This is a genomic window from Streptomyces diastatochromogenes (assembly GCF_002242805.1).
GTDB classification, from domain to species: Bacteria; Actinomycetota; Actinomycetes; order Streptomycetales; family Streptomycetaceae; genus Streptomyces; species Streptomyces diastatochromogenes.
Genome location: NZ_MCGQ01000037.1, coordinates 1 through 57671, shown reverse-complemented (window position 1 = coordinate 57671; position 57671 = coordinate 1). Strand labels below are relative to the sequence as shown.

Genomic DNA, 57671 nt, shown 5'->3' with positions numbered 1-57671 from the left:
CGCCCAGGTCCACTTCGACGGCGTCCGGGTCCCCGACGGCCGGCGTATCGGGGAGGAGGGCCAGGGCTTCTCGATCGCCCTGTCCGCGCTCGACTCCGGGCGGCTCGGCATCGCGGCCTGCGCCATCGGCCTGGCCCAGGCGGCACTGGACGAGGCGGTGGGCTACGCCACCCAGCGCCGGCAGTTCGGCCACCCCATCGCCGACTTCCAGGGCCTGCGCTTCATGATCGCCGACATGGCGACCCAGATCGAGGCCGGCCGCGCGCTGTACCTCGCGGCCGCCCGGCTGCGCGACGCGGGCAAGCCGTTCGCCAAGCAGGCCGCCATGGCCAAGCTGCACTGCACCGACACGGCGATGAAGGTCACCACGGACGCCGTGCAGATACTCGGCGGCTACGGCTACACCGCCGACTTCCCGGCCGAGCGTTATATGCGCGAGGCCAAGGTCCTGCAGATCGTCGAGGGCACCAACCAGATCCAGCGGATGGTCATCGCCCGTCACGTGGCAGGACCGGAGGGTCGCTGAACTGCCCCCTGAGGACCGTCGGGGCCGCCAGCCTGACCCACTCCGGGTCGTGGCGGCCCGGCAGGGTGCGGCCCCGGTCCGCCCAGGTGCGCATCAGGGCGAGGTAGATGGGCGGGTCCAGCGGCACGGGAGGCGGAACCGATTCTGCGGGGCGCGGCACGAAGATGAGGCGCTGACGCCCGGTCGCCGAGTACGTGGGGGTCATGCCCGGGGAACGCGCCGGGCGCCGGTCAGGTCACGGCCGGGCGGAATCGAGCGCGAGTTCAGGGACGTCCCGTTCCGGCTCTGGTCTCCTCCGATTGTCTGACGTACCGTCAGCGGACTGTCTCCCAGGGGGGTGTCCGTGACCGACGACCGTCCCGTACCGCTCGACGAGTACCCCGTCCACCAGGTGCCGCTGTCCATGAAGCACGTGGCGACCGGGGACCGGAACGCCTACGACCGCTGTATCTTCCACGTCTTCGACCACACCGGCCGTGCCCTGCTCATCCTCGGCCTCGGGGTCTACCCCAACCTGGGTGTGATCGACGCCTACGCGACCCTGCGCACCGGGGACACCGTGCACGCCGTCCGCGCCTCGGACGCGCTCGGTGAGGACCGGATGCGGCTCGCCGTGGGCCCGCTGCGCATCGAGGTCCAGGAACCGCTCCGGCGGCTGCGCCTGGTCTGCGACGACGAACTGTCGTACGACCTCACCTGGACCGCGGCCTTCCCGGCCCTGTGGGAGCCGCACCACCTCCAGCGCCGGGGCGACCGCCTCACCCTGGAGGGGCGCAGGTTCGTCCAGGCGGGCACGGTGGCGGGCGTGATCCGGGCCGGCGGCACGGAGTTCGAGGTCTCCGCCGAGGGCTGGACCGGCACCCGGGACCGCAGCTGGGGCGTGCGGCCGGTGCCGGGGGAGGAGGGCGGACGGCTCGCCGAGGACCACCCGACCGAGGGCTTCCACTGGATCTGGTGCCCGGTGCGCTTCGAGGACCGCTTCCTGATGGTCATCACCCAGGAGGACGCCGACGGTTACCGCACCCTGAACGACGCCACCCTGCTCCGCCCCGGTCACCGCGACCGCCAACTGGGCTGGCCCCAGGCCGAGATCACCTACCGCTCCGGCACCCGCCACCCCGAGCGCGCGGTCCTCCACCTCGGCGACCCGCGCAAACCGCTGGAGGTGGAGGCGGAGATCCTGGCCTCCTCGCCGCTCGCGGTCGGCGCGGGCTACCCGCCGTCCGACGACTGGCAGCACGGAACCTGGCAGGGCCGGGGATGGGTCGACCGTCGTACGTACGACATGGCGGCGCCGCACCCCCTCGCCGCCTACGGCGTCACCGACCACTCCGCCCGCTTCCGGATGGACGGACAGACGGGCTACGGCATCTTCGAGCACGGATCGTTCGGCCGGCACGACCCGAGCGGCTTCACGGGCTTCGACTCGGTCGCACCCTGAGGGAGGACGAGATGGCCACGGCACCGCGTCCGCGCACCAGCACCCGAGACCCCGAGGAACTCGCCCGGCGCCTCACGACCTGGCTCGGCACCCGGCTGCCCGGGGCCAAGGCCGCCGGCGTCACCGTCCCGGCCTCCAACGGGATGTCCAGCGAGACCCTGCTGTTCGACATCGAGCACCCCCGACCACCGCTGCGTTCCTGCGCGTTGCGGCTCGCGGCGGACCCGGCGGCGTACACCGTCTTCCCGGAGTACGACATGACCCGCCAGTACCGCACCCTGAAGCTCGTGGCCGACCGCACCGACCTTCCGGTACCCCGGGTGCTGTGGCTGGAGGAGGACCCGGACCCGCTCGGGGCGCCGTTCTTCGTCATGGAACGGGTGGCCGGACGGGTGCCGCCGGACGTCATGCCGTACACGTACGAGGGCAGTTGGCTGCACGCGGCGAGCGACGCGGAGCGCGAGCACCTGGAGGCCGCCACCGTCGGTCTGCTCGCCCGGCTGCACGACCAAGTGCCTTTGGATGACGCCGAGTTCCTCACCCTGCCGGGTGAAGGTGACGCCCTGCGCCGGCATGTGACGGCTCAACGGGCCTACTACTCCTGGGTGATCGACGGGCTCGCCCGCTCACCCCTGATCGAGGCCGCCTTCGACCGGCTGGAGCAGCTGTGGCCGCAGGAGCCCGGCGCGCCCGTCCTGAACTGGGGCGATGCGCGGATCGGGAACGTCGTCTACGACGGCTTCGACCCCGTCGCCGTCCTCGACTGGGAGATGGCGGCTCTCGCCCCGCGCGAGGTGGACCTCGGCTGGACCGTCTACCTGCACCGCTTCTTCCACGACCTCACGGCCGCCTCCGGACAGCGCGGACTGCCCGACTTCCTGCGCCGCGACCGCGTCGAGGCCCGCTATGCCGCCCTGACCGGTCACACCCCGCGGGACATGGAGTTCTACACCCTCTACGCGGCCCTGCGTCACGCGATCGTCATGCTGCGCGTCGCGTACCGCCAGGTGCACTTCGCGGAGGTCGCCGTCCCGGCGGACCCGGACACACTGATCCTGCACCACGGCAGTCTGCGCGCCATGGTGCAGGGCAGCTACTGGGATTGAGCCGGGCCGGTCCGCAGGGACTCAGGCGGCCTCGCGGCGCATCGCCGGTACGCGCATCGGGCGCGAGCCCGGGCCGCCGACGTGCGAGAAGGGCTGCGTCCGCCAGTTCAGACCCTGGGGGAGCGTGAGCAGCAGGGCCGTGTCCTGCTCCTGCGGCTCGACGGACTCGTCCGCGGGGCGGGCGTCGGCCGCCGCGCGGCCCGTGCCCGCACAGACCGTGAGCCCGAACGGGTTCCACGGCGAGGCGCACAGCGCGTGCTCCGGCAGGATCTCCTCGTCCGCCAGCAGTGCGATCGGCTGCGCGCAGTCCGGGCAGATCACCCGGTACATCTCGAAGGTGTCGTAGGCGTCGAGCTCCTCGGCCTCGAGGGCGTCGGGTTCGACGCCCTCCGGCTCGGGCTCGACCACCGGCTGGAGCCGCTTGGACGCGGAACGACCAGGGCGCTTGAGACTCTGCATGGGTTTCTCCCCCTAAGGCTGGGCCGAGAAGGCGCTGCGGCCTCGACCACACCAAGCACTTCCCGTCCGCTCTCGGCGGTAATCACGAGAGCATCACGGAGCCTTGTCGAGCGCTGTGGCGTTCGTCACATGCCGTGTGCAGGTGCCCGGTGCGGTGCTTTTTGTGCCGAACCGGGTGTGACCTGCGTTGCTGAGCTATCCCAGGAGATCAAGAGCACTGTAGGTTTTGGCGCCATGGAGGAGCTGGACCGTCAGATCGTGCAGCTGCTCGTCAAGGACGGGCGGATGAGCTACACCGACCTGGGCAAGGCCACGGGCCTGTCCACGTCGGCCGTGCACCAGCGGGTGCGCCGGCTCGAACAGCGTGGTGTCATCCGCGGCTATGCCGCGGTCGTCGACCCCGAGGCCGTAGGGCTGCCCATGACGGCCTTCATCTCGGTGAAACCCTTCGACCCCAGCGCCCCCGACGACATCTCGGACCGCCTCGCCGGCGTCCCCGAGATCGAGGCCTGCCACAGCGTCGCCGGCGACGAGAACTACATCCTCAAGGTGCGTGTGGCCACCCCGCACGAACTGGAGGAGCTGCTCGCCCGGGTGCGCACCCTGGCCGGCGTCTCCACCCGCACCACCGTCGTGCTGTCGACCCCCTACGAGGCGCGTCCCCCGAAGATCTGAACCGGCCGCCCCGGTGCCCGAAGTCTCCCGCGCACGCGAGAGACTGTCGGGCATGAGTGAGCAGTCCGCCGACCCCGAGACCGTCCTCCTGCGCCGCGGAGAGGTCCACAGCCCCGCCGACCCCTTCGCCACCGCGATGGTGGTGGAGCGCGGCCAGGTCGCCTGGGTCGGCTCCGAGGGCGCCGCCGACGCCTTCGCCGACGGCGTGGACGAGGTGGTCGACCTCGACGGCGCCCTGGTCACCCCGGCCTTCACCGACGCCCATGTGCACACCACCGCCACGGGCCTCGCCCTGACCGGCCTGGACCTGTCCGACGCCCCGTCCCTGGAGGCGGCCCTCGCGCTCGTCCGTGACTTCGCCACGGCCCGCCCGGACGACCGGGTCCTGCTCGGGCACGGCTGGGACGCCGCCCGCTGGCCCGGCGGCCGCCCGCCGACGCGCGCGGAACTCGACGCGGCCACCGGCGGCCGCCCCCTGTACCTGTCCCGCATCGACGTCCACTCGGCGGTCGTCACCTCGGCACTGCTCGACCTCGTGCCCGGTCTCGGCCCGGTGGACGGCCCGCTGACCGCCGACGACCACCACGCCGTGCGCGAAGCCGCCCTCGCCGCCATCACCCCCACCCAGCGCGCCGAGGCCCAGCGCACCGCCCTCGCCCACGCCGCCTCCCTCGGCATCGGCTCCGTGCACGAGTGCGGCGGGCCGAAGATCTCCTCCGAGGACGACTTCACCGACCTGCTGAAGCTGGCCGCCGAGGTGCCGGGGCCGCGGGTGATCGGCTACTGGGCAGAGCGGGCCGACGAGGGTGTGGCCAAGGCCCGCGCTCTGGGGGCCCACGGCGCCGCCGGTGACCTCTTCGTGGACGGCGCCCTCGGCTCGCATACCGCCTGCCTGCACCAGCCCTACTCCGACGCGGGCCACACCGGCACCGCCTACCTGGACGCCGACGCCGTCGCCGACCATGTCGCCGCCTGCACCGAGGCGGGGCTCCAGGCGGGCTTCCACGCCATCGGTGACGCCGCCGTGAACGCGGTCGTGGAGGGCGTGCGCGCCGCCGCCGAGAAGGTCGGTCTCGCCCGGGTCCGGGCCGCCCGGCACCGCGTCGAGCACGCCGAGATGCTCACCCCCGAGACCGTGGCCGCCTTCGCCGAGCTGGGCCTGATCGCCTCGGTCCAGCCCGCCTTCGACGTGCTCTGGGGCGGCGAGGACGGCATGTATGCCCAGCGTCTCGGCGCCGAGCGGGCTCGCACCCTCAACCCGTTCGCCGCCCTGCTGCGCGCCGGCGTGCCCCTCGCGTTCGGCTCCGACAGCCCGGTCACACCGCTCGACCCCTGGGGCACGGTCCGCGCCGCCGCGTTCCACCGGACCCCGGAGCACCGGGTCTCCGTACGCGCCGCGTTCACCGCGCACACGCGCGGCGGCTGGCGGGCCATCGGCCGCGACGACGCGGGCGTCCTGGTGCCCGGCGCGCCCGCCGACTACGCCGTCTGGCGAACCGACGAACTCATCGTCCAGGCACCCGACGACCGCGTGGCCCGCTGGTCGACCGACCCGCGCTCCGGCACCCCCGGCCTGCCCGACCTGACACCGGGCCGTGACCTGCCGGTCTGCCTGCGCACCGTCGTGGGCGGACGGACGGTGTTCGTACGGCCGGGCGAGTGATCTCCCGGGGTGGCGCGGCGGTGATCGTCCGCCGCCGCAGCGTCGCCCGACCTGCGCATCCTCCGCCTCCACCTGCGTCGGGAGGGTATCGGTGCAGGTCAGACGGTTGTTGACAGTCGACGGCCGGGGGCCGGTAGGTTCGGCCGAGTCCACCACCGGACGCCCGACCGAGGAGTGTTCGCGCACTCGTCGCAGCGCCGCTGGGTCAGGGACGGTGTGCCGTACCGGGGCACCGTCACTGGGAGCCAGGCTCAGCGCCCGCGCCGACGAGGGAACGTTCCGGCCGGTCGGCAAGGTGTGACCCGGGTGGGGCCCGGATGCTCAGTAGACAACGGCTTTCGGTCGTCCCGCAGCCAGCGGGTCCCAGGTCGGCCCGAAGGGCGCCGGGCCCCCATCCGCCGCCGGCTGAGGTGCCGAAAAGTACGTTCTTACCCCACTCTTGTGGAATCGACACCAGCGTACGAACGAGCAGGCGCGTCATCCCAGGCCGGGGCCACTATGGTGGACGCCTGCGTACGACATGAAGGGGCAGCAGTGAACGACGGCGACGGGACCCTCGCGGCCAAGGCCCAGGGGAGGCAGTTCGGTCCGCTCGGCACGGCCTTGGTGATCATCCCGACCTACAACGAGGCGGAGAACATCAAGACCATCGTCGGCCGGGTGCGCAAGGCCGTCCCCGAGGCTCACGTCCTGGTGGCGGACGACAACAGCCCCGACGGCACGGGCAAGCTCGCCGACGAGCTGGCCGCCGAGGACGACCACGTCCAGGTACTGCACCGCAAGGGCAAGGAGGGCCTCGGCGCCGCCTACCTCGCGGGCTTCCGCTGGGGCCTGGAGCACGGCTACGGCGTGCTGGTCGAGATGGACGCCGACGGCTCCCACCAGCCCGAGGAACTGCCGCGGCTGCTCACCGCCCTCAAGGGCGCCGACCTGGTGCTCGGCTCGCGCTGGGTGCCCGGCGGCCGGGTGGTGAACTGGCCGAAGTCCCGCGAGTTCATCTCCCGCGGCGGCAGCCTCTACTCCCGCCTGGCCCTCGACCTGCCGCTGCGCGACATCACCGGCGGCTACCGCGCCTTCCGCCGCGAGACCCTGGAGGGCCTGGGTCTGGAGGAGGTCGCCTCGCAGGGCTACTGCTTCCAGGTCGACCTGGCCCGCCGCTCGGTCAAGGCCGGCTACCACGTGGTCGAGGTCCCCATCACCTTCGTGGAGCGCGAACTCGGCGACTCCAAGATGAGCAAGGACATCCTCGTCGAGGCACTGTGGCGGGTCACCGCCTGGGGCGTCGGCGACCGCGTCGGCAAGCTCACGGGCAAGGGCAAGCGGGCCTAGGGTCTCTCCGCGGCTCCACAGCTGTGGCCGATCCTCCCCTTATCCCGCGCTGAGCCGCGTCCAGGCACACTGGGGGCATGACGACTGGCGCTCCCACCTCTCCGCCCACCGCCCGGCCCCGGCGTTCCCGGCTGCGCAGGTATCTGCCGCTGGGGATCGCCGCGTGGCTGGTGCTGGAGATCTGGCTGCTGACCCAGGTCGCCGGTGCGGCGGGCGGCCTCACCGTGTTCCTGCTCCTGGTGGCGGGCTTCGTCGCCGGATCCGTGGTGATCAAGCGGGCGGGCAGGCGCGCCTTCCAGAACCTGAACGAGGCGCTGCAGCGCGGCGGCTCGCCGGCGCGCGGCGGCGGCAACGGCCTGATGATGCTCGGCGGCCTGCTGCTGATGATCCCGGGCCTGATCTCCGACGCGGCCGGTCTGCTCCTGCTGCTCCCGCCGGTCCAGAAGGCCGTGAGCCGCTTCACGGAGCGCGCCCTCGACAGGAGCCTGCGCAAGGCGGCCCCGGGCACCCTGGGCGACGCCTTCCAGCAGGCCCGCATCCACCGCCCCGACGGCAAGGTGGTGCAGGGCGAGGTGATCAGGGAGGACGCCGGCCGGGAGCCGGGGGAGCAGTGGCCGCCGCTGACTCGCTGAGCCGAACTCGGCTGTGCGGCTCCCTCCGGGGCCGGGCAGCACGAAACCGCGGGCGCCGTACGTCTTCACGTACGGCGCCCGCGGTTACTCGTGTGTCTCGCGTTACGCGCTCTTGCGGCTGTCCCGGGGGTGAACCGCGATGTTCATCGCCCCCGAGCGCAGAACCGCCAGACGCTCCTCGAGGACCTCTTCGAGCTCCTCACGGGTGCGCCGCTCCATCAGCATGTCCCAGTGGGTACGCGCGGGCTTGCCCTTCTTCTCTTCAGGGACATCGCCGTCCACCAGGAGTGCCTGGGCCCCGCAGACCTTGCACTCCCACTCCGGCGGGATCTCCGCCTCGACCGAGAAGGGCATCTCGAAGCGGTGCCCCTTCTCACATGCGTACTCCACGGCCTGGCGCGGAGCCAGGTCGATACCGCGGTCCGTCTCGTAGCTGGTCACTACGAGGCGCGTACCGCGAAGAGCTCGCTCACTCATGAATCGTGCCTCCCGGGCTTGTCGCCCACAGGACAGGTGTCGCTGTCGTCGTCATCCGGTCAACGTCCGGTCGGCGGTAAAGATTCCCGTTCCGAGTCCCGTTCCGGGTCATGCGTCGCCGTCGTAGCCGCCCCTTGTTCTACCCACAGGCGCCCGGTTTGTCACATCTGCTAGCAGATGTCACCCAGCGTTTCGGCATCTTTGACGCGCAGTAACGGTACGCCTGGCAGGCCAAACGCGTACACTACCGCCCTTTCGCGCCGAGCGCTAAATCATTCCTAGATCCTTTCCGGAACCGGGTTGCCCGCCTCGCCGATCGCCCGCCGTACCGGAACCCTGGCGAGCAGGACGAAACCGATGACGAAGAAGGCCACCAGCGAGATGATCGCGGAGCGGTAGCTCCCGGTCAGCTGGTACGTCACCCCGAACAGCAGCGGGCCGAGCCAGCTCATCCCGCGGTCGCTCATCTCGTACGCGGAGAAGTACTCGGCCTCCTTGCCCGGCGGCACCAGATGCGAGAACAGCGACCGGGACAGCGCCTGGCTGCCGCCGAGGACCAGCCCGATCCCGGACGCCAGCACGAAGAACCACACCGGTGCCCCGGCCGGCAGGAAGTAGCCGGCCCCCAGCGTGACCGTCCAGGCCACCAGCGAACCGAGGATCGTCCGCTTGGCCCCGTAGGTCCGGGCCAGCCGCCCCATCGCCAGCGCCCCCGCCACGGCCAGCACCTGCACCAGCAGCACCGCGGTGATGAGGGTCGACTGCCCGAGTCCCAGCTCCTCGGAGCCGTAGATCGAGGCCTGGGAGATCACCGTCTGGATGCCGTCGTTGTAGACGAGGTACGCCAGCAGGAAGGCGAGCGTCAGCGGATGCCGGCGCATGTCCCGGACGGTCGCCACGAGCTGTCGCAGCCCGGGGGCCGTGGCACGCTCCACGCGCGCGTGCCGGTCGCGCAGCCGGCGCAGCGGTACGAGCGTGAAGGCGCCCCACCACAGTCCGGCCGAGGCCAGACAGACCCGGACCGCGGCCGTCTCGGTCAGGCCGAAGGAGTCGTGCGCCGAGTACAGGACGAGATTGGCCACGAGGACCAGCGAGCCTGCCGCGTAGCCGAAGGCCCAGCCCCGGGAGGAGATCGCGTCGCGCTGCTCGGGTGGGGCGATCTGCGGCAGGTAGGAGTTGTAGAGCATCATCCCCACGGACTGCGCCGCGTTGGCCACGACGAGGAGCACCCCGCCGAGCAGATAGCGGTCGCCGTCCAGGAAGAACATGCCCGTCGTCGCGGCCGCCCCCGTGTACGCGGCCGCCGCGAGCAGCGGTTTCTTCCGGCCGGTGCGGTCCGCCGCCGCGCCCACCAGGGGCATCAGCACGACGGCCACGATCACCGACAGGGACACCGAGTAGGCGAAGAAGGAGCCGGCCCGGACCGGCACCCCCAGCGGATGCACATAGCCGTCGGCATCGGCCGCCCTGTCGGCGACCGAGGTGAGGTACGGGCCGAGGAAGACGGTCAGGACGCTCGTCGAATAGACCGAGCACGCCCAGTCGTAGAAGTACCAGCCGCGCTGCTCGCGCCGCAGCCCCGCGGCCTCGTCGGCCGTCTGTGTCCGCACGGTCTCGGTGCCCACCCGTGCCCTCGCTTCCCCGCTGAAGTGCCGTGCGAAGGCGCGGCCCGGTCGTGCCGGGCGGTCAGACCCAGACGCCGCGGTCCTCCATGACCTTGCGCAACGTGTCGATGTGATCGGTCATGATGCCATCGACACCCAGGTCCAGGAGCCGGTGCATCCGCTCCGGCTCGTTGATCGTCCACACGTGCACCTGCAGCCCGCGCGCGTGGGCGGCGCGGACGAAGCGGTGGTCGACCACCGGGACGCCCGACTGGGCCTCGGGTACCTGCGCGGCGACCGCGGACCGGCGCACCGCGGCCGGCAGCCCCCAGGACCGCAGCCGCAGGTTGAGCACCCCGCGCGTGCCGAACGAGGTGGCCAGGCGCGGACCGGCCAGCCGCTGTGCGCGCAGCACCCGCGCCTCGGAGAAGGAGCCCACGCAGACCCGGTCCCAGGCGTCCAGGCGCTCGATCAGCGCCAGGAAGGGCCGCAGGGCCGGCTCCGCCTTCAGGTCCACGTTCCAGCGGACCTCGGGGAAGGTCTCCAGCAACTCCTCGAACAGCGGTACGGGCTCCTGCCCGCCCACGCGCGCGTCCCGTACGTCCTGCCAGGGCAGTTCCGCGATGCGGCCCGCGCCGTCGGTGACCCGGTCGAGCGTGGAGTCGTGGAAGGCGACGAGCTTCCCGTCCGCCGTCGTGTGGACGTCGGTCTCGATGTACCGGTAGCCCAGGTCGACCGCGCGCTGGAACTGCGCCACGGTGTTCTCCAGCCCGTCGGCCGCCCCGCCGCGGTGGGCGAAGGCGATCGGGCCGGGGTGGTCGAGATAGGGGTGGCGTATCGCGGTGGTCACGGACGCAGTATCGCTCCTTCCGGTTGCCCGGTGGCAACGATTGTGCTTCGCCCCGGTGCCGAAGGGGCGGCGAAGACGCGCAGGAAGAACTGGGCGAGCGGGCCGATGGACAGCGCGTACAGCAGGGTGCCGACACCGATGGTGCCGCCCAGCGCGAAGCCGGTGGCCACCACCGTGACCTCGATCGCCGTCCGCATCAGCCGGATCGAGCGGCCGGTACGCCGGTGCAGCCCCGTCATCAGACCGTCGCGCGGGCCCGGCCCGAAGCTCGCCGCGATGTACAGGCCGGTCGCCACGCCGTTCAGCACGATGCCGGCCACCAGCATCGGGATCCGTACGGCGAGGCTGTGCGCGTCCGGGACCAGGGCGAGGGTGCCGTCCATGGCCAGACCGACGACGAACACGTTGGAGACCGTGCCGAGGCCGGGCCGCTGGCGCAACGGGATCCACAGGAGCAGCACCGCCGCCCCGACGACGATCGACACCACACCGATGGTCATCCCGGTGAGTTCCGCGAGTCCCTGGTGCAGCACGCCCCAGGGCTCCAGGCCCAGACCCGCCGCCACGAGAAGCGCGGAACTCGCGCCGTAGAGCGCGAGACCCACGTAGAGCTGGAACAAGCGTCGTCCGAGACGACCGGGAGTGGACACGAAATACCCCCCTGGGTGGTGATGGTGGCCTGATGCATGACACTCTGTGGCTTGGGATGAAAACCGATCCATGGCCAATTCGGGGAAGGTGGACTGATCGTCATGGCGCAGTGGACCTCAGCGGTGGGGGCCGCACAGCTCGCCCGGCTGCTCACCTCCCAGCAGGACCGCCCGGCCGGCCCCGGCACGCGCCGACCGCCCGCCTACCGTTCCCTGGCCGACGGCATCAGGCTCCTGGTGCTCGAAGGTCGCGTCCCCGTGGCCGCCCGCCTGCCCGCCGAGCGTGAACTGGCCCTCTCCCTCTCCGTCAGCCGCACCACGGTCGCCGCCGCCTACGAGGCGCTGCGCGCCGAGGGCTTCCTGGAGTCCCGGCGTGGCGCCGGCAGCTGGACCGCCGTACCGGCCGGCAACCCGCTTCCCGCGCGCGGCCTCGAACCCCTGCCCCCGGAGACCCTCGGCTCGGTGATCGACCTGGGCTGCGCCTCACTGCCGGCCCCGGAGCCGTGGCTCACCCGTGCCGTGCAGGGAGCGCTGGAGGAACTGCCGCCGTACGCCCACACACACGGCGACTACCCGGCCGGGCTGCCGGCCCTGCGCGCGATGATCGCCGAGCGCTACACCGCGCGCGGGATCCCCACCATGCCCGAGCAGATCATGGTGACGACCGGCGCGATGGGTGCCATGGACGCGATCTGCCATCTCTTCGCGGGCCGCGGTGAACGCATCGCCGTCGAGTCGCCGTCCTACGCCAACATCCTCCAGCTGATGCGGGAGGCGGGTGCGCGCCTCGTGCCCGTCGCCATGGCCGAGGGGCTGACCGGCTGGGACATGGACCGCTGGCGCCAGGTCCTGCGCGAGGCCGCGCCCCGGCTCGCGTACGTCGTCGCCGACTTCCACAACCCGACCGGCGCGCTCGCCGACGAGGACCAGCGGCGTCGGCTGGTGGACGCGGCCCGCTCGGCCGGGACCGTCCTCGTGGCCGACGAGACGATGACCGAGCTGTGGCTCGACGAGTCGTTCGGCGAGGGCGGGATGCCGCGCCCGGTCTGCAGCTTCGACCCGGCCGGTTCCACCGTCATCACGGTCGGCTCGGCCAGCAAGGCGTTCTGGGCCGGCATGCGGATCGGCTGGGTGCGGGCCGCCCCGGACGTGATCCGCAGCCTGGTCGCCGCGCGCGCGTACGCCGACCTCGGCACCCCTGTCCTGGAGCAGCTGGCCGTGAACTGGCTGTTCAGCACGGGAGGTTGGGAGCAGGCCGTCGACCTGCGGCGGGCTCAGGCCCGGGAGAACCGGGACGCCCTGGTGGCTGCGGTGCGCAGGGAACTGCCCGACTGGGAGTTCGAGACCCCGAAGGGTGGCCTGACCCTCTGGGTCCGCGCCGGTGGCCTCTCGGGTTCGAGGCTGGCCGAAGCGGGGGAGCGGGTCGGCGTCCGCGTCCCCTCCGGCCCCCGCTTCGGCGTCGACGGCGCCTTCGAGGGCTACGTCCGCCTCCCGTTCACGGTCGGCGGAGCGGTGGCGGAGGAGGCGGCGGCCCGTCTGGCTGCGGCGGCGCGGTTGGTGGAGACGGGGGCGACGGGGGGTACGGAGGCGCCTCGGACGTTCGTGGCGTAGGCGCCCCGCCGGCGCGGGCGAGCGACACCCACCCCCGCCCAGCCGCGGCCGACGGCCGCTCACGAACTCTCGGCAGCCACAGCCCCCGTAGCCAACGCTTCCGCCTCGACGGGAGTCGTCCGCGGCGGCAGCAACTCCAGCACCGCCTGCCGATCGGCGTCCGTGGTCGCGTCGTCGTAGGGATCCGGAGTCGACGGCACCTGAAGCCGATGCACCGGCCCCGACCCCAGCCGCGCATACCCCCGCCCCGGCGGCACCTGGGCCGGCGACGTCGTGTGCGCCGGTACCCCCAGCACCGCCTGCACCTGCGCAGGCGCGGCAGGCCCCAGCACGACACGCGCGCGCGTGTGCTGCCGTACCCCCTCGCTCAACGCGTCGGCGCTGTCGAACTGTTCGGTCACCACCACGGTCACGTTCGCCGCGCGGCCGTGCCGCAACGGCATCTGGAGGAGGGCCTGCGGATCCTTGCGGCCGTCCGCGGCGGTGAGGTGGGTGAAGACGGTCGGCCGGTCCAGCAGGATCCACAGCGGGCGCCGGGTGTCCTCGGGCGGCGGGTCGCCCGCCTGCCGGGCCCGGTTGATGGCGATGAGCCGCCGCTCGGTCTCCTGCGCGGCCCACTCCAGGCTGGCCAGCGCCCCGGCCGGCGCGCACTCCACGGCCAGCACCCCGTCCCGGCCGATGAGGCAGGCGTACTCGCCGGTGCCGCCGCCGTCGACGATCAGTACGTCGCCGTACTGGAGCGCCTGCAGGGCGATCGAGCGCAGCAGGGTCGAGGTGCCGCTGCCGGGGTGGCCCATGGCCAGCAGGTGCGGCTCGGTCGAGCGGATGCCGGTGCGCCAGACGACCGGCGGGACGTCGCGCTGTTCCTCTCCGTAGGAGAGGGGGAGCGTCCGCTGGACCTCACTCGGATCGGTGAACCCGAGCACGGTCTCGCCCGGCGCGGTGACGAAGCGCTGGGCGGCGATGTCGGTGGGCAGCGGGGCGAGGACGGTCACCGTCAACCGGTTGCCCGCCTCGTCCCACTCGAAGTGGTACTCGCGGCCTCGCCCGGCCTTCGCGCTGAGCAGTTGCTCGATCCGCGCGCGGGCCACGGGCTCGCCGTCCGGGAAGTACGCGGGGTAGCGGATCACGAGGTGGCCGAGGCGCCCGCCGTCGTCGAACTCGTGGGTGTCGAAGGCCTTCTCCCACTCTCCGCCGTGCGCGTACAGCGGCGCCGGGTCCTCGGCGGTGGAGAAGTACGGCACCAGCGCCTCGTACAGGGACTGGAGCCGCTCGCTCTGCGTTTCGTCCGGCCCATCGGGGGCCGACGGGGTGCGGTCGCGGCCCTGCCAGGCCGCCGCCGCCATCAGGGTGATGGCGGCGAGCAGCGGTCCGTACGGCACCAGCGCCACGAACAGGACCACGGAGGCGGCCAGGAACAGCAGCGGCCCACGTTTGTCCTTGGGCGTCTCGGCAAACCTGCGCCGTCCGGCCGAGGCCAGCCGGCGCAGCCCGCGCGAGATGGTGATCAGCGGGTGGAGGACATCGGTGGCGCTGTCGGCCGCCGTCCGGGCCAGCTCCCGGCTCCGGGCGATCTGCGTCCGGGCGATCTGTGCGCTGTCTTTGCTCAGAATGCGGGGGAGAGGGCGCCGGGCCACTGCTGTCTCCTGATGGTGCGTACGGGCGGGAGAGGGAGCGTCAGAACTTGATGCCGCCGAGGAGGCTCGCCAGGCTCTCGCCACCTGCCTTGATGCTGGGGGCGATGGCCGTGCTCGACAGGTAGAAGCCGAACAGGGCCGAGACGGCGGCGTGCGAGCCCTTGAGCCCGTCCTTCCGGAAGAAGAGAAAGACGATGATGCCGAGCAGGAGCACGCCTGACAGGGAGAGGATCATTTGAGGTCTCCTGGTGTCGAGAGGGGACAGTCACCATGAGTACTTCCAGGATCACAGGATGTATCTATACGATAAAAGGTGCAACAGGGTGAAATTCACCTCATTTCCCCCAGGCGGCGGAGCCGTCGTAGGCCGGTTGAGCAGGGCGCTTGCGTCCGGTGGGGTCTGCAGTGATCTTTACCTCGGGCACTTCGGGTCATGTGAGGCGCGAGCCAGTACCCTTGCGATTCACCTGAATGGTTGTAACGAGAGGCGGTCCGGCCGATGAGCGAAGCCCCCGACCCCGAGGTCGTGGAGCTGGCGACCAAGATCTTCGATCTGGCCCGGCAGGGGCAGACCGAGGAGCTGGTGGCGTACGTCGACAAGGGCGTTCCGGCCAACCTCACCAACGACCGCGGCGACTCCCTCGTGATGCTCGCCGCCTACCACGGTCACGCCGAGGCGGTGCGCGCCCTGCTCGCCCGGGGTGCGGACGCGGACCGGATCAACGACCGAGGCCAGACCCCGCTCGCGGGGGCCGTCTTCAAGGGTGAGACGGAAGTGATCAAGGCCCTCCTGGAGGGCGGCGCCGATCCCGCCGCGGGTACTCCCTCGGCCGTGGACACGGCACGCATGTTCGGCAAGACGGAACTCCTGGAACTGTTCGGCGCACAGTGATGCGGACGTCCTGACCAGGTACGACACAGAAAACGGGGGAGGCGGTACAGGGCCGCCGGAAATACGGTCGCGGCAGCACACACCGCGGGTCATCATGACGACGTGATTCACGGACGCGATGGCTGGGCAGGTGTTGCCGCACCGCGCGGACCGTGATGCGGTCCGCATGGGCCACCGACGAGAGGCAGAGAGAAATGGTCTACAGCAAGCAAGAGACGGCGGGCGCTCCGACGTTGTGTCACGCGGCCAGGTAGTGCGTGTTTCCCGGTTGCGTCGACGCTTGATGTGAGGCTGTTTCCCATGTTCGATCCGGTCATAGCGCCCAGCGGTACGCTGCTCGGCCTGCTCCAGCGCGGCCGCGGCGACGGCACGCTGCACGCGCTCACCGCCCCGCGCGCGGAGGCGCTCGCGGCCCTGAACCACTGTGTGCTGCGCGACCCCCGCCACGACTGGCAGGTGGAGAACCGCTCCCTCTACTACGCCCGGCTCTACCTCGACCTGAACGGCGAGCTGGACGCCATCGAGGCGCACCTCTTCGACCCCGAGGACGTCCTCGACACCGACGAGTCCCGCACCGGCCTCGCCCTGGCGGTCCTCGGGCACCTCGCCTCCTACGGCAGGCGCGACGCGCTCGCACTGCTGCGCAGGTACGCCGCCCAAGGGTCCAGCTGGGCCTGGGCCCTGGACGAGCTGGCCCTCAGGGACGACGACGCGGGCCTGCGCGCCCTCGCCGCCCCGGTCCTGGCCCGCTTCCCCACCGACCCCGAGGGCGAGGCCGAACTGGCCGCCGCCGTGCGCGACGCCTTCGAGCCGAGGCCCTGGCGACTGTGGGCCGAGGATCCCCGCGAATCGATCGCCACACGCGTGCGTGCCGCCCAGGAAGCCGGCTGCTTCGACCGCTGGCAGCGCCAGATGCGGCCCACCGGGCCCCGCCCCGGGTGGAGCGTTCGAGCCGTCTTCGAATGGGCCCAGCAGGGCATCGAACGCGGTGCCGCCCTGCACGTCCCGGCCGCCCGCTGTCTGGTCGCCGTGGCCGGCCCCGAGGACCGGCCGGAGATCCTCCAGGCCGCGCGGAACGGCATCGACGGCGCCCGCTGCACGGCGCTGCGCTACCTGGCCGACAGCAACGACCCCGCCGCCCTCGACCTGATCGAGGCCGCCGTCGCCGACGGACCGACGGTCGTCGTCGAGGCCGCCGTCGACGCCTTCGAACGGATGCGCAGCATCGCCGCCGTCGACCGCGCGCGTGGCTGGGCCCAGCGCCCCGACGCCCTCGGAGCCGCCGCCGGCCGCATGCTCGCCTGCCGCGGCGGAGCCCAGGACAGCGACCTCGTCCTCGGCGCCCTGCGCGAGGCCGTACGAGGCGAGGGCCCCGACGCGCCCACCCTGTGGACCCTGGTGGACGGCACCGGACGCCTGGGCATCGCCTGCGCGGCGCCCGTGCTGCGCCACATCTACCGCGAGACGGCCTCCTCCCACCTACGCGGCCGCGCCGCCCGCGCCCTGGCCGCCACCGACCCCTCCTTCGCCGCCGGCTTCGCCGTCGAATGCCTGTGGGACTGCGAGGAGACCACCCGGGAGATCGCCGCCCGGCACGCCGAGACCGGTGACGCCCGGGTCGTCGAGCGACTCCGCCGGCTCGCCGCCGACCCGGCCGAGGAGGACGAGGTACAGACGGCGGTCCGCAGCCGCTTCGGACCGGACGCCCAGGCCATGTGACCTCACCGCGCACCTCGCACGCATGACCGAGCGCCCTCGCACGGGGGGCCGAGCGCCGTCGCACGCATACGGGACGGGCGGGAGACCGCCCGTCGGGTGAACACCGGGTGACCCGCGGGTCAGCCGGACATGGCGGCCGGCTGACCTGCTCGGGTGTGCAGTCCAACGCTCATGGGACGTTCCCCGTACGGAAAGATCGACGTTGACGCGGCCACGTCCGGCGCGGCGACAACACCGGTATGCGTGTCGTCATAGTGACCGAATCCTTTCCCCCCGATGTGAACGGCGTCGCCCACTGCGCGGTCCAGACCGCCCGGCACCTCGTGGATCGCGGCCACCACCCGCTCGTCGTCGCGCCGGCCCCCGCGCCCGGCACCAAGGCCGACGCCCTCGAGGCGCCGTGTCCCGTCGTCCGTGTCCCTTCTCTCCCCCTTCCCGGCTACCCCCAGGTCCGCGTCGCCCTCCCCAGCAGGCGCCTCGCCGCGGCGCTCACCGAGCACCGCGCCGATGTGGTCCACCTGGCCAGTCCCTTCGTCCTCGGCGTGCGCGGCATGGCGGCCGCCGCCCGCTTCGGCATCCCCGCCGTCGCCGTCTACCAGACCGACCTGGCCGGCTACGCCCGTACGTACATGGGCGCCGGCGAGGCGGCCGCCTGGCGCCGGATCCGCTCCGTGCACTCCGCCGCCGACCGCACCCTCGCCCCGTCCAGCGCAGCGATGCACGACCTGGAGGCGCACGGTGTGCCCCGGGTACGGCTGTGGCCGCGCGGTGTGGACACCGTCCGTTTTCGGCCAGAGCACCGCGATGAGGCGTTGCGTCGCGAACTGGCCCCGAACGGCGAGCTGATCGTCGGCTACGTCGGCCGGCTCGCCCCAGAGAAGCAGGTCGAACTCCTGGCCGGTGTCTGTGGCCTGGAGGGCGTACGGGTCGTGGTGGTCGGCGACGGCCCCAGCCGGCCCCATCTGGACGAGGCCCTGCCCGGCGCGGTCTTCCTGGGCCGCCGCACGGGCCACGACCTCGCCCGGATCTTCGCCTCGCTGGACCTGTTCGCGCACACCGGCCCCTTCGAGACCTTCTGCCAGACCGTCCAGGAGGCCATGGCCAGCGGGGTACCGGTGGTGGCGCCCGCCGCCGGCGGACCGCTCGACCTGGTCGCCCACGGCCGCACCGGGCTGCTCGTCCCGCCGAGAGACGCGGACGCCGTGACGGAGGCGGTACGCACCCTGGCCGCCGATCCGGGCCTGCTGGCCGCGTACGGCGCCGCCGGGCGGGACATGGTCGAGGGGCGCACCTGGGCCGCCGTCGGCGACCAGCTGATCGCGCACTACGAGGACGTGCTCGCCGCACGGAAGAAGACGGCGGTGGCGGTATGACCGGCGCACCCCTGCGCATCGTCCGGCTCGCCAACTTCGTCACCCCGGCCTCCGGTGGCCTGCGCACGGCCCTGCACGAGCTGGGCAAGGGCTTTCGTGCCGCCGGGCACGACCCGGTGCTGATCGTGCCGGGCGAGCGGCACACCGACCGGGACACGGAGCAGGGCCGGGTCATCACCCTGCCCGGACCGGTGCTGCCCGGCACCGGCGGCTACCGCGTCCTGACCGACAAGCGGCGCGTGGCCGCCCTCCTGGAGGACCTGGCCCCGGACCGCCTGGAGGTCTCCGACCGCACCACCCTGCGGTGGACCGGCCGCTGGGCACGCCGCGCGCGCGTACCCGCCGTGATGGTCTCCCACGAGACCGCCGAGGGCGTACTGCGCACGTGGGGCCTGTCCGAGAAGCTCGCGGCCCGGACCGCGGACTCCCTCAACACCCGTACCGCGCACGTCTACTCGCGGATCGTGTGCACCACGGAGTTCGCCGAGCGCGAGTTCGTACGGATCGGCGCCCGCAACGTCGTACGCGCCCCCCTCGGGGTCGACCTGATGGAGCGCCACCCGGCGCTGCGCGACCCGGCGCTGCGCGCCCGGCACGCGCGCGGGGACGAGGTGCTGCTCGTGATGTGCTCCCGGCTGTCGGTGGAGAAGCGGCCCGGCACGGCCCTGGACGCCCTGGAGGCGCTGCTGCGGCGTGGGCGGCGGGCGGTGCTCGTGGTGGCCGGGGACGGCCCGCTGCGGGCACGGCTGGAGCAGCGCGCGCGGGAGCGCGGGCTGCCGGTGACGTTCCTCGGGTACGTCGCCGACCGGGCCGCGCTCGGCGCGCTCCAGGCGTCCGCCGACGTGTGCGTGGCGCCCGGACCCGCCGAGACCTTCGGGCTGGCCGCACTGGAGGGCCTGGCGTGCGGGACGCCCGTGGTGGCGAGCGCGTCGTCGGCGCTGCCCGAGGTGATCGGGTCCGCGGGGGCGGCGGCGGCCGACCGCGCGGACGCGTTCGCGGACGCCGTGGAGCTGCTGCTGTCCCGCTCCGAGCCCGAGCGAAGGGAGGCCGCACGCGCGCGTGCGGAGTGCTTCGGCTGGGGAACGGCGGTGGAGGCGTTCCTCGCTGCGCACGACGCCCAGGTGCTCCGGCACGCGGACGCCCCGGCCCGGCCCGGTGCCCGGGAGGGCGTGGCATGAGATCCGTCCGCTTCGTGGCCCTCGGGGACTCGCTCACCGAGGGCGTGGGCGACCCCGCCGGGGACGGCTGGCGGGGCTGGGCGGCGCTGCTGGCCGGCGGCCTCGCCGAGGACGCCGGGCAGGTGCAGTTCACGAACCTCGCCGTCAGCGGGGCGCAGACACGGGACGTGCTGGAACGGCAGACACCGGCCGGTCTCGAACTGCGCCCGGACGTGGTGTCCGTGGTGATCGGCGTCAACGACACGCTGCGCCACACCTTCGACATCCACGCCGTGGCCACCCGGCTCGACCAGGTGTACGCGGCCTTCACGGCCCAGGGCGCGACACTGCTCACCGCCTGCCTGCCCGACCCCGGCGCCATGCTGGGCCTCCCGGGCGCCCTCGCCCGCCCGCTGGCCCGCCGGCAGCGGGCGGTCAACGCGGTCGTCCACGAACTGTCCGACCGGTACGGGGCCGTCCACCTGCACGCTGCCGAGGGCACCTGGGTCACCGACCGCGCCCTGTGGAGCGCGGACCGGCTGCACCCGGGCGAGCGCGGGCACCGGCGGCTCGCCGTGCACTTCCACGCCCTGCTCACCGCGGCGGACCGGGCAACCGGCGCGCCGCCGTCACCGGAGCCGGAGTTCCCCGTCCCGACCCGCTCGGCGAGCCTGCTGTGGCTCGCCACCGCCGGCACCGCCTGGGTGGTCCGGCGCTGCAACGATCTGCTGCCGCAGCTGCTGCGGCTGGCCGCCGACGAAGTGCGTCACCGCGCGCGGGGCACCAGCGCCCGCCTCGACCTGAACGCCTCCGCCGCGGTGTCCGAGGCGCTCGCCGCCTTGTCGAGGGCGGAGCAGCCGGATGCCGGCGGTGCCGACGCCGAGGCTCAGCGGCGCCGCACCGCCACGAACCGCACCGGGGTGCCCGGGACCGCCTGCGCGGCCGCCGGGAGATCGGCGGCGCGGACCACCGCGATCACCGGATAGCCGCCGGTGGTCGGGTGGTCGGCCAGGAACACCACCGGACGGCCGTCCGGCGGTACCTGGACCGCGCCGAGCACCATGCCCTCACTGGGGAGTTCACCGGTCCGGGCCCGCTCCAGGGCGGGCCCCTCGGTGCGCAGGCCGATCCGGTTGCTAGCCGAGGACACCCGGTACGCGCGCGTGGTGAGATCCCGGACCGCGCGCGCCGTGAACCAGTCGTCGCGCGGGCCGAGCGTCACCCGGAGCACGAGTTCGGCCGGCGGACACGGGTGCGGGACGGCGTCCACGCGCGCGGGAGGGCCGGCCGGGATGCCCAGTGGCAGCACGGTGCCGTCCGTGAGCGGTGCGGGGCCGAGGCCGGACAGCAGGTCGGTGGCACGGCTGCCGAGGACCGGCTCCACGGCGATGCCGCCGGACACGGCCACGTAGGCGCGTACCCCGGCCGCGGCTGCCCCCACCTCCAGCAGGGCACCGGCGGGCACGACGACCGGGGCGCCCCAGGCCGCCGGGCGGCCGCCCACGGTGACCGGGCAGGGTGCGCCCCCGACCGCCACGGTCACCGTCGAACGAGGGCGCAGGGCACAGCCGTTGAGCGTGGTCTCCAGGACGGCCGCGTCCGGCGGATTGCCGGCCAGCCGGTTGACGAGGGCCGCCGCCTGCGGGTCGAGCGCTCCGGAGCGGGGTACGCCGAGGTGCGCGTACCCGGGCCGTCCGCGGTCCTGCACGGTGGTCAGCGCCCCGGCCCGTACGACGACGAGCGCACGGTCGGTCATGCGTGCTCCCCGGCTACGAGGCACACGCGCGCGTGGGCTGTCATGCGTCCCCCACCGGTACGAAGCGCACGCGCGCGCCCGGTGAGAGCAACGCGGCCGGTACGCGCGCGTGGTCCCACAGCACCGCCTCCGCCGTGCCGATCAGCTGCCAGCCGCCCGGCGAGGAACGCGGGTACACACCCGTGTACGGCCCCGCCAGCGCCACGGCACCGGCCGGTACCGCCGTGCGCGGGGTGGCCCGGCGCGGGACGTCGTAGCGGGCGGGCAGCCCGGTGAGGTAGCCGAAGCCGGGCGCGAACCCGCAGAAGGCCACGGTGAACTCGGTGCCCGCGTGGATCCGGGCCACCTCGTGCTCGGACACCTTCCAGTGGGCGGCTACCTCGGCGAGGTCCGGGCCGTCGTAGCGCACGGGCAGCTCGATCAGCTCCCGCGCGCGCGGGGGAGCGGGGGGCACCTCGGAGGAGGTCAGTTCGGATGCCCAACGGACCGGGTCGGCCAGGCCGTCGAGCAGGACCGTACGGGCTGCCGGGACGATCTCGCGGACGGCCAGCGAGCCCTCCGCACGGCGGCGCAGCAGCTCCGCGTGCAGGGCCTGCGCCTGCTCGCCCGAGGCGACCTCCACCAGCAGGGCGTCGTCACCGACGGGAAAGGCCCTCATACGAAGGCCTCCACCCGCACGCCCGCCGCCACCAGCCGCTCACGCACCCGGCGCGCCAGCTCCACCGCGCCGGGCGTGTCGCCGTGCAGGCACAGCGAGCGGGCGCGTACCTGGATGCGCGTGCCCGAGTGCGCCACCACCGCGCCGGAGCGCGCGAGGCTCACCGAGCGCTCCACGACGGCGTCCGGATCGGTCACCACGGAGCCGTCCCGGTCACGTGGCACGAGCGTGCCCTCGTCGGTGTAGGCGCGGTCGGCGAACGCCTCCGTGACGGCCGGCAGGCCCGCCTTCGCGGCCAGCTCCAGGACACGCGAGCCGGGCAGCCCGAGCACCGGCAGCGAACGGTCGGCCAGGAGGACGCCCTCGACCACGGCCGCGGCCTGCTCCTCGTCGTGCACGACCCGGTTGTAGAGCGCGCCGTGCGGCTTGACGTACGCCACGCGCGCGCCCGCCGCCCGCGCGAACACCTCCAGGGCGCCGATCTGGTAGGCCACTTCGGCCGCCAGCTCGGCGGGCGGCACGTCCATCGCGCGCCGCCCGAACCCGGCGAGGTCCCGGTAGGAGACCTGCGCGCCGATCGTCACCCCGCGCGCGGCGGCCAGCTCGCACACCCGACGCATGGTGGCCGCGTCCCCGGCGTGGAACCCGCAGGCCACGTTGGCGCTGGTGACGACGGACAGCAGCTGTTCGTCGTCGGTCAGCCGCCAGCGGCCGAAGCCCTCGCCGAGGTCGGCGTTCAGATCAATCGCGCTCATGGTCTTCCGTGTCTCCGGTCCTTGTGTCGTGTATTGCTCGGCGGTGTCAGTCGACGCCGACCACGCGGTACTGCTCGTCGCGGGCGTCGGTCAGGAACATCTGGCCCGGTGCGTGGGTGATGGCGAACGGCGGCCGCGAGGCCATCACCGCCGCCTGCGGGGTCACCCCGCACGCCCAGAACACCGGGATGTCGTCGGGAGCGGCGTCCACTGGATCGCCGAAGTCGGGCCGGCCGAGGTCCTCGATACCGAGGGCCGCGGGATCGCCGCAGTGCACGGGGCCGCCGTGCACGGCCGGCAGCAGGCTGCTCTCCCGGATCGCGGCGCGCAGGTGCTCCGGCGGCACCGGGCGCATGGACACCACCATCGGGCCGCGCAGCCGGCCCGCCGGGCGGCACTGTCTGCCGGTCACGTACATCGGCACGTTGCGGCCCTGCTCGACGTGCCGGATCGGGACGCCCGCCCCGGCCAGCGCCCACTCGAAGGTGAAGCTGCAGCCGAGCAGGAACGACACCAGGTCGTCCCGCCAGTGCGCGCGCACGTCCGTCGGCTCCTCGACCAGCTCGCCGTCCTGCCACACGCGGTAGCGGGGCAGGTCGGTGCGCAGGTCCGCGCCCTGTGCGAGGACGGTGGCGGTGGCGCCCGCGTCCGTGACGTCCAGCACCGGACACGGCTTCGGGTTGCGCTGGCAGAACAGCAGCATGTCGTATGCCCAGTCGGCCGGCACCGCGATCAGGTTCGCCTGTGTGTTGCCGGCCGCGACGCCTGCCGTGGGGCCCGCCAGGCCCTCCCGGAAGCGGGCCCGTGCCGTTTTCGCGCTCCACGCGTGCGCGTGCTCGTCGACGACGCTCACGGGCCGGTCCTCGGTACGGTTCAGCCGCGTCACGCCAGCTCCTTCCCGCGCGTCTCCGGCAGCCCGAGCAGCGCCAGGGCCGCGAGGCCGTAGCCGATCGCGCCGAAGACCAGCGCACCGCCCACGCCCCAGCTGTCGGCCAGGAAGCCCACCAGCGTCGGGAACACCGCGCCCACCGCGCGGCCCGTGTTGTACGTGAAGCCCTGCCCGGTGCCGCGCACCGCCGTCGGGTACAGCTCGCTCAGATAGGAGCCGAAGCCGCTGAAGATCGCCGACATGCAGAAGCCGAGCGGGAAACCGAGCACCAGCAGCAGGGTGTTGGCGCCGTGCGGGATGTTCGTGTACGCGAGGATGCACACGGCCGAGAGCAGCGCGAACAGCCAGATGTTGCGGCGCCGGCCGAGCCGGTCGGTGAGGTAGCCGCCGGTCAGGTAGCCGAGGAAGGCGCCGGTGATCAGGAAGGTCAGGTAGCCGCCGGTGCCGACGACGGACAGGCCGCGTTCGGTCTTCAGGTACGTCGGCACCCAGGTCGCCAGCGTGTAGTAGCCGCCCTGCACGCCGGTGGACAGCAGGCCCGCGAAGACCGTCGTGCGCAGCAGGCCGGGCTCGCCGTTCGTACCGGGCCGGAAGATCGCCGTGAACGAGCCGCGCTGCGGGCTCTGTTCGCGGGCCGCGATGGCCTCGGGCGCGTCGTGCACCCGGCGGCGCAGCCACACCACGAGCAGCGCGGGCAGCGCCCCGGTCCAGAACATGATGCGCCAGGCCAGGTCGTCGCCGGCGAAGGAGAACACCAGCGTGTAGACGATCGCTGCCAGCGCCCAGCCGACCGCCCAGGAACTCTGGACCGCGCCGAGGGTACGACCCCGGTGCTTCGCGCTCGCGTACTCGGCGACCAGGATCGCCCCGACCGCCCACTCGCCGCCGAAGCCCAGGCCCTGCAGAGCGCGGAAGACCAGCAGGGTCTCGTAGTTCGGCGCGAAGCCGCAGGCCACGGTGAAGACGGCGTACGTGATCACGGTGATCATCAGGGCCCGGACCCGGCCCACGCGATCCGCGATCACGCCTGCCACGGCACCGCCGATCGCGGAGACCACCAGCGTGACGGTGGTGAACAGGCCGGTCTGGCCGCTGTCCAGGCCGAAGTACGCGGCGAGCGCCACCATGCTCAGCGGCAGCGTGAAGTAGTCGTAGGAATCCAGGGCATATCCGCCGAAAGCGCCGGCGAACGCGCGCCGGCCGCGTGGGCCGAGGGCGTGTAGCCAGCCGAACGCGCTGTCCTCGGCGGCGCGTTCACCCTGTGCCGGTCGTGCGCCTGCGGTCACGGACCGAGGCGGAGGGGTCGTGCTCATGGGCACCTCGCAGAGAGGGGACGGAGGGTGCGGGGAACTGAGCAGTGCCGTGCGGAAGCTGTGCCGTGCCGAAGCTGTGTCGTGCGGAGCACCGTAGAGGATTGTTCAACGATCCTTCAATACCCACGTTGTTTCGTTCCGGGGTCTGCGATTGAATTCCGGGCATGGCAGAGCAGCTGACGGGACTGGCCGACGACCGCGCCCTCCTGGGGCGCACCAGCACGGCCGAACGGGTCTCCGACATCCTCCGCAGCCGTATCGCCGAGGGCTATTTCCCGCCGGGCACCCGCCTGTCCGAGGACGCCATCGGCGGCGCGCTCGGGGTCTCCCGCAACACCCTGCGCGAGGCGTTCCGGCTGCTCACCCACGAGCGTCTGCTCGTCCACGAACTCAACCGCGGGGTCTTCGTCCGGGTCCTGACCGTGCAGGACGTCGAGGACATCTACCGCACCCGGGCCCTGGTCGAGTGCGCGGTCGTCCGGGGCCTCGGCGAGCCGCCGTACGGGCTCGACGGCCTGGCCGCCGCCGTCACCGAGGGGCAGCTGGCCACCCATGAGAATGACTGGAAAGCACTGGGTACGGCCAACATCCACTTCCACCGGGAGCTGGTCGCGCTGGCGGGCAGCGAACGCACCGACGAGCTGATGCGCAGCGTCTTCGCCGAGCTGCGGCTCGCCTTCCACGTCGTGGACGACCCGCGCCGGCTGCACGAGCCCTACCTCGCGCGCAACCGCCAGATCCTGCAGGCGCTGCAGGACGGGGACCGGCGCGGGGCCGAGCGGCTGCTGGAGACCTACCTCGCGGGCTCGCTGGAGCGGATCCTCGAGGTGTACCGGCGGCGGGTCGGCGAGGACGGCGCCGACGCGTCTTGAGCCTCTGTGACGGCCGTCGCTTCTGCGTCGTTTGGGTCGTTGTCAGACCGAGGATCTAGTCTGTGCACCGTGACTTCGCCTGCATCGACGGACAGCGTTCCGCCCCAGCTCAGCGCGGGGCCGCGCCCGGCACCGGGCCCGGCCGCCGACGAGGGGCTGGCGCGTCGGCTGCGCGCGCTCGCCTGCACGGCGCCGCTGCACGACCTCGACGCGCGCAAGGCCAACCTGGCCGGCGAGTACTCGGTGTACGGCATGGCAGAGGTGGCCCTGGCCGCCATCGACCTGGTCACGCTGAACATGGACTTCGACACGGGCGCCGACCACGAGCAGATCGTGGCCCGGCTCATCCCGCGCATCGCCGCCCAGGCCCCGCACCGGCCCGTCGCCGAGCACGAGCGCGTGGCTCGCTGGGTCCTGGAGAACCTGATCAACGTCGGCAGCGTGGACCGCGGCTTCCGTGCGGTGTACGGCACGTTCACGCCGGACGGCAGCTATGTCCGCCGGGACTACGACTTCAAGCTGATCGAGGAGGTCCCCGGTCCCGGCGGCACCGTCTATCTCCGCACGACGGACGAGGCGGTCAACGTCCTGGTCGGCGCCCTCGACACCGATGTCACCAGCGCGCAGATCGCCGCCGAGGTCAAGCTGGAGGTGCTGATCAACCGCGGCCGCCTCGCCGACGCCCAGCTCGCCGCCGAGCAGGCCCGCTACCGCACCGTGCAGTACTCGGAGACCCTGCGCCGCGCCCTGGAGGCCACCCGGCGCAACGTCCGCGCGGTCGACTGGCTCAACGCCGTACCCGACATGATCGCCGAGGCCCTCGACCACGTGGCCGACCGGTACCGCCACGAGAACGCGATCCTCACCAACATCCGCAAGGCCCGCGACGAGACCGAGGAACCCGAGCACAAGCGGCGCGCCGCCGAGCTGGTGGACATCGTCAAGGACTGCATCCGGCGGCACACCCAGCTCCAGTCGCGCCTGCTGGAGGCCGGCCCCCTGTTCCGCGCCGAACAGGACCGGCAGGCCTTCGCCACACCCACCACGACCTCCGGGATCGACCTGTACGGCCACCTGGTCGCGCCCGTGCTGCCGCTGCCCCTGGAGCGGGCGATCCGGATCACGGACGCGTTCTTCACCCACGGCACGGGGTTGCGTACGCCGGTGTCGGTGCGGGTGGCCGACCTCGTCGACATACTGCTGACGCCGCCGGTGGAGCGGGAGCACCTGGGCGCGGAGATGCCCGAGCCCGACCTGATCGCGACGCCGGACGACAGCCGGTTCAGCGAGGAGCAGTTGGCCGCCGCCAAGGAGCTGCTGGATCTGCCTGCGGACGCGCCGCGGAGACTGTCCGGTCTGCTGGCGGAGGCCCGGGACTCCGGCGGCTTCGATCTGGCGTATCTGGTCGCCCTGTTGGCGATCCACGCGGCCAGCCCCGCCGTGGGTACGGCGTACCGCCAGGGCGAGGAGAAGCTGCTGTTCGCCGTCGACGACGGCACCGATCTGGACGATCCGGACTTCGGCGGGGCCGATCTGATCGTCGGGACCGCCCTGCTGGACGCGGTGGGGATGGCCGCGGACCGGACGGAAGCAGCATGAGTGAACAACAGCGCGACAAGGAGCCCAAGCCGTGAGCGAGCACGTCGAGTGGAGTGACACCGAGGCCCCGGCCCCCTCGGCCTCCGCCGCCGTCACCCCTGCCGACGCCGCCGACGCGGCGCGGCTCGTCGCCTTCGGGCTGCAGCCCAAGCTGCAGCCGGCGCGCGACCAGGAGTACACGGAGCTGCTGCGCCGTTACCGTGACGACCCGGCGTTCGCGCGACTTGCGGACGCCGTCGCCGCCGGTCTCGGACTCGTCGTGCTGGAGGTGTCCCCGCGCGCGGGGATGGCCGTGACGGCCGCCGAGGACTCGGTGTTCGCCGTCCGCATGGGCGACTACGCGCGTCGCACCGCCGCCGACTCGGGAGACCGGTTCCTGCACGGACTGGCCCATCTCGCCGTGGCCGCGCTGGCGTTCCCGCGCCCGGAGGACCTGGCCGACGACTCCTACATCGGCCGGATCACCGTCAACGGCGTCGACGCCTTCGTACGGCAGGCCTGCCGCCGCCTGGAGGAGCGCGCCGAGGAGCAGGGCGACAACACCGACCCGGCGACCGACGCGCCCGGACTGGAGGCCGCCTGGCGGATCTGGGCCAGACGCAGCGCGACCGGCGCCACCAAGGACGCCCGTCGCCTCGCCGGTTCCACCACGGGCATCGTCGGCAAGGCGGCGGCCTTCCTCACCGACTCGGGGTTCCTGCAGCGCACCGGTGACGACCACGGCGGCACCTACCGAACCACGGCCCGCTACCAGCTTCAGGTGCGCGACATGGCCGGCAGCGCGGCGATGGCCGAACTGCTGGAGCTGGGCGTCGTCCCGGTCACCGACGGCACGGCGAGCCTGCTGCCCGCCGACGACACCAGCGACCTGGACCTGGTGGCCGACGCCGGGCTGCCGTTCCATTCCTGAACTTTCCCGATCTGCCAGAAGACTGACGAGAGTCCGCCATGTACGAGCTGTCCCGGGTCCGCCTCTACTCCATCGGTCCCGCCGGTGCGCGCTACGCCGACACCGTGCTTGACCTGCGGGGCGTGGGCGAGCCCGTGCCCGACCCCGCGCCCATGCAGGCGGAGTTCTTCGAGGAGGAGCCGGCCGGACCGCCGCGCCGCCCCGCGCCCGCGGGCGTGCTGTTCCTGGAGAACGGCGGCGGCAAGTCCGTACTGCTCAAGCTGATCTTCTCGGTGATGCTGCCCGGCCACCGCAACACCCTCGGCGGCGCCAGCTCCGGCGTGCTGCGCAAGTTCCTGCTCGCCGACGACTGCGGACACGTGGCGCTGGAGTGGCAGCACGTGCAGACCGGCGAATGCGTGGTCGTCGGCAAGGCCAGCGAGTGGCGCGGACGCCAGGTCTCCAACGATCCGCGGAAGTTCGCCGAGGCCTGGTACTCCTTCCGGCCCGGCCCCGGCCTGAGCCTGGACAACCTGCCCGTCGCCGAGTCCACCGCCGTACGGCCGCCCGTCGAGGGCACCTCGGGCGCCCAGGGACGCCGCCGCACCATGAAGGGCTTCCGCGACGCCCTCACCGAGGCCGGGAAGGCCTACCCGCATCTGGAGGTGCACTGGGAGGAGATCCACGACCGCTGGATCGAGCACCTGGGCGACCTCGGCCTCGACCCCGAACTCTTCCGCTACCAGCGGGAGATGAACGCAGACGAGGGCGAGGCGGCCGGTCTCTTCGCGGTCAAGAAGGACTCCGACTTCACCGACCTGCTGCTGCGCGCGGTCACCGACACCCGCGACACCGACGGCCTCGCCGACCTCGTCAGCGGCTTCGGCAACAAGCTGGGCCGGCGCGCCGAGCTGATCGCCGAACGGGACTTCACGGCCGGTTCCGTGGACCTGCTCGGGCGGATCGTCGAGGCCGCCGAGGCACGCGCGCGTGCGCGCGACATCCACGCCGGCGCCGAGCGCCGTACCCGCACACTGGCCCGGCGGCTGTCCGCGCGGGCCGTGCAGGAGCGGGTGCGGGCCGCCGACCTCGCGCAGCGCGTCACGGCCGCCGCCTACGCCGTCACGCACTCCGAGGGCGCCCGGGAGCGCAGCGCACTGGTCGCCGCCGAACTCGCCTTCCGGCACGCCTCCCTGGCGCTCGCCGCCGCCGAGAAGTCCGCCGCCGCGCAGAAGCGCGAGCTGGCCGACGCGCGCACGCTGCACTCCGCCTGGCAGGCCGCCGAGGCCGTGCTGCGGCACCGCGCCGCCGCCGACCGCGTCGCGCGCGTGTCCGCCGCGATCCAGGAGGCCGAGCGGGACGCCGCGCCCGCGCTCGCGGCCCGCGCCAAGGCCGCCGTGGACCTCGTACGGGCCCTGCACGCGGCCGCCGAGAGCGCCGAGGCCCTCGCCAACGAGGAGGAGCAGCGCTCCGCCGCGCTCCAGGAGGTCAGCGACTCCGCCTACCGGGACTCCACCTCCGCCGCCACCGAGGCGCAGCGGGCCCGCAGTGAGGCCGGGCACCTGCGCCAGCGTCTCGCCGAGGTCGAGCAGGAGACGGCCGAGGCGGTCCGCGCGGGCTGGCTCGACGACAGCGCACCGGACGCCGACCCGGCCCGTGCCGCCCTCGCCGCCAGTGACGCCGAGAAGACCGCCGTGGCCGCCTGGGACGCGGCCCGTGAGGCCGCCCGCAAGGCGACCGAGCACGCGCGCGAGGCGGCCTCGGCCGAGTCCCGCGCGGAGCTGACCGCGGCCCGCGCGGCCGACGCGGCGACGGCGGCCGAGCGGGGCCACGAGGCCGAGCGGCGCCTCGCCCAGGCCCTGGCCGCCGAGGAACGGCTCGCGGAGCTGCTGAGCCTGCCGGGCGCACCCGGGACGGCGCGGGCCGCTGTGCCCGGCCCCAGGTCGGGAGCGGCCGACGGCTCCCCCGCGCGCGGGGGAGACTCGTCCGAGGACTCCCGTTCCCTCGCCGAGAGCCCGCTCAGCCCCGAGGAACTCGACCGCTTCGCGGACGAGTTGCGCGAACTTCTCGACGACGCCGTGACGACCGCCGAACGGCACCTCTTCGAACTGCGCACCGCCGCCGCCGACGACGCCCGTATCCTCGGGGCCCTCGGCGACGGCGGACTGCTGCCGCCCGGGCCGGACGTGCTGGCCACCGTGGAGTACCTGGGCGAGCACGGCATCCCCGCACTCCCGGGCTGGCGCTACCTCGCGCAGGCCGTCGACCCCGCCGACCACGCGCGCGTGCTCGCCGCCCGCCCCGAACTGGTCGACGGCGTCATCATCACCGACCCGGACACGCACGCGCGTGCCCGCGAGGCGCTCAGCGACGCCGCCCTGCTGCCGCGCTCCGCCGTCGCCGTCGGTACGGCCGCCGCCCTGCTCGCCCCGACCCCGGCGCCCGACGCCGCCCCGGGTGACGTCTTCCTGGTGCCCCCGAACCCGGCCATGCACGACGAGCACGCCGCCGACGAGGAGCGGCAGGCGCTGCGCGCGCGGGCCACCGAGCGCGACGAGGAGATCCGCGCCCTCGCCGCCCGCCTCGGCAAGGACCGCGAGCTGGCCGCGCGGCTCGCGTCCTGGCGCACCGGCTGCCCGGCCGGACGCCTCACCGAACTCGCCGACGCCGCCCGGGAAGCGCGCGCGTTCGCGCAGGAGGCCGAGGCCGAGCTGACCGAGGCGCGCACCGCGCGCGCGGAGGCCGACGAGGTCGCCGCCGAGGCCACACAGGTCCGTGACGAGCGTCAGGAGGCCGCGCAGAAGGCCCGCCGTGCCGCCGACGCCCTCGCCGGACTCGCCTACCGGCTCCGCGAGCGTGCCGGCTGGCAGGTCAAACTCCGCGAACTCGCCGACGAAGGCGCCGAGTCGGAGGCCCGCGCCCAGACGTGCCTGGACCGCGCCCGTGCCGCCGACGAGGACCGCCGCGCCACCCAGCGGGCCGCGGACGACGCCCGCCGCACCGCGCGTGCCCTGCGCGCCGAGCGCTCCGAGATCGCCGGCGCCCCCGACGACGTACCGGCGGCGGACCCGGACGCCCCGAAGGTGTCCCTGCCGGCCCTGCGCGAGGCCTATCGGGCCGCCTCCCAGGTGTACGAGAAGGTCGGCGTCGGCGCCGACCTGCGCGCCGAACAGGCCCGGGCCGAGAGCGACGAGAGCGCGTCCCTCGCCGAGCTGGACCGGCTCAGCAACAAGGTCCGCACGCGCGCCGAACAGCTGCTCCAGTCGCCCGACGGCTCCGACGGCCCCTCCCGGCAGGCCGCCGCCGCGCGCGCGGAGGAGCTGGTGCAGCTCCTGGAGACCCGCATGTCGACCGCGAGCGAACAGCTCGGCCGGCTGCGCGGCGAGGCGGAGCGGCTCGCCCCCGAGGACGGCGAGGCGCACACCGAGCTGGCCGAGGAACTCGTCCCGCGCGACGCCGAGCACGCCCAGGCCCTGCTGCGCACCGCCACGGCCGAACTCGCCACCCGCACCGAGGCGCTGGCCGAGGCCCGGGAGGCCCACGCCGAGCTGCTCGACGCCCACCGGGCCGCCGAGGACGCGGCCGGCGGCTTCGACGAGATCGCCGCGATGCTCCGCGACCTGCTGCGCGAGCACACCCCCGAGGAGGAGCAGGAGGAGCCGGAGCCGTACCCCGGCAGCCTGGAGGAGGCCCGGCACTCGGCCGCCGAGGCCCGCCGCTCGCTGCGCGGCTGCGCCGCCGACCTGTCCGCCGCCGATGCGGCCGTGCGCGAGGCGAGCGACGTGCTCGTCCGGCACGCCAACTCCACGCGCTACGAGCAGGTCCGCACCCCCGCGCGGCAGCAGATCCGTGAGCTGCCCGCATCCGCGCTGCCCGAGCACGCCCAGAAGTGGGCGGACGCCTTCGCGCCCCGACTGCGCGTCCTCACCGACGAGTTGGCACAGCTGGAGCGCAACCGGGACTCGATCGTGGACCGGCTCAGGGGGCTGGTCGAGTCGGCCCTCGCCACCCTGCGCTCCGCCCAGCGGCTCTCCCGCCTCCCGGAGGGGCTCGGCGAGTGGTCCGGGCAGGAGTTCCTGCGCATCCGCTTCGAGGAGCCCGACCAGGCCACGCTCAGCGAACGGCTCGGCGAGGTCATCGACGAGGCCACCCGCGCGGCCGTCAAGAAGAACTCCGACCTGCGCCGGGACGGCATGTCCCTGCTCCTGCGAGGAGTCGCGGCGGCACTGCAGCCGAAGGGCGTGGCCGTCGAGATCCTCAAGCCCGACGCCGTACTGCGTGCCGAACGCGTGCCGGTCGGGCAGATGGGCGACGTGTTCTCGGGTGGTCAGCTGCTGACGGCCGCCATCGCCCTGTACTGCACGATGGCGGCCCTGCGCTCGAACGACCGCGGCCGCGACAAGCACCGGCACGCGGGCACGCTGTTCCTGGACAACCCCATCGGCCGCGCCAACGCGACGTACCTGCTGGAGCTTCAGCGGGCCGTCTCCGACGCGCTGGGCGTCCAGCTGCTGTACACCACCGGCCTGTTCGACACGACCGCGCTTGCGGAGTTCCCGCTGGTCATCCGGCTGCGCAACGACGCCGACCTCAGGGCGGGCCTGAAGTACATCAGCGTGGAGGAACATCTCCGGCCCGGGTTGCCTCAGCAGCCCCAGACGGGAGAAGCGGTGCACAGCGAGATCACGGCGACACGGATGTACAAGCGGCCGGCCTAGCCGCCAGGCGCGGTTTCACCGGCCGGTGCGGCCGTGGGGCGCCCGGGCGAGGCGGCTGCCTCGCCCGTTACGAACGCGACGGGCGCACGGTCGCCGTGCTCTCGGTGGAGCGCCCCCCGGCCCGTCATGCGGGTCCGGCGTGAACTCGCACCGGAGAAGCGGCGGGTGGAGCCTGCCGTGCTGTGACGACGGGTGCCGGCCGCCGAAGGTCAGGAGTGGGACAGCTGCCCGGTGCCGCCCCGCCGGCGTATCCGCTCCTGCTCCCGCAGGGCGGCCCGCTGCTGACGCCGGCGGGCCCGGCGCTCGCGGCGCAGCGACCGGGCCGTGCTGCTCGGCTCGGAGACCACGCCGTACCGCTGGTTGTACACCTGCCGGGTCACCCACACGTCGACGACGGCCCACGTGGCCACCACCGTGCTGGCCACGCTGCTGATCACCATCGGGAACGCCAGCCAGGACCCGGCCAGCGTGCACAGGAACGCCACCATGGCCTGGATCAGCGTCACCGAGATGATCAGCACCGCCCGCACCGCCGCCGTACGCACCGGGTCGGGCATCCGGCGCCGGCGTGCCGGCTCCTCGATCCACAACGGCCGGTGATTCGGCTGCTGTTGTCCGTCGGACTCCCTGTCACGCTCACGCACCGGAATGTCGCGATCCGGCGCCTCATCACCCCGCCGCGCCGCCGAGCGCACCGCCACGCTCTCCTCGGGCGCCCCGCGCCGCTCCGCCGTGCCCATCACCGTGTCACTCCCCACCGCCGGTAGACCGCTCGCCCCGGTGTCCGTGGACCCCGACTCCCCAGTGGCTGCCCGGCTTGCGCTGTTTTACGCCGCCGGGGTGCGGGATGCGGCTCCTGTGGCCGATTCCGCCCCCATTTCCCGTAGAGAAAGACGAACAACGGCCCTCGAAGATTCCCCACTTGCGAAAAATTCCAGCCATCCGGCTGTCCGTACTGCTTCGGACCGTCCCGTCGCAGGCACCCAGATCCCGGGCGCAATCTCCCGCAATGCCCGGACAACTCGCCATGTCTCGCCGCCGGTGCGGAAGTTCACCCTCCGGACATGTCTTCGAGTTAGCTGTGGGGCGGTAGTAGGCTCGCGCACGTTTGCTGATGGACATGTGTACCCCCGACCGGCGGGGGTCGAGCTGGGGGAGGCCATGCGCTTTCGCGGGAAGTCGATCCGCCGGAAGATCGTGGCGCTGCTTCTCGTGCCGCTGGTGTCCCTGACCGCCATCTGGGGCTTCGCCACGGTGCTCACGGGGCGTGAAGTCACCCGGCTCTTCCACGTGTCCGACATCGTCCAGAACGTCTCCTATCCCACCGAGGACGCCGTCCGCGGCCTGCAGCAGGAACGCCGGCAGACCCTCGTCTACCTCGCCGACCCGCGAGCGGCCGACGCCCTCACGGCGCTGCACCGCACCCGCACCGCCACCGACCGGGCCGTCGCCGAGATCCGCAGGAGCGCCAAGGACCACGACGTCCGCGACGCCATGGACGGGGACGACGGCGAGCGCCTCACCACCGTCCTGGACGCCTTCGACGCCCTCGACTCCCTGCGCCGCAGCGTCGAGCAGCGCACGGTCAACCGAGCCCAGGCTCTCGACCGCTACGACCAGCTCGTCGACCCCTGCTACACCCTGCTGGACGCCCTCGACGGCATCGACGACGTCGACATGGACAAGCAGGCCCGGGCCCTGGTCAACGTGAACCGCGCCCGCGAACTGCTCTCCCGTGAGGACGCCCTGCTCGGCTCCGCGCTGGTCGTCGGCAGGCTCTCCCACGACGAGACCCGCGACATCTCCGACCTCGTCGCCCAGCGCACGCTGCTGTACGACATCAGCCTGCCGCTCCTGCCCGCCTCGGAGCGCGAACGGTACGAACGCTTCTGGAAGAACGCCACCACCGCCCCGCTGCGCGTGGCCGAACAGACCGCGATCGCCACCGATTCCGGAACCCCGCACGGTGTCACCGCCCAGAGCTGGGACTCCACAGCGGCGAGCGTCCTCGACAAACTCGGCACCCTCGACGACCAGGTCGGCGACCGCTTCCAGGACCGCACGCAGCCCGTGGCCATGGGCGTGATCGTGCAGGCGGCCGTCGCCGGCGTCCTCGGCCTCGTCGCCCTCCTGCTCTCCGTCGTCCTGTCCGTGCGCGTCGGCCGCAGTCTCATACGCGACCTGCGGCAGCTGCGCCTGGAGGCGCACGAGGCGTCCGGGGTGCGGCTGCCCAGCGTGATGCGCCGCCTCTCCGCCGGGGAACAGGTCGACGTCGAGACCGAGGTGCCCCGGCTGGAGTACGACAAGAACGAGATCGGCGAGGTCGGCCAGGCCCTCAACACCCTCCAGCGCGCGGCCGTCGAGGCCGCCGTCAAGCAGGCCGAACTGCGGGCCGGCGTCTCCGAGGTCTTCGTCAACCTCGCCCGCCGCAGCCAGGTCCTCCTGCACAAGCAGCTCACCCTGCTCGACACCATGGAGCGCAGGACCGAGGACACCGACGAACTCGCCGACCTGTTCCGCCTGGACCACCTCACCACCCGTATGCGCCGGCACGCCGAGGGCCTGGTGATCCTCTCCGGCGCCGCACCGTCGCGGCAGTGGCGCCGCCCCGTGCAGCTGATGGACATCGTCCGCGCCGCCGTCGCCGAGGTCGAGGACTACGAGCGCGTCGAGGTGCGGCGCCTGGCGCGGGTCGCGGTCACCGGTCCCGCCGTCGCCGACGTCACCCACCTCGTGGCCGAACTCCTCGAGAACGCCACGGTCTTCTCGCCGCCGCACACCGCCGTCCAGGTCCTCGGCGAGCGGGTCGCCAACGGCTTCACCCTGGAGATCCACGACCGGGGACTCGGCATGACGGCCGAGGCGCTGCTCGACGCCAACCTCCGGCTCGCCGAGACCCCCGAGTTCGAACTCTCGGACACGGACCGCCTTGGCCTGTTCGTGGTCAGCCGCCTCGCCCAGCGCCAGAACGTCCGCGTCTCCCTGCAGCCGTCCCCCTACGGCGGCACCACCGCCGTCGTGTTCATCCCCGACGCGCTGCTGACCGATGACGTCCCGGACACCAACGGCATCGGCTTCCGCCTCGACCGCCCCTCGAAGGAAGCCGAGCCGGCGGCGAGCCTCACCCCCGCCCGGTCGCATGCCCCGGTGCAGCTGCCCGGCCGGCCGGCCCCTCTGCTGGACGGTCCGGTCGAGCTGGAAGCCCCCGTGGACCTGGACGCCATCGACGACTTCCCGGGCGCCCTGACCGACGAGGAGAGCGAGCGCGGCGGCCTGTTCCGCCCCCGCCCCCGCGGCCGCGGCGCCGATGACCAGGCGGCCTCCCGGCTGGTCGAACCCCATCAGCCGGCCGTCCCGCGCGCCGACGACACCCCGGCCGATGCCCGCTCCGGCGGACCCGTACCGCTGCCCCAGCGCCAGACGCCGAAGCTGGTCAGTTCGCACGGCAGGCCCGTCACCGAGCAGCGGTCCCGCCGCGGCGAACCGGACGAGCAGCCCGCGGCCGGCCCGCGCCGCGCCGACACCGGCGGACTGGCTCCCCTGCCGGCCCGCCGCCGCGGTGAGGCAACCCGGCGCACCGGACTCGCCGACCGCGTCGACGAGCGCACGGCCACGGCGGCCGGCGGCGGCGACCAGACCTCCGAAGCCCCGGCGCTGCCCAGACGGACCCGGCCCGCGGCGGCCGCTTCCGGTGACGGCCCGGGCGACGGCGTCCTGCCCACCGGCGGCGCGGCCCCCGCACCCGGCGCCGGGCCGCTGCCCCGGCGCGTACGCCAGGCCAACCTGGCCCCGCAGCTGAGGCAGGAAGCCGAACGGCGCCCGGAAGACGTGGCGCAGCCCGCCGACCGCGACGCCGACGAGGTCCGCAGCCGGATGGCCTCGCTCCAGCGCGGCTGGCAGCGCGGCCGTGAGGAGAACGCCGCGGGCGACGCCCGGAACGGCACAGCACCAGGAACGACTAAGGGGGACGGTCGATGACCGCACCGAAGGCCACCGGCCACACGGAGACCAACAAGGGGGAGCTGAACTGGCTCCTGGATGAGCTCGTCGACCGGGTCGCCAGCATCCGCAAGGCCGTCGTGCTCTCCGGCGACGGTCTGCCCACGGGTGTGTCCAAGGACCTGACCAGGGAGGACAGCGAGCACCTGGCCGCGGTCGCGTCCGGCTTCCACAGCCTTGCCAAGGGCGTGGGGCGGCACTTCGAGGCGGGCAGCGTCCGGCAGACCGTGGTCGAGCTCGACGACGCCTTCCTGTTCGTCACCGCCGCCGGGGACGGCAGCTGCCTCGCGGTCCTCTCGGACGCCGACTCCGACGTCGGGCAGGTCGCCTACGAGATGACGCTGCTGGTCAAGCGGGTCGGTGTGCATCTGGGCGCCGCTCCGCGCACCGATCTGCCCGCAGGCGGGTAGTGGGATGACATGAGCGTAGACGGTCAGGGAAGAAGCCACTGGTTCGACGACGAGGCCGGACCGGTCGTCCGTCCGTACGCCATGACGCGCGGCCGCACCACGAGTCCGGCCCAGCACCGCCTCGATCTGATCGCGGTGGTCGTCACCGAACCCGACGCCGGGGATCCGGAGACGGACCCGACGCTCTCCCCGGAGCACGTGGAGATCGTCGGGCTCTGCCGTACGGCACCGCAGTCGGTCGCGGAACTCGCCACGGAGCTGGATCTGCCGATCGGAGTGGTGCGCGTCCTCATCGGGGACCTCGTCCACGCGGAACTCGTCCATGTGACACGTCCGGTGCCCCCGGCCGAGCTGCCGGACGAGAGTATCCTGCGCGACGTGATCAACGGCCTCCGGGCGCTGTGACCGGCGCGGAAGCGGAGTAGTGACGTGACAGGCTGGCAGTTCTGGGTCGACCGAGGCGGCACCTTCACCGACATCGTCGCGCGTCGCCCGGACGGCCGCCTGCTCACGCACAAGCTGCTGTCCGACAACCCGGCCCGGTACGCGGACGCGGCCGTCGCCGGCGTACGCGAACTGATCGACGGCTCCCCGGAGCCCATCGACGCCGTCCGTATGGGCACCACGGTCGCCACCAACGCCCTGCTGGAACGCAAGGGCGAGCGCACCCTCCTGCTGATCACCAGGGGCTTCCGCGACGCCCTGCGCATCGCCTACCAGAACCGCCCCAGCATCTTCGCCCGCCGCATCGAACTGCCCGAGCTGCTCTACGAGCGCGTCATCGAGGCCGACGAGCGCATCGCCGCCGACGGTACCGTCCTGCGGGAGCCCGACCTCGACGCCCTCACGGGCCCCCTCCAGCAGGCGTACGACGACGGGATCCGCGCGGTCGCCGTCGTCTGCCTGCACAGCCACCTCCACCCCGCCCACGAACGCGCCATCGGCGACCTGGCCGCCCGCACCGGATTCCCGCAGATCTCGCTGTCCAGCGAGACCAGCCCCCTGATGAAGCTCGTCCCGCGCGGGGACACCGCCGTCGTCGACGCCTACCTGTCGCCCGGGCTGCACCGCTACGTCGGGCACGTCGCCGACGAACTCCGGGGCGTGCGGCTGATGTTCATGCAGTCCAACGGCGGGCTCACCGAGGCGGGGCAGTTCCGCGGCAAGGACGCCATCCTCTCCGGGCCGGCCGGCGGCATCGTCGGCATGGCCCGCATGTCGCAGCGCGCCGGCTTCGATCGCGTCATCGGCTTCGACATGGGCGGCACCTCCACCGACGTCTCGCACTTCGCCGGCGAGTACGAGCGCGTCTTCACCACCCAGATCGCGGGCGTCCGGCTGCGCGCCCCGATGCTGGACATCCACACCGTCGCCGCGGGCGGCGGTTCCGTGCTCCACTTCGACGGCTCCCGCTACCGCGTCGGCCCCGACTCGGCCGGCGCCGACCCCGGCCCCGCCTGCTACCGCGCCGGCGGCCCGCTCACCGTCACCGACGCCAACGTGATCCTCGGCCGCATCCAACCGGCCCACTTCCCGGCGGTGTTCGGCCCGGACGGCGACCAGCCGCTGGACGCCGCCCTGGTCCGCGAACGCTTCACCGATCTCGCACGCGAGATTCGCGAGCGGACCGGCGACGACCGCACACCCGAGCAGGTGGCCGAGGGCTACCTGCAGATCGCCGTCGCCAACATCGCCAACGCCGTGAAGCGGATCTCCGTCCAGAAGGGCCACGACGTCACCCGCTACGCCCTCACCACCTTCGGTGGGGCGGGCGGCCAGCATGCGTGCAGCGTCGCCGACTCGCTCGGTATCCGCACGGTCCTCGTACCCCCCATGGCCGGTGTCCTCTCCGCCCTCGGCATCGGCCTCGCCGACACCACGGCCATGCGCGAACAGTCCGTCGAGGCACCCCTGGAGGCCGCCTCGATGCCCGGCATCCGCAAGACGGCCGACGACCTGGAAGGCGCAGCCCGCGCCGAACTCCGAGCCGAGGACGTCCCGGAGGACCGCATCGAGGTCACCCGCCGCGCCCAACTGCGCTACGACGGCACGGACACCACCCTCACCGTCGCGCTCACCGAGCCCGACACTATGAGACACACCTTCGAAGAACGTCATCGCGCCACGTACTCCTTCACCCTCGACCGCCCGATCGTCGTCGAAGCCCTCTCCGTCGAAGCCACCGGCATCACCGCACCCCCCGATCTCTCCGCCCTCGCCCCGTACGAGGGCCACCCCGCCGCCCCCGAAACCGTCCGCCTCCACACCGGCGGCGCCTGGCGCGACGTACCCCTCCACCGCCGGGAGGCCCTTCCGCCCGGCGAAACCGTCACCGGACCCGCGGTCATCACCGAGGCCGGTGCCACGACCGTCGTCGACGAGGGCTGGCGGGCCGCTGCGACCGACGACGGGCATCTGGTCATGGAACGCGCGGCGATTACGCAGAGTTCCGATCTGGACACAAAAGCCGACCCGGTTCTGCTTGAGGTCTTCAACAACCTCTTCATGTCGATCGCGGAACAGATGGGCGCACGGCTGGAGTCCACGGCCCAGTCGGTCAACATCAAGGAACGCCTGGACTTCTCCTGCGCCCTGTTCGACCCGGATGGAAACCTGGTGGCCAACGCGCCCCACATCCCCGTCCACCTGGGATCCATGGGCACCAGCGTCAAAGAGGTCATCCGCCGCCGCGGCAATTCGATGCGGCCCGGCGACACCTACGCCGTCAACGACCCGTACCACGGCGGCACCCACCTGCCCGACGTCACCGTGATCACCCCCGTCTTCGACACCGGCTCCGCGACGGACACGGAGAGTGAGAAGAAGATCCTCTTCTACGTCGCTTCCCGCGGCCACCACGCCGAGATCGGCGGCATCGCCCCGGGCTCCATGCCCGCCCACAGCCGCACCATCGAGGAGGAGGGCGTCCTCTTCGACAACTGGCTGCTCGCCGAGAACGGCCGCTTCCGGGAGGAGGAGACCCACCGCCTGCTCACCGAGGCGCCCTACCCCTCCCGCAACGTCCGCACCAACCTCGCCGACCTGCGCGCCCAGATCGCCGCCAACCGGAAGGGCGTCGACGAAGTCGGCCGCATGATCGAGGAGTTCGGCCTCGACGTCGTACAGGCCTACATGCGGCACGTCCAGGACAACGCGGAGGAAGCGGTCCGCCGGGTCATCGACGCCCTGGACGACGGGGAGTACGCGTACGAGACGGACTCGGGAGCCGTCATCCGCGTCCGCGTGCGCGTCGACCGTGCCGAGCGCCGCGCGACCATCGACTTCACCGGTACCTCCGCACAGCTCGCCACCAACTTCAACGCCCCCTTCTCGGTGGTCAACGCGGCGGTCCTGTACGTCTTCCGCACACTGGTCGCCGACGACATCCCGCTCAACGACGGCTGTCTGCGCCCCCTGGACATCGTCGTACCGCCCGGTTCGATGCTCGCACCCGAGCCGCCCGCCGCCGTCGTCGCGGGCAACGTCGAGACCTCCCAGGCCATCACCGGCGCCCTGTACGCCGCCCTGGGCGTCCAGGCCGAAGGCTCCGGGACCATGAACAACGTGACCTTCGGCAACGAACGCCACCAGTACTACGAGACGGTCGCCTCCGGATCCGGCGCCGGCGACGGCTTCCCCGGCGCCGACGTCGTCCAGACGCACATGACCAACTCGCGGCTCACCGACCCCGAAGTGCTGGAGTGGCGGCTGCCCGTCAGGCTCGAGGAGTTCTCCGTGCGGCGGGGGAGCGGCGGCGCCGGACGCCGGCGCGGCGGGGACGGCGCCGTGCGCCGGATCCGCTTCCTCGAACCCATGACCGTCTCCACGCTCTCCCAGCACCGCCGCGTGCCGCCGTACGGCATGGCGGGCGGCGAACCCGGAGCGCTCGGCGCCAACCGGGTGGAGCGAGCCGACGGCACGGTCACCGAACTCGGCGGAAGCGGATCGGCGGACGTCGGTCCCGGCGACGTACTCGTCATCGAAACCCCCGGTGGCGGCGGCTACGGCCGACCGTCGCCCGACCACCATCAAGCAGGAGAAGAGATCGATGATCCTCGGGCGTACTGAACGCGGCATGCCCCCGGTCGAGCCCGTCACGCTCAAGATCCTGGTGGCCGGCGGCTTCGGCGTGGGCAAGACGACCCTCGTCGGCGCGGTCAGCGAGATCAGGCCGCTGCGCACCGAGGAGTCGCTGACCGAGGCCGGGCGCCCGGTCGACGACATCAGCGGCGTGGAGGGCAAGAACACGACCACCGTGGCCATGGACTTCGGCCGCATCACCCTGCGCGAGGACCTGGTGCTGTACCTGTTCGGAACGCCCGGGCAGGAACGGTTCTGGTTCATGTGGGACGAGCTGTCCGAGGGGGCGCTCGGCGCCGTGGTCCTGGCCGACACGCGCCGCCTCGAGGACTGCTTCGCCGCCGTCGACTACTTCGAGAGGCGTTCCATACCCTTCGTCGTCGGTGTCAACTGCTTCGAAGGAGCCTCCCGTTACCCCGCCGAGGCCGTCCGCCAGGCCCTCGACCTGGACGAGGACGTGCCCGTCCTGCTGTGCGACGCCCGCGACCGTGAGACGGTCAAGGAGGTGCTCATCGGCGTCGTCCAGCATGCGATGGAGTACGCGGCCGACCGCCGGGAGGCCGTCACCGGCTGACCGACGGCACGGCCCGTACCCCCGCCGACAGGGGTACGGGCCGCGGTCCCTGCGCGCAGCCGCACGCGCGCGCGGAGCTTGCGGCTCCTAGGCTTCGTCGTCCTCCAGCCAGCCGAAGCTCTTCTCCACCGCCTTGCGCCAGCTGCGGTACTCGCGGTCGCGTACCGACGCCTCCATCGCCGGCGTCCACTCCGCGTCCTTCTGCCAGTGCGACTTCAGCTCGTCCAGGTCGTTCCACACGCCCGTCGCCAGGCCGGCCGCGTAGGCGGCGCCCAGGCAGGTGGTCTCGGAGACCCGGGGCCGGATCACCGGGACACCGAGGACGTCCGCCTGGTGCTGCATCAGCAGGTTGTTCTTCGTCATGCCGCCGTCGACCTTCAGGGTCGTGATCCGCACCCCGGAGTCCTGGTACATGGCGTCCACGACCTCCCTCGTCTGCCAGCTCGTCGCCTCCAGCACCGCGCGCGCGAGGTGGGCCTTGGTGACGTACCGGGTCAGCCCGGTGACGACCCCGCGCGCGTCGGAGCGCCAGTAGGGAGCGAACAGGCCCGAGAAGGCGGGCACGATGTAGGCGCCGCCGTTGTCCTCGACACTCGCCGCCAGGGTCTCGATCTCGTCGGCGGCACGGATGATGCCGAGCTGGTCGCGGAACCACTGGACCAGCGCGCCCGTTATCGCTATGGACCCCTCCAGGCAGTACACCGGCGCCTCACCGCCGATCTTGTAGCCCATCGTCGTCAGCAGCCCGCTCTTGGACGGCACCGGCCGCTCACCGGTGTTGAGCAGCAGGAAGCTGCCGGTGCCGTAGGTGTTCTTCGCGGTGCCGATGTCGTAGCAGGCCTGCCCGAACACGGCGGCCTGCTGGTCGCCCAGTGCCGAGGCCACGGGCACACCGGCGAGCTGGCCGACGGCGGTGCCGTACACCTCGGCGGACGACCTGATCTCGGGCAGCACCGCCTCGGGCACGTTCATCGCGGAGAGGATGGAGGGGTCCCACTGGAGAGTCTCCAGGTTCATCAGCATGGTGCGGCCGGCGTTCGTGACGTCGGTGACGTGCCGGCCGCCGTCCGTGCCGCCGGTCAGGTTCCAGATCAGCCAGGAGTCGATGGTGCCGAAGGCGATCTTGCCGCGTTCGGCGCGGTCCCTGAGGCCCGGCACGTTGTCCAGCAGCCACGCCGCCTTGGGCCCGGAGAAGTAGCTGGCCAGCGGCAGTCCGGTCTGGTCACGGAAGCGGTCCTGGCCATCGGTGCCGCCCAGTTCGTTGCACAGCGCCGCGGTACGGGTGTCCTGCCAGACGATCGCGTTGTGCACGGGCTTGCCCGTGGCGCGGTCCCACAGGACCGTGGTCTCCCGTTGGTTCGTGATGCCGAGGGCGCTCAACTGGTCGGCGCGCAGCCCGGCCTTGGCGAGCGCCCCCGCCACCACGGCCTGCACCTTGGACCAGATCTCGGTGGCGTCGTGCTCCACCCAGCCCGGCTTGGGGAAGATCTGGCGGTGCTCGCGCTGGTCCACGGCGACGATCGCGCCGCCGTGGTCGAAGATGATGCAGCGGCTGGACGTGGTGCCCTGGTCGATGGCGGCGACGTACTTCTCGGCGGAATCCGTCATGGCTGTCCCTGGGTCGCTGGGTCGGGTCGCTGGGTCAGAAGGCCGCGTTGTAGACGAGGCCCGCGAGTGCCCCGCCGATGAGCGGGCCGACGACCGGGATCCACGCGTAACCCCAGTCGGACGTGCCCTTGTTCGGTATCGGCAGGAAGGTGTGCACGAGGCGCGGGCCGAGGTCACGTGCCGGGTTGATGGCGTATCCGGTGGGACCGCCGAGGGAGAGTCCGATGCCTACGACGAGCAGCGAGACGATCAGCACCGTGGTGCCGGACTCGCCGAGCCCCTTCGTCAGCCCAAAGGCGAGGATCGGCAGCACGAGGGCCATCGTCGCGATGATCTCGGTGATCAGGTTGGCGACCGGGTTCCGGATCTCCGGGATGGTCGAGAAGATGCCGAGGGTCGCCACCGGTTCCTCGGCGGTGTCCTCGGCCGTGCCCTCCTTGCGGACGTTGGCCTGGAACTGCGCGAGATACACCAGGTAGGCGAGGACGGCGCCCAGCATCGCGCCGACGATCTGGCCGAGCAGATAGATCCAGACCTTGCCCCACTTGCCGGTGTCCACGGCGATGCCGATGGTGACCGCGGGGTTGAGCTGGCCGCCGGAGAGGGGAGCGGCCGTGTACGCGCCCGCGAGCACGCCGAACCCCCAGCCGAACGCGATGACGACCCACCCGGAGGCGCGTGCCTTGGAGTGTCTGAGGGTGACGGCGGCGCAGACACCGGCACCGAACAGGATCAGGATCGCGGTGCCGATGACTTCGCCGACGAAAATGTCTCCGTTGCTCATGGCGGCTCCCTTGGCGCCGGCCCGGGGCGAGTGGCCCCGGCCCTCCGGGCAGGAACGGTTCCCTTGGCGACTTCAGCCGAAGGCAGGGAAAGTCCCACGCCCCGCCCGGCGTCCGTGACGAGCGTGCCGTCGCAGCCGGATCGCCTCTGGTGAACGGGCCGCAGAGCAGGACAAGGCCCGTGGCGCAGTGCCTGATTACGCCGAGAATGTACGGCGATGTCGGCTGACACCCGGAAGTGTTCACCGGCACCACGGGACCGTCAAGGTTGCTGACGGCAACGGTGACAGCGGTTGCCCGGGATCGGCGGCCGATCGCTACCTTCCCGCAGGTCGGCGCTCAACGGCCGTATACGGTCGATCCGTTCATCCCAGGGGCTCGGCCGCCGCGTACCCCGCCGGGGCCGGGGCCGTCCCGGAACCGCGCCGGATCTCGTGTCCGGGCAGCCCCGCGCGCGCGAGCACCCAGCTGGTCCCGCTCAGCGCCTTCGCCGCCTTCTTCAGCGGAGCGAGATGGGCCGCGGCCTGCCGGTGGTCGGACACGCTGCCGGGCAGGCACACGACGGTCGCCAGGGACAGCGTGACGGGGCGTCCGCCCGCCGACCAGGGTGCGTCGAGTACGCCGGAGATCAGCGGATCGAGCGCCTCCTCCTCGGCCAGCAGCAGGAAGTCGTCCCCGCCGATGTGACCCACGCGCGCGTGCCGTGCCGCAGCCTGCTCCAGCGCCCGGCCCACCGAGCGGATCAGTTCGTCGCCCGCCGCGAACCCGGCACCGTCGTTGACCTGTTTGAAGTGGTCGATGTCCAGCCAGCTGAGCGCGAACGCCCGCCCGTCGCCGATCCGCCGGTCCACCTCACTCGTGATCGCGTCCGAACCGGGCAGCCGGGTCAGCGGATTGAGTCCCGCCGCCTCCTCCACCCGGGTCTCGGCCAGTGCCCGTACCAGGTCCGCGAGCCGTACGACGCCCACATACCGGCCGCGGTGGTCGACGACCGCCACGTCGTCCGAGGTGCGGTCGCGGCCGCCGATCGCCACCACGTCCAGCACCTCCCAGGCGGTGGCGTCGACACCGACCGTGCGCGGCGCGTCGCTCAGCTTGAAGGCCGGTCTGTCCGCGTACAGCGCGTGCCCGTACCGGCCGGACATCGACAGGAGGAAGCGCGACCGGTGCACTGACCGGACCGGCACCCCGGTCTGGTCCACGAGCAACACCCCGGAGACGTCCGGCGAGCCGGTCAGCAGCGCCCGTACCTGCCCGGCCGAAGCGGTGACCGGCAGGACGGCGGCGGGCCGTACGAACTCCCGTACCGACGGCCCGGACCGGGGCACGGCCAGGGCACCGGGGGAGCGGGGCGGAACGTATACGTCCGCCGCCGGGATCCGAGCCGGCGGCGCGAACAGGTCACCCTGGGCGAGCTGCGCACCAGCCGCCAGCGCGGCCGCGCACTGCAGCTCGGTCTCCACGCCCTCCACCGCCACCAGCGCGCCCAGATGCTCGCACAGCGTCCGCATCGCCCGCACCGCGGCCGGCCGGGACAGCAGAGAGCCGTCGAGCTTGACCAGATCGGGGGAGAGGTCGGTGAGCAGCCTCAGGGGCACGTCCCCGTCGCCGATGCCGTCCGCGCTGATCCGGAATCCCTGCTCGCGCAGCGAGGCCACCGCCTCCAGCAGCGCCCGCTGCGGCACGTGCGTGTAGGGCGGCACGATGTCGAGGGTCACCTCCCAGGGCATCCGGCCCGCTGCGCGTACGGCGTCGTGCAGCGGGGTGAGGCCGCCGAGGTCGGCGAGCGTTGCCGCGAACACGTTGACGTGCAGGGGCAGCAGCGTCTCCTTGAGCGTCGCCGCCCGCACCGCCAACACGGCCAGCCTGCCGTCGAGTTCCGGGTCACGACGGGCCTCGGCCAGGATGTCGCCGGTCTCCGGGCGTGCCAGTATCTCCAGTGCGGCGACCGCGCCCGTCCTCAGGTTGACCACCGGCTGGAAGGCGAAGCGGAGAGTATCCGTCCAGGAGTGCACGGGAGCATGATTGCGCCGCCCGCGTACGCCCAAGGCCAGTTCATGAGACGTTCACGCAGGATTCCGGGGTGATCACACAGCGTGGCAGGGCTCATGAGTCCCTCCTGTCACACGACCCCTCGGGCGGGCTTCGCTCACCGCACCGCGACCACCGACGATCCGTGTCCGAACAGCCCTTGGTTCGCCGTGATCCCCACGCGCGCCCCGGCGACCTGCCGGTCGCCCGCGACCTCCCTCAACTGCCAGGTCACCTCGCAGACCTGGGCGATGGCCTGGGCTGGTACCGCCTCACCGAAGGAGGCGAGCCCGCCACTGGTGTTGACGGGTATGCGGCCGCCCGGGGCCGTCGCGCCCTCCCGCAGGAGTTTCGCGCCCTCGCCCTCGCCGCACAGCCCCAGATCCTCGTACCACTGCAGTTCCAGCGCGGTGGACAGGTCGTACACCTCCGCAAGGGACAGGTCCTCGGGGCCGATGCCCGCCTCCTCGTAGGCGGTTCGCGCGATGGACGCCCGGAACGTCTCGTCCGGAGCCGGCACCGCCACGGCCGAGTCCGTGGCGATGTCCGGCAGGTCCAGCACCGTGTTCGGGAACCGCGGGGTCACCGTCGACACGGCCCGGATCCGGACCGGCCGCGCCGCACCGTGCCGGCGCGCGAAGTCCAGGCTGCACAGCAGCAGCGCGGCGCCGCCGTCGGAGGTCGCGCAGATGTCGAGCAACCGCAGCGGATCGGCGACCACGGCGGAGGCGGCGACCTCCTCGGCGGTGACCCGCTTGCGGTAGCGCGCGTACGGGTTGAGCGCCCCCAGGGCCGCGTTCTTCACCTTGACCAGCGCGAAGTCCTCCGGTGTGTCACCGTGCACCGCGATGCGCCGGCGTGCGTACAGCCCGAAGTACGTCGGGTTCGTCGCGCCCAGCAGGCGGAAGCGCAGCCAGTCCGGGTCGTCGGGACGGTCCCCTCCGGCCGGCCGGAAGAACCCCTTCGGCGCGGCGTCCGCCCCCACCACGAGCACGACGTCCGCGAGTCCGGCGAGGATCTGCGCCCGCGCCGTCGCTATCGCCTGCGCGCCCGAGGCACACGCCGCGTACACGCTGGCCACCCGGGCTCCCTGCCAGCCCAGGGCCTTGGCGAACGTCGCCCCCGCCACATATCCCGGATATCCGCCACGCACCGTGTCCGCGCCCACGACCGAGTCGACATCCGGCCAGTCGAGACCCGCGTCGGCGAGGGCCGCGCGGGCCGCCGCCGTCCCGTACTCGACGAAGCTGCGCCCCCACTTGCCCCAGGGGTGCATGCCCACGCCGAGCACCGCCACGTCCGCCGTCATGCCGTCACCCCCGTCGGCCGCCACTGCCACGTCGTCCAGGTCGTCTCCGCGTCCTCGTCGAGCACTCCGGGGACGACCTCCACCTCCATGCCCACCGTCAGATCGGCGACGGTGACCCCGGGAACCGTCTGTCCCAGCACCACGATCCGCTCGGACTGCAGCTCCACCGCGATCAACGCGTACGGCTCCCACGGAAGTTCCGGATTGCTCACATAGGGTGACGGAGGGCGGTACCGACTGTCGGTGTACGACCAGATCCGTCCTGTTCGTGACAACGGGACCTCCTCCAGGGCGCCGCCCGCGCAGTGCGGATTGCGGCAGTGGGAGTCCTCGCGCGGAAAGAAGACCGAGGCGCAGGATGTGCAGCGGGTGCCCAGGAGTCGGAAGCCGTCCCCTTCGCCGGTGAACCAGTCGGAGACGGCGGGTGTGCGTGTGCGCGTCAACATTCCTCCCGACACAGTTATCTGACGATGCGTCAGGAGTGTGCCACGGGCATCCGGAAATGGGCAGGCGTCCAGGCGAACCGGACGGCCCCGTCCGGCGTCGTGATAACAGGATGCGCGGCCGGGGCCGACGGGGGTGGTCCCGGCCGCGCATCCGGATCCTTGTCGCCGCCCTGTACACCTCTGGCGGAACATGTCCTTCCTCTGATCGGATACAGTCCGCGCGTGTCCGAAATTCAGCACTCAATTGCCAACTCCGCTCCGGACTCCCACTGTTCGAGCTGCGGAGCGCCCTATGGAGAGGGCGTTTCCGGCTGGCCGCGCACCTGCCCGTCCTGCGGGACCGTCGCCTACCGCAACCCGCTGCCGGTCGCGATCGCACTCCAGCCCGTGTACGACACCAAGGGCACCGCTCTGGTCGTCGTCACCCGAACCATCGCCCCCGCGCGCGGAGGCACGGCACTGCCCGGTGGCTACATCGACGACCGGGAGGACTGGAAGCACGCCGTCGTCCGCGAACTCAAGGAGGAGACGGGTATCGACGCGGCCCCCCGCGACGTGCGCCTCGTGGACGCCATGAGCTCGCCCGACGGGCATCTGCTGCTGTTCGGACTCCTCCCGGAACGCCCGGCCGAGGGACTGCCGTCCTCCCACGCCACGGACGAGACCGAGGGCTGGCACCTGCTGCGCAGGCCCGAGGAACTCGCCTTCCCGCTGCACACCGTGGCCGTGCGGGCGTGGTTCGAGGGCCGCTACTGAGCGGACCCCTCAGCCGAGTCCCCGAACGCGCACCGGGCAGGACGGCTCACTGGCGCCGTCCTCCCGTTCCCTGGTGACGACCACCCGCCGGCCCTGCCAGCGGGCGGCGTAGCGCTCGATCTCCGGCTCGTCCCACCCCTCGCCCTCGTCCGCCGCGACCAGCCCGCCCCCGGTCCGTCCCCGGGCGGGCGCCCACACCTCCAGCTCCAGCCCGCCGTCCTCACCGCGCACGGGAACGACCGAACCCGCGCGCGCGAGCACCGGAATCCGCGACAGCGGCGCGTCGACCAGAACCTGCGCAGGACCCTCGTACGCCTCCTCCGTCACCGTGTCGTACCAACGGCCCCGTGGCAGCTGCACCGCACGCCGCTCCGCCCCCGAGTCCATCACGGGCGCCACCAGCAGGGAGTCGCCCAGCAGGAACGCGTCCTCGCAGTCGCGCAGCGCACGGTCCTCCGGCGCCCCCCACCACAGCGGCCGCACATACGGCGCGCCGGTGCGCCGGGCCAGGTGGGCCAGCGTCATGAAGTACGGCAGCAGACGCCGGCGTTCGCGCAGCGCCACGCGCGCGTGCTCCAGCACCTCCGGGCCGAACTCCCAGGGCTCCCTGCGCCCCGCCCGCAGACTCGCGTGCGTGCGGAACAGCGGCAGGTACGCGCCGAGCTGGAACCAGCGCAGATACAGCTCCGGGGACGGGGACCCGTCGAAGCCGCCGACGTCCGGCCCCGAGTACGGCACCCCGCACAGGCCGAGCCCCAGCACCAGCGACAGGGAAGCCCGCAGCCCCGGCCAGCCCGTCGCCACGTCCCCCGACCATGTCCCCCCGTAGCGGTGCATGCCCGCCCAGCCGGACCGTGAGAACAGGAACGGACGCTCCTGGGGCGACAGTTCGCGCAGCGCCTCGTAGCCCGCTCTGGCCATGCAGAGCGCGTACACGTTGTGGGCCTCCCGGTGGTCGCCGCCACGCCCCTCCAGCGCGTGCCGGGCCGAACGCGGCAGCGTCGGCTCACCGAACGCGTTGAACGAGGTCGGCTCGTTCATGTCGTGCCAGAACCCTGCGAAGCCCTGCCCCAGCCGCTCCTCGTACAGCCCGCCCCACCACTTGCGCACGCGCGCGTGCGTGAAGTCCGGGAACACCGACTCGCCGGCCCACACCTCCCCCCGCACCGTCCGCCCCGAGGCGTCCCGCACGAACGCGTCCATCGCCGACCCGCTGTCGTAGACGGCGTTGCCCGGCGCGGCCTTCACCGCCGGGTCGACGATCGACACCAGCCGGATCCCGTCCCGGCGCAACTCCTCCGCGAGCCCCGGCAGCTTCGGGAAGCGCTCCTGGTCGACGGTGAACACCTGGTGGTCCGCGTAGTGGTCGATGTCCAGGTGGACGGCGTCCAGCGGCAGATCGCGCTCCTGGTACCCCGCGACGATCCGGCGCACCTCCTGCTCGCTCCCGAAGCCCCACCGCGCGTGATGATGGCCGAGCGCCCACACCGGCGGCAGTGCGGGCGCCCCGGTCAGCGAGGCCCAGGTGTGCAGCACGCGCGCGGGGGTGCCCACCATCACCCAGCAGCGCAGCGGACCGCCGTCCATCCGCACCTCACAGCGCCCCACGCGGTCGTGCCCGGACCCGGCGCCCTCCGCGCCCTCCCGCAAGGTCACCGTGCCGTCCCACGAGGTGTCGTGGAACACCAGATGGGCCGCGGCGTCGGCCACCACGAACTGCACCGGCATGGTCAGGTACAGCGGATCGTCCCCGGGGCCGAACGCCCGGCCCGGGTCGGTGTTCCACAGCCGGTACGTGCCGTCCCGCAGCCGCGGGCCCGCCGCGCGCCCGCCCAGGCCGAAGAAGCGGGCGTCCGCGGCCACCTCGGACCGCTGCATCCACCGAGCCGTGCCCCCGTCGACCGGTTCCCACCAGCGCGGCGGCAGATCCCGCCGGAGCACCACACCGCCGGGCGTGCACACCTCCAGCGCGCCGTGGCGGGAGATGACAACCGTTGCGCGCTCGGCCACCACCCGCCAGCCGCCGTCCTTGTCCGGCTCCAGCACCGCCCGCGGATCCGGCTCGGGACAGTTCCCGGCGAGCGCGTACGACGGCTCCGGACCCGCCCCGTCCCAGCCCCAGAAGACGGCACCGTTGACGGCGACGGTGATCCGCAGTTCGGACCGGCTGAACCGGATCAGACCGCCCCCCGGCCCCGGCTCCACCCCCTGCACCTGCCCCGGCACCCGCGCGCGCTCTGCACCGCGCGGCGGCAGTCCGGCTGCATCGATACGCCTCCTGCGCCAAGCGGCCCGCACGGTACGCAACCCCTGTGCCGCCCTCCCCGAACCGACCACACTCACCGAACGCACCAGGTCACGACCGTCCATGCTGCTCACCCTGCCACTGACCGCCCCACACGCGCGTGTCGTTCAACTGCCGTTCACCCGTGCCGGGACCACATCTTCACGACGCGGACTATGTGGGGCGCACCCTGGTGTAGAAGTCGATCACATGGCATCGTCCCTGTCAGCCGTGTCACGCGCACACCCCAGCCCGTGCGCGGACCGACGCACACGACGCGCACAGCCCGGGAGCCGCCCCATGTCGACAGCGAACCCCCAGCCGCTCTGGCAGCCCGATCCCGAGCGGATCGCCCAGGCACGCATCACCAAGTTCCAGGCCTGGGCCGCGGAGCACCACGGCGCCCCGGCCGAGGGAGGCTATCCGGCACTGCACCGGTGGTCCGTCGAGCAGCTGGACACCTTCTGGAAAGCCGTCACGGAGTGGTTCGACGTTCGCTTCTCGACCCCCTACGCGCGCGTGCTCGGCGACCGCTCCATGCCGGGCGCCCAGTGGTTCCCCGGAGCCACCCTCAACTACGCAGAGCACGCCCTGCGCGCAGCGGCCGACCGAGCCGACGAGCCCGCCCTCCTGTACGTCGACGAGACCCACGAACCGCGCCCGGTGACCTGGTCCGAGCTGCGCCGCCAGGTGGGCTCCCTCGCGGGCGAACTCCGCGCCCTCGGCGTCCGCCCCGGCGACCGCGTCAGCGGCTACCTCCCGAACATCCCCCAGGCGGTCGTCGCGCTCCTGGCCACGGCAGCCGTGGGCGGCGTGTGGACCTCCTGCGCCCCCGACTTCGGCGCCCGCAGCGTCCTCGACCGCTTCCAGCAGGTCGAACCGGTCGTGCTGTTCACCGTCGACGGCTACCGCTACGGCGGCAAGGAGCACGACCGCCGTGAGATCGTCGCCGAGCTGCGCCGCGAGCTGCCCACGCTGCGCGCCGTCGTCCACATCCCGCTCCTCGGCACCGAGGCGCCCGAGGGCGCCCTGGAGTGGTCGGCGCTGACGGCGGCCGACACCGAGCCCGTCTTCGAACAGGTCCCCTTCGACCACCCCCTGTGGGTGCTGTACTCCTCCGGCACGACCGGCCTGCCCAAGGCCATCGTCCAGTCCCAGGGCGGCATCCTTGTGGAGCACCTCAAGCAGCTGGGTCTGCACTGCGATCTCGGCCCCGAGGATCGTTTCTTCTGGTACACCTCGACCGGCTGGATGATGTGGAACTTCCTCGTCTCCGGCCTGCTCACGGGCACGACGCTCGTCCTGTACGACGGCAGCCCCGGCTACCCGGACACCGGCGCCCAGTGGCGGGTCGCCGAACGCACCGGTGCCACCCTCTACGGCACCTCGGCCGCCTACGTCATGGCCTGCCGCAAGGCGGACGTGCACCCCTCCCGCGACTTCGACCTCTCCCGGGTGCAGTGCGTCGCCACCACCGGCTCCCCCCTGCCGCCGGACGGGTTCCGCTGGCTGCACGACGAGGTCCGCGAGGACCTGTGGATCGCCTCCGTCAGCGGCGGCACGGACGTCTGCTCCTGCTTCGCGGGAGCCGTACCGACGCTGCCGGTGTACATCGGCGAACTCCAGGCGCCCGGCCTGGGCACCGACCTGCAGTCCTGGGACCCGAGCGGCAAGCCCCTCGTCGACGAGGTGGGCGAGCTGGTCGTCACCAACCCCATGCCCTCGATGCCGATCCACTTCTGGAACGACCCCGACGGCATCCGCTACCACGACAGCTACTTCGACACCTACCCGGGCGTCTGGCGCCACGGCGACTGGATCACCGTGACCTCACGCGGTTCTGTGATCATCCACGGCCGCTCCGACTCCACCCTCAACCGGCAGGGCGTCCGCATGGGCTCGGCCGACATCTACGAGGTGGTCGAACGCCTGCCCGAGATCAAGGAGTCCCTCGTCATCGGGATCGAGCAGCCCGACGGGGGCTACTGGATGCCGCTGTTCGTGCACCTCGTGCCGGGCGCCGTCCTGGACGAGGCACTCCTGAACCGCATCAAGCAGGCCATCCGCGAACAGCTCTCGCCGCGCCATGTGCCCGACGAGATCATCGAGGTCCCGGGCGTACCGCACACCCTCACCGGCAAGCGCATCGAGGTCCCGGTCAAGCGCCTTCTCCAGGGCACGCCCCTGGAGAAGGCCGTCAACCCCGGGTCCATCGACAACCTCGCCCTGCTGGGCTTCTACGAGGAACTGGCCCGCAAGCGCGCCTGACCGGCCGGCACCTCACCCTCCACAGGTGGCCTCGGACTCGCCGAGCACGGCAGCGAAGTCCGAGGCCGGCCGCGCGGCCTCGCCCGGTTCGCCCTGGGCGCCTCTCTCGGCGTCCACGGATTCGCCCAGCCCGCCCAGCGCCGCCTCGGCCCACTCGCCGTCACCACGGCCGTCGCCACCGGACCCCTCGACTGGACCGTCTTCGGCAGCACCATCGCCCTGACCTGCGCAATCCAACGCCGCCTGGTCCGCGACCGCCTCCAGCGGAGCCCGTTGTCAGTGCCGCCGGTTACTGTGAGTGAGCATTGATCGACTGCGCATTGGGGGAAACATGGCGCACACCGACCACCAGACCATGCGACGCGTCCTGCGCCGCGAAATCGCCGGCACCATCGGCCTGCTCACCGACGACCACGACTTCCGCACCATGCGGCGCTACCGCAGCTTCGCCTTCGACGACCACACCACCTACCTCCAGCAGGTCGAAGCCCTCCTCAAGAGCCGCGCGGCACAGGGCAGCCACACCACACTGGCCCTCTTCGACCCCGAGGACTACGCCGAATTCTGCGCCGACACGGGCCTCGACCCCGAAGCCCCGGCCAGCCGCACCCGCTTCACCGCCGAACTCGCGGCCACCGGCCCCACCATCCCCTACGACGGCAGCCCCCTCGCCACCCTCCTGCCCGCCCTCGTCGACGAGGCCGTACGCCAGGCCACCTGGGAGTACGCCACCACCCTCCTGACCCGCCTCGGCCCCTGCCCCACCTGCGGCGAGGACATCGGCCGCGCCGCCTTCACCCGCGCCTCCGACCTCCTCGTCCGCATCCTCGACACCGCCCGGTCCGGCGACCGGCACCTCGTCTGCAGCGTCTCCGGACCACCGGAAACACTCGTCTCCGTCCTCCACGCCGACGAGGGCACCGACGGCACCACCGAACTCGACGAGGCCGAAGCCCTCGAATTCACCAGCGTCCTCGCCCTGGGCCTCGCCACCAACAGCCCAGGCGGACTCGTCATGCGCATCACCACCGCCGACACGGCCGACCGCGTCTACGGCTGGCGGCTGCGCGGCGGCGGACTCGAACCACTCACCGCGTCCGAGGTCTTCGACGCCTACTGCACCGACGTCGAATCCGGCGACCTCATCTCCCCAGAGCCAGGCGTCGACTACGGCACACCACCCGACCTCGGAGAGGAGAGCACGGCACGGGGACACCGCCACTGAGCGCGCCAGGGGCGCCCCACCCGAAGGCGGGACGCCCCTGAACCCGAAAGACGACGAGCGCCTGCCCGGCTACTCGCCGGACAGCACCGCCTGAGCCGCGCTGCGCGCCTCATCGGCGCTGTCCGCCGCACGCGCGGCCGCGGCGGCCCGCTCGCACTGGGCCAGCGTGTACTTCGCCAGCGTCGCCCGGACATAAGGAATCGACGCCGAACCCATGGACAGGGAGGTGACACCCAGCCCCGTCAGCACACACGCCAGCAGCGGATCGGACGCGGCCTCACCGCACACACCGCAACTCTTGCCCTCGGCCTTGGCCGCCTCGGCGGACAGCGCGACCAGGTCGAGCAGCGCGGGCTGCCACGGGTCCTGGAGCCGCGACACCGCACCCACCTGCCGGTCCGCCGCGAACGTGTACTGCGCGAGGTCGTTGGTCCCCAGCGACAGGAACTCGACCTCCTGCAGGATCGAACGCGCCCGCAGCGCGGCCGACGGGATCTCCACCATCGCGCCGAACTTGGCCCGCAGCCCCGCCTCCCGGCAGGCGTCCGCGAACGCCTTGGCGTCCGCACGGTCCGCCACCATGGGCGCCATGACCTCGAGATAGACGGGCAGCCCCTCCGCGGCCTTCGCCAGCGCGGTCAGCTGCGTACGCAGGATCTCCGGGTGGTCCAGCAGCGTGCGCAGACCGCGCACGCCCAGCGCGGGGTTCGGCTCGTCCGCGGGCGTCAGGAAGTCCAGCGGCTTGTCGGCCCCCGCGTCCAGCACGCGCACGACCACACGGCCCTCGGGGAACGCCTCCAGCACCTGCCGGTAGGCCTCCACCTGCTTCTCCTCGGACGGCGCGTTCTTGCTGTCGTCCAGGAACAGGAACTCGGTACGGAACAGACCGACACCCTCGGCACCGGCTTCCACGGCCGCCGGCACGTCCGCCGGTCCGCCCACGTTGGCCAGCAGCGGCATCTTGTGCCCGTCGGCCGTGGCACCCGGGCCGGTCGAAGCGGCCAGCGCGGCCTTGCGCTCGGCGGCCGCGGCCTCCAGCTGCGCCTTCTTCTCCTCGGTCGGGTTCACGAAGATGTCGCCGGTGCTGCCGTCGACGGCGATCACCGTGCCCTCGGCCAGCTCACCCGCACCCGGCAGCGCCACGACGGCCGGAACCCCCAGCGCCCGCGCCAGGATCGCGCTGTGGCTGGTCGGCCCGCCCTCCTCGGTCACGAAACCGAGTACGAGCGTCGGGTCCAGCAGCGCCGTGTCGGCGGGAGCCAGATCGCGCGCGACGAGCACATAGGGCTCGTCACTGTCCGGGACACCCGGCATCGGGACGCCCAGCAGCCGGGCGACGATACGATTCCGCACGTCGTCGAGGTCGGCCACGCGCCCGGCGAGGTACTCCCCGGCACCGGCGAGCAGCTCACGGTACGCAGCGAACGCGTCGTACACCGCACGCTCCGCCGTGCTGCCGACGGCGATCCGCCGGTCCACGTCCGCCATCAGCTCGGGGTCCTGCGCCATCATGGCCTGCGCTTCGAGCACGGCCTGGGCTTCGCCCCCCGCCAGATTGCCGCGCGCCATCAGGTCAGCCGCCACAGCGTCCACGGCCTGGCGCGCCCGCCCCTGCTCGCGCTCAGCCTCCTCCGCCGGGATCTGCTTGGCCGGCGGCTCGAGCACCGCCGTTCCCATGTGCCGAACCTCGCCGATCGCCACACCGTGGCTCACGCCGACGCCTCGCAGCGTTGTCTCCATCTCACCCGTCTCCGATAGTGCGGCGGGTCCCGCCGCCGCGGTGGTTGTCCGGTACGCCGCCCTATGACGGCAGTGTCATCAGTTCCAGGCGAAGAGGCTGTCGCCGGCCTTCACGTCGCCGCTGTCACGGAGGTCGGTGAGGGACTCGGCCGTGGCCTCGAGCGCCACGACGGGGCACACCGGCGACTTGCCGGCGGCCTCGACCGCGGCCGGGTTCCAGCGCACGATGCTCTGACCACGCGTCACGGTGTCGCCCTTGTTGACGAGCAGCTCGAAGCCCTCGCCGTTGAGCTGGACGGTGTCGATGCCGAGGTGGGTGAGCACACCGTGCCCGCTCTCGTCGACCACGACGAAGGCGTGCGGGTGCAGGGAAACGATGACGCCGTCCACGGGCGCCACGGCCTCGGAGGGCTCACGCACGGGGTCGATCGCAGTGCCCGGGCCGACCATGGCCCCGGAGAAGACCGGATCCGGCACGGCGGCCAGTTCGATGGCACGTCCAGCGAGAGGGGACGTCACGGTGGTCATGGGAAGCCTCCCAGGAGTGGAGCTGCGTGCGGGCCGTCACTACCTGTCCCGGACGGCACTGAGCAGCAGCGTATGTCATATGAAGTGGCGGTTCCGTATGGAAGCTAGCAGGTAGTGGTCTAGACCACCAGCCCGGTCGATTTGCACGCGCTTCAAGGCCCCGTGTACAGTCGTACTCCTGCTTGAGGGAGAGCGACGCGAAAGCGCCTCCGTTAAGCAGCACCCAAACTCGTCAGATCCTATCTCGGGATCATCTTCTGCATGTCTGCAGGAAGGTGGTCAGGGAGACGGAAAAACCCTGATAGAGTTTGAAACATCGAAGGGAAGCGCCCAGTGGAAAGCCCGAGAGGGTGAGTACAATGGAAGCGACCGTTCCTTGAG

General features: G+C 72.6%; 47 protein-coding genes (1 of these 47 running past the window's edge). 25 read left to right on the top strand and 22 right to left on the bottom strand.

Features of this window, described 5'->3' with window-relative positions:
• On the top strand, positions 1 to 526 hold the final stretch of the coding sequence (locus BEK98_RS35285) for an acyl-CoA dehydrogenase family protein (RefSeq protein WP_094220817.1). Its footprint begins 647 nt before the window's first position; only the last 526 of its 1173 coding nucleotides appear in the window; the start codon falls outside the window, past its left edge; it ends in the stop codon at positions 524 to 526.
• Here BEK98_RS35285 and BEK98_RS35280 read toward each other — a convergent pair.
• Positions 489 to 731, bottom strand: coding sequence for a hypothetical protein (locus BEK98_RS35280; protein ID WP_094220816.1), 243 nt, complete (start codon positions 729 to 731; stop codon positions 489 to 491). The two genes, BEK98_RS35285 and BEK98_RS35280, sit on opposite strands and share 38 nt — an antisense overlap.
• Positions 732 to 869: 138 nt before the next feature.
• Here BEK98_RS35280 and BEK98_RS35275 point away from each other — a divergent pair, with 138 nt between their 5' ends.
• Positions 870 to 1967, top strand: a complete 1098-nt coding sequence (locus tag BEK98_RS35275; protein ID WP_094220826.1) for an Rv3169 family protein — start codon at positions 870 to 872, stop codon at positions 1965 to 1967.
• 11 nt (positions 1968 to 1978) lie between these two features.
• Entirely contained in the window at positions 1979 to 3073 is a 1095-nt protein-coding gene (locus BEK98_RS35270; RefSeq protein WP_094220815.1) for a phosphotransferase family protein, read from the top strand.
• A gap of 21 nt (positions 3074 to 3094) precedes the next feature.
• Here BEK98_RS35270 and BEK98_RS35265 read toward each other — a convergent pair whose 3' ends face one another.
• A complete protein-coding gene (locus BEK98_RS35265; protein ID WP_094220814.1) occupies positions 3095 to 3532 on the bottom strand; it encodes a hypothetical protein in 438 nt (145 codons plus the stop codon).
• 234 nt (positions 3533 to 3766) lie between these two features.
• Here BEK98_RS35265 and BEK98_RS35260 point away from each other — a divergent pair, with 234 nt between their 5' ends.
• The 4 genes from BEK98_RS35260 (at position 3767) to fxsA (ending at position 7831) form a co-directional block, all read left to right on the top strand.
• The gene (locus BEK98_RS35260; RefSeq protein WP_094220813.1) at positions 3767 to 4207 is read left to right on the top strand and encodes an Lrp/AsnC family transcriptional regulator; all 441 of its coding nucleotides are present in this window, start codon (positions 3767 to 3769) and stop codon (positions 4205 to 4207) included.
• 52 nt (positions 4208 to 4259) lie between these two features.
• The gene (locus BEK98_RS35255) at positions 4260 to 5870 is read left to right on the top strand and encodes an amidohydrolase (protein WP_094220812.1); all 1611 of its coding nucleotides are present in this window, start codon (positions 4260 to 4262) and stop codon (positions 5868 to 5870) included.
• Positions 5871 to 6404: 534 nt separating this feature from the next.
• Positions 6405 to 7199, top strand: coding sequence for a polyprenol monophosphomannose synthase (locus BEK98_RS35250; RefSeq protein WP_094220811.1), 795 nt, complete (start codon positions 6405 to 6407; stop codon positions 7197 to 7199).
• A 77-nt stretch (positions 7200 to 7276) separates the two neighbouring features.
• Positions 7277 to 7831, top strand: a complete 555-nt coding sequence (fxsA, locus tag BEK98_RS35245; protein WP_094220810.1) for an FxsA family membrane protein — start codon at positions 7277 to 7279, stop codon at positions 7829 to 7831.
• Between the two features lie 102 nt (positions 7832 to 7933).
• Here the strand turns inward: fxsA and BEK98_RS35240 are convergent, their stop codons facing one another.
• The 4 genes from BEK98_RS35240 to yczE form a co-directional block, all read right to left on the bottom strand.
• The gene (locus BEK98_RS35240; protein ID WP_030247095.1) at positions 7934 to 8308 is read right to left on the bottom strand and encodes an RNA polymerase-binding protein RbpA; all 375 of its coding nucleotides are present in this window, start codon (positions 8306 to 8308) and stop codon (positions 7934 to 7936) included.
• A gap of 278 nt (positions 8309 to 8586) precedes the next feature.
• Entirely contained in the window at positions 8587 to 9933 is a 1347-nt protein-coding gene (locus BEK98_RS35235; RefSeq protein ID WP_094220809.1) for an MFS transporter, read from the bottom strand.
• A gap of 61 nt (positions 9934 to 9994) precedes the next feature.
• Positions 9995 to 10762: a glycerophosphodiester phosphodiesterase family protein gene (locus tag BEK98_RS35230; protein ID WP_094220808.1), complete on the bottom strand. Its 768-nt coding sequence runs from the start codon at positions 10760 to 10762 to the stop codon at positions 9995 to 9997.
• A complete protein-coding gene (gene yczE / locus BEK98_RS35225) occupies positions 10759 to 11412 on the bottom strand; it encodes a membrane protein YczE (RefSeq protein WP_094220807.1) in 654 nt (217 codons plus the stop codon). Before yczE ends, BEK98_RS35230 begins: the two co-directional genes overlap by 4 nt.
• A 102-nt stretch (positions 11413 to 11514) precedes the next feature.
• Here yczE and BEK98_RS35220 point away from each other — a divergent pair, with 102 nt between their 5' ends.
• The gene (locus tag BEK98_RS35220) at positions 11515 to 13023 is read left to right on the top strand and encodes an SCO1417 family PLP biosynthesis transcription factor (RefSeq protein WP_094220806.1); all 1509 of its coding nucleotides are present in this window, start codon (positions 11515 to 11517) and stop codon (positions 13021 to 13023) included.
• Positions 13024 to 13082: 59 nt separating this feature from the next.
• Here the strand turns inward: BEK98_RS35220 and BEK98_RS35215 are convergent, their stop codons facing one another.
• Complete coding sequence (locus BEK98_RS35215; protein ID WP_094220805.1) at positions 13083 to 14660, bottom strand: ATP-binding cassette domain-containing protein; 1578 nt, start codon at positions 14658 to 14660, stop codon at positions 13083 to 13085.
• A 40-nt stretch (positions 14661 to 14700) separates the two neighbouring features.
• The gene (locus tag BEK98_RS35210; protein ID WP_094220804.1) at positions 14701 to 14895 is read right to left on the bottom strand and encodes a hypothetical protein; all 195 of its coding nucleotides are present in this window, start codon (positions 14893 to 14895) and stop codon (positions 14701 to 14703) included.
• Between the two features lie 264 nt (positions 14896 to 15159).
• Between BEK98_RS35210 and BEK98_RS35205 the strand changes: the two genes are divergently transcribed.
• From BEK98_RS35205 to BEK98_RS35185, 5 genes are all read left to right on the top strand, one after another.
• Complete coding sequence (locus BEK98_RS35205) at positions 15160 to 15552, top strand: ankyrin repeat domain-containing protein (RefSeq protein ID WP_094220803.1); 393 nt, start codon at positions 15160 to 15162, stop codon at positions 15550 to 15552.
• 300 nt (positions 15553 to 15852) lie between these two features.
• Complete coding sequence (locus BEK98_RS35200; RefSeq protein WP_094220802.1) at positions 15853 to 17271, top strand: hypothetical protein; 1419 nt, start codon at positions 15853 to 15855, stop codon at positions 17269 to 17271.
• A 239-nt stretch (positions 17272 to 17510) separates the two neighbouring features.
• Complete coding sequence (locus BEK98_RS35195; protein WP_094220801.1) at positions 17511 to 18644, top strand: glycosyltransferase family 4 protein; 1134 nt, start codon at positions 17511 to 17513, stop codon at positions 18642 to 18644.
• Positions 18641 to 19822, top strand: coding sequence for a glycosyltransferase (locus BEK98_RS35190; protein WP_094220800.1), 1182 nt, complete (start codon positions 18641 to 18643; stop codon positions 19820 to 19822). The genes BEK98_RS35195 and BEK98_RS35190 overlap by 4 nt, the downstream gene beginning before the upstream one ends.
• Positions 19819 to 20787 (top strand): SGNH/GDSL hydrolase family protein, encoded by a 969-nt coding sequence (locus BEK98_RS35185; protein WP_094220799.1) that lies wholly within the window; start codon positions 19819 to 19821, stop codon positions 20785 to 20787. The genes BEK98_RS35190 and BEK98_RS35185 overlap by 4 nt, the downstream gene beginning before the upstream one ends.
• On the opposite strand, the gene BEK98_RS35180 is transcribed toward BEK98_RS35185, so the two are convergent.
• From BEK98_RS35180 to BEK98_RS35160, 5 genes are read right to left on the bottom strand one after another with little or no spacing between them, the layout of a single operon-like run.
• Positions 20688 to 21557, bottom strand: a complete 870-nt coding sequence (locus BEK98_RS35180; protein ID WP_094220798.1) for a 5-oxoprolinase subunit C family protein — start codon at positions 21555 to 21557, stop codon at positions 20688 to 20690. The genes BEK98_RS35185 and BEK98_RS35180 overlap by 100 nt on opposite strands.
• A 40-nt stretch (positions 21558 to 21597) precedes the next feature.
• Positions 21598 to 22215, bottom strand: a complete 618-nt coding sequence (locus BEK98_RS35175) for a 5-oxoprolinase subunit B family protein (protein WP_094220797.1) — start codon at positions 22213 to 22215, stop codon at positions 21598 to 21600.
• Positions 22212 to 22970, bottom strand: a complete 759-nt coding sequence (locus tag BEK98_RS35170) for a LamB/YcsF family protein (RefSeq protein ID WP_094220796.1) — start codon at positions 22968 to 22970, stop codon at positions 22212 to 22214. The genes BEK98_RS35175 and BEK98_RS35170 overlap by 4 nt, the downstream gene beginning before the upstream one ends.
• A gap of 46 nt (positions 22971 to 23016) precedes the next feature.
• Positions 23017 to 23847: a putative hydro-lyase gene (locus BEK98_RS35165; RefSeq protein ID WP_094220825.1), complete on the bottom strand. Its 831-nt coding sequence runs from the start codon at positions 23845 to 23847 to the stop codon at positions 23017 to 23019.
• Positions 23848 to 23852: 5 nt separating this feature from the next.
• Positions 23853 to 25172, bottom strand: coding sequence for an MFS transporter (locus BEK98_RS35160; RefSeq protein ID WP_094220795.1), 1320 nt, complete (start codon positions 25170 to 25172; stop codon positions 23853 to 23855).
• 164 nt (positions 25173 to 25336) lie between these two features.
• On the opposite strand from BEK98_RS35160, the gene BEK98_RS35155 reads away from it, so the two are divergent.
• From BEK98_RS35155 to BEK98_RS35140, 4 genes are all read left to right on the top strand, one after another.
• The gene (locus BEK98_RS35155) at positions 25337 to 26044 is read left to right on the top strand and encodes a GntR family transcriptional regulator (RefSeq protein ID WP_094220794.1); all 708 of its coding nucleotides are present in this window, start codon (positions 25337 to 25339) and stop codon (positions 26042 to 26044) included.
• A gap of 69 nt (positions 26045 to 26113) precedes the next feature.
• Entirely contained in the window at positions 26114 to 27643 is a 1530-nt protein-coding gene (locus BEK98_RS35150; RefSeq protein ID WP_094220793.1) for a hypothetical protein, read from the top strand.
• Between the two features lie 31 nt (positions 27644 to 27674).
• On the top strand, positions 27675 to 28553 hold the full coding sequence (locus BEK98_RS35145; protein ID WP_094220792.1) for a hypothetical protein: 879 nt from the start codon (positions 27675 to 27677) through the stop codon (positions 28551 to 28553).
• A gap of 38 nt (positions 28554 to 28591) precedes the next feature.
• The gene (locus tag BEK98_RS35140; protein ID WP_094220791.1) at positions 28592 to 33250 is read left to right on the top strand and encodes a hypothetical protein; all 4659 of its coding nucleotides are present in this window, start codon (positions 28592 to 28594) and stop codon (positions 33248 to 33250) included.
• A gap of 209 nt (positions 33251 to 33459) precedes the next feature.
• Here BEK98_RS35140 and BEK98_RS35135 read toward each other — a convergent pair whose 3' ends face one another.
• Positions 33460 to 33990 (bottom strand): hypothetical protein, encoded by a 531-nt coding sequence (locus tag BEK98_RS35135; protein WP_094220790.1) that lies wholly within the window; start codon positions 33988 to 33990, stop codon positions 33460 to 33462.
• Positions 33991 to 34411: 421 nt separating this feature from the next.
• On the opposite strand from BEK98_RS35135, the gene BEK98_RS35130 reads away from it, so the two are divergent.
• From BEK98_RS35130 to BEK98_RS35110, 5 genes are read left to right on the top strand one after another with little or no spacing between them, the layout of a single operon-like run.
• Complete coding sequence (locus BEK98_RS35130) at positions 34412 to 37228, top strand: nitrate- and nitrite sensing domain-containing protein (protein ID WP_094220824.1); 2817 nt, start codon at positions 34412 to 34414, stop codon at positions 37226 to 37228.
• Positions 37225 to 37659 carry a roadblock/LC7 domain-containing protein gene (locus BEK98_RS35125; RefSeq protein WP_094220789.1) on the top strand — a complete coding sequence of 145 codons (435 nt, stop codon included), beginning with the start codon at positions 37225 to 37227 and terminating at the stop codon, positions 37657 to 37659. Before BEK98_RS35130 ends, BEK98_RS35125 begins: the two co-directional genes overlap by 4 nt.
• A 9-nt stretch (positions 37660 to 37668) precedes the next feature.
• Positions 37669 to 38064: a DUF742 domain-containing protein gene (locus tag BEK98_RS35120; RefSeq protein ID WP_094220788.1), complete on the top strand. Its 396-nt coding sequence runs from the start codon at positions 37669 to 37671 to the stop codon at positions 38062 to 38064.
• Positions 38065 to 38088: 24 nt separating this feature from the next.
• Positions 38089 to 41727, top strand: a complete 3639-nt coding sequence (locus tag BEK98_RS35115) for a hydantoinase B/oxoprolinase family protein (RefSeq protein WP_094220787.1) — start codon at positions 38089 to 38091, stop codon at positions 41725 to 41727.
• Positions 41708 to 42313, top strand: coding sequence for a GTP-binding protein (locus BEK98_RS35110; RefSeq protein WP_094220786.1), 606 nt, complete (start codon positions 41708 to 41710; stop codon positions 42311 to 42313). Before BEK98_RS35115 ends, BEK98_RS35110 begins: the two co-directional genes overlap by 20 nt.
• A gap of 87 nt (positions 42314 to 42400) precedes the next feature.
• Here the strand turns inward: BEK98_RS35110 and glpK are convergent, their stop codons facing one another.
• From glpK to BEK98_RS35085, 5 genes are all read right to left on the bottom strand, one after another.
• Positions 42401 to 43921 carry a glycerol kinase GlpK gene (glpK, locus tag BEK98_RS35105; RefSeq protein WP_094220785.1) on the bottom strand — a complete coding sequence of 507 codons (1521 nt, stop codon included), beginning with the start codon at positions 43919 to 43921 and terminating at the stop codon, positions 42401 to 42403.
• Positions 43922 to 43955: 34 nt separating this feature from the next.
• On the bottom strand, positions 43956 to 44705 hold the full coding sequence (locus BEK98_RS35100; RefSeq protein WP_094220784.1) for an MIP/aquaporin family protein: 750 nt from the start codon (positions 44703 to 44705) through the stop codon (positions 43956 to 43958).
• Between the two features lie 363 nt (positions 44706 to 45068).
• Positions 45069 to 46718, bottom strand: coding sequence for a GGDEF domain-containing protein (locus BEK98_RS35095; RefSeq protein ID WP_094220823.1), 1650 nt, complete (start codon positions 46716 to 46718; stop codon positions 45069 to 45071).
• A gap of 134 nt (positions 46719 to 46852) precedes the next feature.
• Entirely contained in the window at positions 46853 to 48043 is a 1191-nt protein-coding gene (locus BEK98_RS35090; RefSeq protein WP_094220822.1) for a lipid-transfer protein, read from the bottom strand.
• The gene (locus tag BEK98_RS35085) at positions 48040 to 48489 is read right to left on the bottom strand and encodes a Zn-ribbon domain-containing OB-fold protein (RefSeq protein ID WP_094220783.1); all 450 of its coding nucleotides are present in this window, start codon (positions 48487 to 48489) and stop codon (positions 48040 to 48042) included. Before BEK98_RS35085 ends, BEK98_RS35090 begins: the two co-directional genes overlap by 4 nt.
• Positions 48490 to 48711: 222 nt before the next feature.
• On the opposite strand from BEK98_RS35085, the gene BEK98_RS35080 reads away from it, so the two are divergent.
• Positions 48712 to 49245 (top strand): NUDIX domain-containing protein, encoded by a 534-nt coding sequence (locus BEK98_RS35080; protein WP_094220782.1) that lies wholly within the window; start codon positions 48712 to 48714, stop codon positions 49243 to 49245.
• Between the two features lie 9 nt (positions 49246 to 49254).
• Here the strand turns inward: BEK98_RS35080 and BEK98_RS35075 are convergent, their stop codons facing one another.
• The gene (locus BEK98_RS35075; protein WP_094220781.1) at positions 49255 to 51615 is read right to left on the bottom strand and encodes a glycoside hydrolase family 31 protein; all 2361 of its coding nucleotides are present in this window, start codon (positions 51613 to 51615) and stop codon (positions 49255 to 49257) included.
• A 214-nt stretch (positions 51616 to 51829) separates the two neighbouring features.
• Here BEK98_RS35075 and BEK98_RS35070 point away from each other — a divergent pair, with 214 nt between their 5' ends.
• Together BEK98_RS35070 and BEK98_RS35060 are read left to right on the top strand one after the other, a co-directional pair.
• Entirely contained in the window at positions 51830 to 53797 is a 1968-nt protein-coding gene (locus BEK98_RS35070) for an acetoacetate--CoA ligase (RefSeq protein ID WP_094220780.1), read from the top strand.
• Between the two features lie 331 nt (positions 53798 to 54128).
• Positions 54129 to 55022, top strand: coding sequence for a hypothetical protein (locus BEK98_RS35060; protein WP_094220779.1), 894 nt, complete (start codon positions 54129 to 54131; stop codon positions 55020 to 55022).
• Positions 55023 to 55091: 69 nt separating this feature from the next.
• On the opposite strand, the gene ptsP is transcribed toward BEK98_RS35060, so the two are convergent.
• Together ptsP and BEK98_RS35050 are read right to left on the bottom strand one after the other, a co-directional pair.
• On the bottom strand, positions 55092 to 56762 hold the full coding sequence (gene ptsP, locus BEK98_RS35055; protein ID WP_094220778.1) for a phosphoenolpyruvate--protein phosphotransferase: 1671 nt from the start codon (positions 56760 to 56762) through the stop codon (positions 55092 to 55094).
• 78 nt (positions 56763 to 56840) lie between these two features.
• Positions 56841 to 57290, bottom strand: a complete 450-nt coding sequence (locus BEK98_RS35050; RefSeq protein WP_094220777.1) for a PTS sugar transporter subunit IIA — start codon at positions 57288 to 57290, stop codon at positions 56841 to 56843.
• Between the last annotated feature and the right edge of the window lie 381 nt (positions 57291 to 57671).

What these genes read in the sequence shown, in the direction of transcription:
- BEK98_RS35120 (WP_094220788.1), top strand. Translation starts at nt 37,669, where the DNA reads ATGAGCGTAGACGGTCAGGGAAGAAGCCACTGGTTCGACGACGAGGCC.
- BEK98_RS35140 (WP_094220791.1), top strand. Translation starts at nt 28,592, where the DNA reads ATGTACGAGCTGTCCCGGGTCCGCCTCTACTCCATCGGTCCCGCCGGT.
- BEK98_RS35135 (WP_094220790.1), bottom strand. Translation starts at nt 33,990, where the DNA reads ATGGGCACGGCGGAGCGGCGCGGGGCGCCCGAGGAGAGCGTGGCGGTG.
- BEK98_RS35200 (WP_094220802.1), top strand. Translation starts at nt 15,853, where the DNA reads ATGTTCGATCCGGTCATAGCGCCCAGCGGTACGCTGCTCGGCCTGCTC.
- BEK98_RS35060 (WP_094220779.1), top strand. Translation starts at nt 54,129, where the DNA reads ATGGCGCACACCGACCACCAGACCATGCGACGCGTCCTGCGCCGCGAA.
- fxsA (WP_094220810.1), top strand. Translation starts at nt 7,277, where the DNA reads ATGACGACTGGCGCTCCCACCTCTCCGCCCACCGCCCGGCCCCGGCGT.
- BEK98_RS35070 (WP_094220780.1), top strand. Translation starts at nt 51,830, where the DNA reads ATGTCGACAGCGAACCCCCAGCCGCTCTGGCAGCCCGATCCCGAGCGG.
- BEK98_RS35255 (WP_094220812.1), top strand. Translation starts at nt 4,260, where the DNA reads ATGAGTGAGCAGTCCGCCGACCCCGAGACCGTCCTCCTGCGCCGCGGA.
- BEK98_RS35155 (WP_094220794.1), top strand. Translation starts at nt 25,337, where the DNA reads ATGGCAGAGCAGCTGACGGGACTGGCCGACGACCGCGCCCTCCTGGGG.
- BEK98_RS35220 (WP_094220806.1), top strand. Translation starts at nt 11,515, where the DNA reads ATGGCGCAGTGGACCTCAGCGGTGGGGGCCGCACAGCTCGCCCGGCTG.
- BEK98_RS35265 (WP_094220814.1), bottom strand. Translation starts at nt 3,532, where the DNA reads ATGCAGAGTCTCAAGCGCCCTGGTCGTTCCGCGTCCAAGCGGCTCCAG.
- glpK (WP_094220785.1), bottom strand. Translation starts at nt 43,921, where the DNA reads ATGACGGATTCCGCCGAGAAGTACGTCGCCGCCATCGACCAGGGCACC.
- ptsP (WP_094220778.1), bottom strand. Translation starts at nt 56,762, where the DNA reads ATGGAGACAACGCTGCGAGGCGTCGGCGTGAGCCACGGTGTGGCGATC.
- BEK98_RS35085 (WP_094220783.1), bottom strand. Translation starts at nt 48,489, where the DNA reads ATGTTGACGCGCACACGCACACCCGCCGTCTCCGACTGGTTCACCGGC.
- BEK98_RS35240 (WP_030247095.1), bottom strand. Translation starts at nt 8,308, where the DNA reads ATGAGTGAGCGAGCTCTTCGCGGTACGCGCCTCGTAGTGACCAGCTAC.
- BEK98_RS35185 (WP_094220799.1), top strand. Translation starts at nt 19,819, where the DNA reads ATGAGATCCGTCCGCTTCGTGGCCCTCGGGGACTCGCTCACCGAGGGC.
- BEK98_RS35160 (WP_094220795.1), bottom strand. Translation starts at nt 25,172, where the DNA reads ATGAGCACGACCCCTCCGCCTCGGTCCGTGACCGCAGGCGCACGACCG.
- BEK98_RS35205 (WP_094220803.1), top strand. Translation starts at nt 15,160, where the DNA reads ATGAGCGAAGCCCCCGACCCCGAGGTCGTGGAGCTGGCGACCAAGATC.
- BEK98_RS35130 (WP_094220824.1), top strand. Translation starts at nt 34,412, where the DNA reads ATGCGCTTTCGCGGGAAGTCGATCCGCCGGAAGATCGTGGCGCTGCTT.
- BEK98_RS35110 (WP_094220786.1), top strand. Translation starts at nt 41,708, where the DNA reads ATGATCCTCGGGCGTACTGAACGCGGCATGCCCCCGGTCGAGCCCGTC.
- BEK98_RS35210 (WP_094220804.1), bottom strand. Translation starts at nt 14,895, where the DNA reads ATGATCCTCTCCCTGTCAGGCGTGCTCCTGCTCGGCATCATCGTCTTT.
- BEK98_RS35175 (WP_094220797.1), bottom strand. Translation starts at nt 22,215, where the DNA reads ATGAGGGCCTTTCCCGTCGGTGACGACGCCCTGCTGGTGGAGGTCGCC.
- BEK98_RS35260 (WP_094220813.1), top strand. Translation starts at nt 3,767, where the DNA reads ATGGAGGAGCTGGACCGTCAGATCGTGCAGCTGCTCGTCAAGGACGGG.
- BEK98_RS35075 (WP_094220781.1), bottom strand. Translation starts at nt 51,615, where the DNA reads ATGGACGGTCGTGACCTGGTGCGTTCGGTGAGTGTGGTCGGTTCGGGG.
- BEK98_RS35195 (WP_094220801.1), top strand. Translation starts at nt 17,511, where the DNA reads ATGCGTGTCGTCATAGTGACCGAATCCTTTCCCCCCGATGTGAACGGC.
- BEK98_RS35190 (WP_094220800.1), top strand. Translation starts at nt 18,641, where the DNA reads ATGACCGGCGCACCCCTGCGCATCGTCCGGCTCGCCAACTTCGTCACC.
- BEK98_RS35180 (WP_094220798.1), bottom strand. Translation starts at nt 21,557, where the DNA reads ATGACCGACCGTGCGCTCGTCGTCGTACGGGCCGGGGCGCTGACCACC.
- BEK98_RS35270 (WP_094220815.1), top strand. Translation starts at nt 1,979, where the DNA reads ATGGCCACGGCACCGCGTCCGCGCACCAGCACCCGAGACCCCGAGGAA.
- BEK98_RS35050 (WP_094220777.1), bottom strand. Translation starts at nt 57,290, where the DNA reads ATGACCACCGTGACGTCCCCTCTCGCTGGACGTGCCATCGAACTGGCC.
- BEK98_RS35170 (WP_094220796.1), bottom strand. Translation starts at nt 22,970, where the DNA reads ATGAGCGCGATTGATCTGAACGCCGACCTCGGCGAGGGCTTCGGCCGC.
- BEK98_RS35100 (WP_094220784.1), bottom strand. Translation starts at nt 44,705, where the DNA reads ATGAGCAACGGAGACATTTTCGTCGGCGAAGTCATCGGCACCGCGATC.
- BEK98_RS35125 (WP_094220789.1), top strand. Translation starts at nt 37,225, where the DNA reads ATGACCGCACCGAAGGCCACCGGCCACACGGAGACCAACAAGGGGGAG.
- BEK98_RS35280 (WP_094220816.1), bottom strand. Translation starts at nt 731, where the DNA reads ATGACCCCCACGTACTCGGCGACCGGGCGTCAGCGCCTCATCTTCGTG.
- BEK98_RS35090 (WP_094220822.1), bottom strand. Translation starts at nt 48,043, where the DNA reads ATGACGGCGGACGTGGCGGTGCTCGGCGTGGGCATGCACCCCTGGGGC.